The sequence below is a fragment of the Nostoc sp. UIC 10607 genome (assembly GCF_047228265.1).
Taxonomy (GTDB): domain Bacteria; phylum Cyanobacteriota; class Cyanobacteriia; order Cyanobacteriales; family Nostocaceae; genus Nostoc; species Nostoc foliaceum_A.
Genome location: NZ_JBIQNW010000012.1, coordinates 44,611 through 102,281, shown reverse-complemented (window position 1 = coordinate 102,281; position 57,671 = coordinate 44,611). Strand labels below are relative to the sequence as shown.

Annotated in this window: 48 protein-coding genes and 2 pseudogenes (1 of these 50 running past the window's edge); 19 read left to right on the top strand and 31 right to left on the bottom strand. The window is 41.1% G+C overall.

All coding sequences use genetic code 11. From position 1 onward, the window contains the following. The 21 genes from ACEYW6_RS14000 to ACEYW6_RS13900 all read right to left on the bottom strand — a co-directional run. Positions 1 to 622, bottom strand: partial view of a glycosyltransferase gene (locus tag ACEYW6_RS14000; protein ID WP_412980158.1) — the 5' portion only. The gene continues 347 nt to the left of window position 1, outside the view; the window shows 622 of its 969 coding nt (coding positions 1-622); it begins with the start codon at positions 620 to 622; the stop codon falls past the left edge of the window. Between the two features lie 34 nt (positions 623 to 656). Further along, entirely contained in the window at positions 657 to 1,631 is a 975-nt protein-coding gene (locus ACEYW6_RS13995) for a hypothetical protein (protein WP_412980157.1), read from the bottom strand. Between the two features lie 42 nt (positions 1,632 to 1,673). Then, positions 1,674 to 2,402 (bottom strand): FkbM family methyltransferase, encoded by a 729-nt coding sequence (locus ACEYW6_RS13990; RefSeq protein WP_412980156.1) that lies wholly within the window; start codon positions 2,400 to 2,402, stop codon positions 1,674 to 1,676. A gap of 44 nt (positions 2,403 to 2,446) precedes the next feature. Beyond that, complete coding sequence (locus ACEYW6_RS13985; RefSeq protein ID WP_412980155.1) at positions 2,447 to 3,304, bottom strand: glycosyltransferase family 2 protein; 858 nt, start codon at positions 3,302 to 3,304, stop codon at positions 2,447 to 2,449. A 9-nt stretch (positions 3,305 to 3,313) separates the two neighbouring features. After that, positions 3,314 to 4,516, bottom strand: a complete 1,203-nt coding sequence (locus ACEYW6_RS13980) for a glycosyltransferase family 61 protein (protein WP_412980154.1) — start codon at positions 4,514 to 4,516, stop codon at positions 3,314 to 3,316. Between the two features lie 93 nt (positions 4,517 to 4,609). Continuing rightward, positions 4,610 to 5,518, bottom strand: coding sequence for a glycosyltransferase (locus ACEYW6_RS13975; RefSeq protein WP_412980153.1), 909 nt, complete (start codon positions 5,516 to 5,518; stop codon positions 4,610 to 4,612). 24 nt (positions 5,519 to 5,542) lie between these two features. Continuing rightward, positions 5,543 to 6,235: a class I SAM-dependent methyltransferase gene (locus tag ACEYW6_RS13970; protein WP_412980152.1), complete on the bottom strand. Its 693-nt coding sequence runs from the start codon at positions 6,233 to 6,235 to the stop codon at positions 5,543 to 5,545. 46 nt (positions 6,236 to 6,281) lie between these two features. Further along, complete coding sequence (locus ACEYW6_RS13965; protein WP_412980151.1) at positions 6,282 to 8,561, bottom strand: glycosyltransferase; 2,280 nt, start codon at positions 8,559 to 8,561, stop codon at positions 6,282 to 6,284. Between the two features lie 336 nt (positions 8,562 to 8,897). After that, a complete protein-coding gene (locus ACEYW6_RS13960) occupies positions 8,898 to 9,863 on the bottom strand; it encodes a hypothetical protein (protein WP_412980150.1) in 966 nt (321 codons plus the stop codon). A gap of 23 nt (positions 9,864 to 9,886) precedes the next feature. Continuing rightward, a complete protein-coding gene (locus tag ACEYW6_RS13955) occupies positions 9,887 to 12,913 on the bottom strand; it encodes a N,N-dimethylformamidase beta subunit family domain-containing protein (RefSeq protein WP_412980149.1) in 3,027 nt (1,008 codons plus the stop codon). A gap of 50 nt (positions 12,914 to 12,963) precedes the next feature. Then, positions 12,964 to 14,205: a DegT/DnrJ/EryC1/StrS family aminotransferase gene (locus ACEYW6_RS13950; RefSeq protein ID WP_412980148.1), complete on the bottom strand. Its 1,242-nt coding sequence runs from the start codon at positions 14,203 to 14,205 to the stop codon at positions 12,964 to 12,966. Then, positions 14,202 to 15,482: a nucleotide sugar dehydrogenase gene (locus ACEYW6_RS13945; RefSeq protein ID WP_412980147.1), complete on the bottom strand. Its 1,281-nt coding sequence runs from the start codon at positions 15,480 to 15,482 to the stop codon at positions 14,202 to 14,204. Before ACEYW6_RS13945 ends, ACEYW6_RS13950 begins: the two co-directional genes overlap by 4 nt. Further along, positions 15,479 to 16,438 carry an NAD-dependent epimerase/dehydratase family protein gene (locus tag ACEYW6_RS13940; RefSeq protein WP_190897537.1) on the bottom strand — a complete coding sequence of 320 codons (960 nt, stop codon included), beginning with the start codon at positions 16,436 to 16,438 and terminating at the stop codon, positions 15,479 to 15,481. Before ACEYW6_RS13940 ends, ACEYW6_RS13945 begins: the two co-directional genes overlap by 4 nt. Beyond that, positions 16,428 to 17,135 carry an acyltransferase gene (locus tag ACEYW6_RS13935; RefSeq protein ID WP_412980146.1) on the bottom strand — a complete coding sequence of 236 codons (708 nt, stop codon included), beginning with the start codon at positions 17,133 to 17,135 and terminating at the stop codon, positions 16,428 to 16,430. Before ACEYW6_RS13935 ends, ACEYW6_RS13940 begins: the two co-directional genes overlap by 11 nt. Then, complete coding sequence (locus ACEYW6_RS13930; protein ID WP_412980145.1) at positions 17,136 to 18,230, bottom strand: DegT/DnrJ/EryC1/StrS family aminotransferase; 1,095 nt, start codon at positions 18,228 to 18,230, stop codon at positions 17,136 to 17,138. After that, a complete protein-coding gene (locus ACEYW6_RS13925) occupies positions 18,227 to 19,255 on the bottom strand; it encodes a Gfo/Idh/MocA family protein (protein ID WP_412980144.1) in 1,029 nt (342 codons plus the stop codon). The genes ACEYW6_RS13930 and ACEYW6_RS13925 overlap by 4 nt, the downstream gene beginning before the upstream one ends. Before the next feature lie 162 nt (positions 19,256 to 19,417). Next, positions 19,418 to 19,948, bottom strand: a complete 531-nt coding sequence (locus ACEYW6_RS13920; RefSeq protein WP_190897548.1) for an acyltransferase — start codon at positions 19,946 to 19,948, stop codon at positions 19,418 to 19,420. A gap of 32 nt (positions 19,949 to 19,980) precedes the next feature. After that, positions 19,981 to 21,273, bottom strand: a complete 1,293-nt coding sequence (locus tag ACEYW6_RS13915) for a polysaccharide ABC transporter ATP-binding protein (RefSeq protein ID WP_412980143.1) — start codon at positions 21,271 to 21,273, stop codon at positions 19,981 to 19,983. Between the two features lie 15 nt (positions 21,274 to 21,288). Continuing rightward, positions 21,289 to 22,134: an ABC transporter permease gene (locus ACEYW6_RS13910; RefSeq protein WP_412980142.1), complete on the bottom strand. Its 846-nt coding sequence runs from the start codon at positions 22,132 to 22,134 to the stop codon at positions 21,289 to 21,291. A gap of 31 nt (positions 22,135 to 22,165) precedes the next feature. Further along, positions 22,166 to 22,594, bottom strand: coding sequence for a hypothetical protein (locus tag ACEYW6_RS13905; protein ID WP_412980141.1), 429 nt, complete (start codon positions 22,592 to 22,594; stop codon positions 22,166 to 22,168). A gap of 805 nt (positions 22,595 to 23,399) precedes the next feature. Then, positions 23,400 to 24,749 (bottom strand): glycosyltransferase family 4 protein, encoded by a 1,350-nt coding sequence (locus ACEYW6_RS13900; protein WP_412980140.1) that lies wholly within the window; start codon positions 24,747 to 24,749, stop codon positions 23,400 to 23,402. Between the two features lie 1,481 nt (positions 24,750 to 26,230). On the opposite strand from ACEYW6_RS13900, the gene ACEYW6_RS13895 reads away from it, so the two are divergent. Further along, on the top strand, positions 26,231 to 28,396 hold the full coding sequence (locus ACEYW6_RS13895; protein ID WP_412980139.1) for a GumC family protein: 2,166 nt from the start codon (positions 26,231 to 26,233) through the stop codon (positions 28,394 to 28,396). 360 nt (positions 28,397 to 28,756) lie between these two features. On the opposite strand, the gene ACEYW6_RS13890 is transcribed toward ACEYW6_RS13895, so the two are convergent. The 5 genes from ACEYW6_RS13890 to ACEYW6_RS13870 form a co-directional block, all read right to left on the bottom strand. Then, the gene (locus tag ACEYW6_RS13890) at positions 28,757 to 29,290 is read right to left on the bottom strand and encodes a hypothetical protein (RefSeq protein WP_190897566.1); all 534 of its coding nucleotides are present in this window, start codon (positions 29,288 to 29,290) and stop codon (positions 28,757 to 28,759) included. 424 nt (positions 29,291 to 29,714) lie between these two features. Further along, positions 29,715 to 29,918 carry a ChaB family protein gene (locus tag ACEYW6_RS13885; protein ID WP_190897570.1) on the bottom strand — a complete coding sequence of 68 codons (204 nt, stop codon included), beginning with the start codon at positions 29,916 to 29,918 and terminating at the stop codon, positions 29,715 to 29,717. A gap of 91 nt (positions 29,919 to 30,009) precedes the next feature. Then, positions 30,010 to 30,573, bottom strand: a complete 564-nt coding sequence (locus ACEYW6_RS13880) for a type 1 glutamine amidotransferase domain-containing protein (RefSeq protein WP_412980138.1) — start codon at positions 30,571 to 30,573, stop codon at positions 30,010 to 30,012. A 110-nt stretch (positions 30,574 to 30,683) separates the two neighbouring features. Further along, positions 30,684 to 31,073, bottom strand: coding sequence for a hypothetical protein (locus tag ACEYW6_RS13875; RefSeq protein ID WP_412980137.1), 390 nt, complete (start codon positions 31,071 to 31,073; stop codon positions 30,684 to 30,686). 59 nt (positions 31,074 to 31,132) lie between these two features. Next, entirely contained in the window at positions 31,133 to 31,594 is a 462-nt protein-coding gene (locus ACEYW6_RS13870) for a pyridoxamine 5'-phosphate oxidase family protein (protein WP_412980136.1), read from the bottom strand. Positions 31,595 to 32,133: 539 nt separating this feature from the next. Here ACEYW6_RS13870 and ACEYW6_RS13865 point away from each other — a divergent pair. Both ACEYW6_RS13865 and metK read left to right on the top strand, forming a co-directional pair. Continuing rightward, positions 32,134 to 35,184 (top strand): HAD-IC family P-type ATPase, encoded by a 3,051-nt coding sequence (locus tag ACEYW6_RS13865; RefSeq protein WP_412980135.1) that lies wholly within the window; start codon positions 32,134 to 32,136, stop codon positions 35,182 to 35,184. A 3-nt stretch (positions 35,185 to 35,187) separates the two neighbouring features. After that, the gene (gene metK / locus ACEYW6_RS13860; protein WP_412980134.1) at positions 35,188 to 36,375 is read left to right on the top strand and encodes a methionine adenosyltransferase; all 1,188 of its coding nucleotides are present in this window, start codon (positions 35,188 to 35,190) and stop codon (positions 36,373 to 36,375) included. Positions 36,376 to 36,967: 592 nt separating this feature from the next. Here the strand turns inward: metK and ACEYW6_RS13855 are convergent. Continuing rightward, the gene (locus ACEYW6_RS13855; protein ID WP_412980133.1) at positions 36,968 to 37,081 is read right to left on the bottom strand and encodes a DUF2281 domain-containing protein; all 114 of its coding nucleotides are present in this window, start codon (positions 37,079 to 37,081) and stop codon (positions 36,968 to 36,970) included. A gap of 347 nt (positions 37,082 to 37,428) precedes the next feature. On the opposite strand from ACEYW6_RS13855, the gene ACEYW6_RS13850 reads away from it, so the two are divergent. The 13 genes and pseudogenes from ACEYW6_RS13850 to ACEYW6_RS13790 all read left to right on the top strand — a co-directional run bounded on the left by ACEYW6_RS13850 (position 37,429) and on the right by ACEYW6_RS13790 (position 50,758). Further along, entirely contained in the window at positions 37,429 to 37,806 is a 378-nt protein-coding gene (locus ACEYW6_RS13850; protein ID WP_412980132.1) for a hypothetical protein, read from the top strand. 10 nt (positions 37,807 to 37,816) lie between these two features. Further along, positions 37,817 to 38,470: pseudogene (locus ACEYW6_RS13845) on the top strand (caspase family protein); the annotation flags it as partial. A gap of 1,074 nt (positions 38,471 to 39,544) precedes the next feature. Next, entirely contained in the window at positions 39,545 to 40,672 is a 1,128-nt protein-coding gene (gene pstS / locus ACEYW6_RS13840) for a phosphate ABC transporter substrate-binding protein PstS (RefSeq protein ID WP_412980214.1), read from the top strand. A 412-nt stretch (positions 40,673 to 41,084) separates the two neighbouring features. Next, the gene (locus ACEYW6_RS13835; protein ID WP_196513862.1) at positions 41,085 to 41,276 is read left to right on the top strand and encodes a bromodomain-containing protein; all 192 of its coding nucleotides are present in this window, start codon (positions 41,085 to 41,087) and stop codon (positions 41,274 to 41,276) included. A 150-nt stretch (positions 41,277 to 41,426) separates the two neighbouring features. Continuing rightward, positions 41,427 to 41,978, top strand: a complete 552-nt coding sequence (locus ACEYW6_RS13830; RefSeq protein ID WP_412980213.1) for an alpha/beta hydrolase — start codon at positions 41,427 to 41,429, stop codon at positions 41,976 to 41,978. A 167-nt stretch (positions 41,979 to 42,145) separates the two neighbouring features. After that, positions 42,146 to 42,718, top strand: a complete 573-nt coding sequence (locus tag ACEYW6_RS13825; protein ID WP_412980131.1) for an HdeD family acid-resistance protein — start codon at positions 42,146 to 42,148, stop codon at positions 42,716 to 42,718. A gap of 160 nt (positions 42,719 to 42,878) precedes the next feature. After that, complete coding sequence (locus tag ACEYW6_RS13820) at positions 42,879 to 44,969, top strand: glycoside hydrolase family 10 protein (protein WP_412980130.1); 2,091 nt, start codon at positions 42,879 to 42,881, stop codon at positions 44,967 to 44,969. A gap of 384 nt (positions 44,970 to 45,353) precedes the next feature. Next, positions 45,354 to 46,664 carry an efflux RND transporter periplasmic adaptor subunit gene (locus ACEYW6_RS13815; protein WP_412980129.1) on the top strand — a complete coding sequence of 437 codons (1,311 nt, stop codon included), beginning with the start codon at positions 45,354 to 45,356 and terminating at the stop codon, positions 46,662 to 46,664. A gap of 130 nt (positions 46,665 to 46,794) precedes the next feature. Next, complete coding sequence (locus tag ACEYW6_RS13810; protein ID WP_412980128.1) at positions 46,795 to 46,959, top strand: SDR family NAD(P)-dependent oxidoreductase; 165 nt, start codon at positions 46,795 to 46,797, stop codon at positions 46,957 to 46,959. After that, positions 46,892 to 47,245, top strand: a pseudogene (locus tag ACEYW6_RS13805) (SDR family oxidoreductase). The gene ACEYW6_RS13810 and the pseudogene ACEYW6_RS13805 overlap by 68 nt, the downstream one beginning before the upstream one ends. A 97-nt stretch (positions 47,246 to 47,342) precedes the next feature. Continuing rightward, positions 47,343 to 48,437 carry an alkene reductase gene (locus tag ACEYW6_RS13800; RefSeq protein WP_412980127.1) on the top strand — a complete coding sequence of 365 codons (1,095 nt, stop codon included), beginning with the start codon at positions 47,343 to 47,345 and terminating at the stop codon, positions 48,435 to 48,437. A 308-nt stretch (positions 48,438 to 48,745) separates the two neighbouring features. Then, positions 48,746 to 49,459: a rubrerythrin family protein gene (locus ACEYW6_RS13795; RefSeq protein ID WP_412980126.1), complete on the top strand. Its 714-nt coding sequence runs from the start codon at positions 48,746 to 48,748 to the stop codon at positions 49,457 to 49,459. 96 nt (positions 49,460 to 49,555) lie between these two features. Then, positions 49,556 to 50,758: an MFS transporter gene (locus ACEYW6_RS13790; protein ID WP_412980125.1), complete on the top strand. Its 1,203-nt coding sequence runs from the start codon at positions 49,556 to 49,558 to the stop codon at positions 50,756 to 50,758. Positions 50,759 to 50,825: 67 nt separating this feature from the next. Here the strand turns inward: ACEYW6_RS13790 and ACEYW6_RS13785 are convergent, their stop codons facing one another. The 3 genes from ACEYW6_RS13785 to ACEYW6_RS13775 all read right to left on the bottom strand — a co-directional run bounded on the left by ACEYW6_RS13785 (position 50,826) and on the right by ACEYW6_RS13775 (position 52,210). Beyond that, positions 50,826 to 51,071, bottom strand: a complete 246-nt coding sequence (locus ACEYW6_RS13785; protein WP_412980212.1) for a hypothetical protein — start codon at positions 51,069 to 51,071, stop codon at positions 50,826 to 50,828. A 169-nt stretch (positions 51,072 to 51,240) separates the two neighbouring features. After that, positions 51,241 to 51,408, bottom strand: coding sequence for a hypothetical protein (locus ACEYW6_RS13780; protein WP_196513855.1), 168 nt, complete (start codon positions 51,406 to 51,408; stop codon positions 51,241 to 51,243). A 166-nt stretch (positions 51,409 to 51,574) separates the two neighbouring features. Then, on the bottom strand, positions 51,575 to 52,210 hold the full coding sequence (locus tag ACEYW6_RS13775) for a transaldolase family protein (RefSeq protein ID WP_412980124.1): 636 nt from the start codon (positions 52,208 to 52,210) through the stop codon (positions 51,575 to 51,577). 201 nt (positions 52,211 to 52,411) lie between these two features. On the opposite strand from ACEYW6_RS13775, the gene ACEYW6_RS13770 reads away from it, so the two are divergent. Beyond that, the gene (locus tag ACEYW6_RS13770) at positions 52,412 to 54,937 is read left to right on the top strand and encodes a sigma 54-interacting transcriptional regulator (protein ID WP_412980123.1); all 2,526 of its coding nucleotides are present in this window, start codon (positions 52,412 to 52,414) and stop codon (positions 54,935 to 54,937) included. A 141-nt stretch (positions 54,938 to 55,078) separates the two neighbouring features. Continuing rightward, entirely contained in the window at positions 55,079 to 55,417 is a 339-nt protein-coding gene (locus ACEYW6_RS13765; protein WP_196513852.1) for a hypothetical protein, read from the top strand. A gap of 165 nt (positions 55,418 to 55,582) precedes the next feature. Here ACEYW6_RS13765 and ACEYW6_RS13760 read toward each other — a convergent pair whose 3' ends face one another. Further along, the gene (locus ACEYW6_RS13760) at positions 55,583 to 56,452 is read right to left on the bottom strand and encodes an Rpn family recombination-promoting nuclease/putative transposase (RefSeq protein ID WP_412980122.1); all 870 of its coding nucleotides are present in this window, start codon (positions 56,450 to 56,452) and stop codon (positions 55,583 to 55,585) included. A 371-nt stretch (positions 56,453 to 56,823) separates the two neighbouring features. Between ACEYW6_RS13760 and ACEYW6_RS13755 the strand changes: the two genes are divergently transcribed. Next, a partial coding sequence (locus ACEYW6_RS13755) for a HEAT repeat domain-containing protein (RefSeq protein ID WP_412980121.1) occupies positions 56,824 to 57,671 on the top strand: 848 nt, incomplete at its 3' end.

Genomic DNA, 57,671 nt, shown 5'->3' with positions numbered 1-57,671 from the left:
CTTCATCTCCCCGGTTGATTTTATTATTTTTATTTTGGATACCTGTATGCATTAATCCAAGTTGTTCGTATACATGGCGTCGAAACGCTAAATTTGCCGCAATTGGGCCTGGTAGATCGACTTGTATAACCTGACTACCTAAGTCATAAGCAGAAAGTAGTATTTCTAATTGATGATTTAACCATTTTGGTGGTTTTACTGCTTCCCACCAAAGCAAGATTCGACCACCAACGATATCTACAGAAAAGTTTTCAAAAGCCTCTACTAATCCTACCAGCCATCCTTTATCAAACTGCACATCATCATCTACTATGGCTAAAATCTCACCTTGAGATTCTTGGAGACAGCGATTCCTAGCAATATTAGCTCCAGGTTGAATTTCATCAAAAAACTTTAAGGTGTAAGGAAATGTTTTTTGATACTCAATCAATAAATTTAGAGTATTATCTGTACATGCATTAGCTGTAACAATAACTTCTAAATTTAGATTGGCAGGCATCTCAACTTGAGCAAGACTGTCTAAAGTTTTTTTCAATAACCAATCTCGATTATGAGTAGGAATAAGAACTGAAACTGATTGGATTTTGTTGTTTTGTATTGAGGTTGGCTCTGAAACTAACATATATTTAATTCCTGAAGATTAATTTTATAAAATTTTAAAATTTATAGTTTTTCCGCAATTGATGATATAAAGTATTAACTAAATAATTACTGCGTAAAAAATCAAATGGTAGTCTCCAAAAAAAGTCTAGAATAGTAGTTATATAAAGTGTGAGATACTTTGGAAGAGATTGTTTTGCTAACAAGTATTTATAAAATAAATCTCTGTGAGGCATGAGAGAGTTCATTTTATATCCTGCCCAATGCAAAAGAATAATTTGCTTATTATGATCTACACGACCAAAGTTCCATAAAAAGTATTTCCCATTAGCTTGGTAAATTTTACCTAGCTGAGGAGCCCAACCATTTTGACAGATTCCGCCAAATACTTCCGCAAAGTGACCATAACGCACAGGCTTCATGTCACAGCAGTAGTTGATAAAGACTTGATCTGTATTGCGGGGGTTGAGTTGATCTCTGATTTTCATTGCCCTGTGGGCTAGTTCTTCAAACTCCTCTATTGAAAACAATCCCTTACGAGAAGCCCAGCGACCAGAGTTGAAGCCACGTCCTAGATTTTGCTTTAACAGTTCTTGACGAAATTCTCCTCGTTCGTAAACTTCGTCAATAGCACAGTCGTAATGCAGAAAATCAAATCCAAGGGTTTTTGTTGCTTCAATGAAGGGTTGAAGATTGGCTAACACCAGTTGTCGAGCATCTAAGTACATGAAATAGTCTAGAGGTCCCCAAAAGGATGCATAGCGTCTGAACCAGTAGCAACCAGTAGGGGTGTAACCAAGCTCAAATGCTTGACCAATGGACTCTAGGCGAGAAAAACAGGGGTCTGTGTATACTTCAAACTTGTAGGTATCACTCAATTTTAAAATGCGATCGCACTGTTCGTTAAATGGAATGAGGATTAATCGTAAATCTCGGTTAAACTTTCTGAAGCTGTTGAGAAAAGCGATCGTCCAGTCATAAACAACATCATTCGCAGAAAAATAAACTCCAATGGCTGAACTATATGCCATATTTTTCTAACTTAACCTCCAGGAAACTAATTGATTTTGAAGTTAAATCATACTTAAATTGCCATTGGCATACAAAACATTACAATACCATATAGATGGTTTGCTACCTGCGGTATGACAGATATCATAGAAGCCAACTGCTTTATATCCATGCTCGTAAAGATATTCGTTTAACTCACAGAAATAGGTGTGTGTTTTTTCAGTTGGATCGAAAGTTGCTTCTGATAAAATAAAATCGATTCTATTTTCTAAGAGCATAGATTTAGCACCTTTGAGGACTTCTAAATCATATCCTTCCGTGTCTGTTTTTAATAAATTAATCCGCTTTATCCCTTTGATATCACATATATTATCAATAGTCTCTACCATCACTTCTTGAGTTTTTTTAGACTGTACTTGTAATGCCGAGCTATGAACTGTATTCAACATAGAATTTACTAAAGATTCTTCACTTAATTCTATTGTAATTTGACTTGATTTCGAGCCAAAAGCAAATTTATTCAAAGTGACATTTGGTAATCCCGAACAGTTTTCTTTTAATTTTTTAAATGTTGATTCAATAGGTTCAAAAGCTTCTACACGAGCATTAGGAAAATATTGCTTAATTTCTATTACTGTCTGACCAATATTTGCACCGACATCAAAAATTATTTCTATAGGTGTTTCTCTAGACCAAAATATTAAATCGTGCATCAAGTGAAAGCCACGTTGTTTACGTCGATCAAGTATATTAAAAGCAAGATTTTTAATTAAATTACGAAATAATAACATATACTATAACTCTCCAAATATTTAATCGATAAAATTCAAAAAAATTAACCTGTTTGACGATATTTTCTCAGAGCCAAAACCCATTTTTTTGGTAAAAGATCGCGTATTTTAACCATGTTCTTCCAAAGGAAAAAACCATAATATTCCTTTAAGAAATATCTATGTCTTTTCAAAGGGCTAGCAATGCGTTTACTGATACGCCATCGTTCTCTAGTGTAAGTGAGAAGATTTCTGCTACCAGCATCAGAAGCATTAAATTTTGAAATTAATATCGGAATTTCTTTGAATTTATAGCCATCTGCATACAGTCGAACAAGAAAGTCATGATCTGCACACCAAACAAATGATCTATCGAATAAGTATTGTACTTGTAGTTTTCTTTTTACAAAAATACTTTGGTGACAAGTCGGAATTTCACGCCATAGATCTAAAATATGACGAGGCTTATTCTGAAAAACACGTGTTTGATATCGATCAACTAAAATAGATTCAAATCCTCCATACACAACATCTTCTGAACCATTAAGATGTTCTGCAACCAGAGCCAAGGTATCGTCTGCAAAGAATTTATCACCAGAATTCATAAAAATTATCCAATCTCCGGTAGCGATCAGAGATCCTTTGTTCATAGCATCATATATGCCACCATCTTTTTCGCTAACCCAGTAGGATATTATCTCATTGTTTTGGCGCAGAAATTCTACCGTACCATCCTGAGAACCACCATCAATGACGATATACTCCACGTTTTCATAAGTCTGAGAGATAACATTTGAAAATGTTTCACTTAAATCTTGAAGCCGATTATATGTAACTGTAATCACAGAAATACTTGGCAAGCTTTTGTCCCAAGTTTCCTGTTTTTTGAACGTTCTTATGCTACCGGATTTTTTGCTTGTCATTGGTCATACTTAGTGATAATTAACTTCTGCTATTTTTAACAATTGAGCTAAGGAATCTATATTAATTAATATGTTTTCAGCCATGTAATGAGGATCGCAAAATTTATCTGGCTTTTCTCCATCTCCTATTAAGTAATAATAATCAAGTTGCATATTATTTGAAAGAACCCAATAACAGACATTTATATAATTCGGTGAAAATAACTCAATAACTTTAGTTCCAGGAGAACAGAAAACGAGATTGGATAACCCAGCACCATGAGGAGCCACAATCACAGAAGCAGAGGCTAAAACTGAAGCTTGTTCAGCTACTGACATCTTTTCTAAAAAAATTACTTCAAAGCCGAACTTTTTTAAAAATGGAACTAATTCATCTTCATTTATAACTCGACGAACAGCTGCGCGATCACGACTTATATAAATCAGATTTCCTTTACCTACTTTTTCAATATAATTATTAACTAAAATTTTTATTTTGAGAAAATCACAAGCCCATTTGGGGATATTTCCTGTCTGTCCTGGTAGGGAAGGTACAACTAATTGTTTAGCTTTGATGTGAGGAAATTTACGACTTTCTATAATTTTTTCTTCAGGAATACCTAAAATTTCTAATGTTTCCTTCTGAAAAGAAAGATTTAAGCTATTAACTAAGAACTTGTCTATATGACTGAAATCGATTTCAGCTTGTTTGAGTAAATGAATGCGTGGTAAAACGTCAAACATCCAATGAAAGTATCCTTCGCCTCCAGCAGCTGATAAAACAGCAACAGTTCCATCTACGTAATGTAGATTTGGTAATCTCCAAGATTTGAGTATTGAATGCTCGCTGATATCTCTACCAATTTCCAAAGACAAATCACCCAGTAACTTATCATCTGGGGTTATAACAGTACCATTATGACCCCATACACGGCCTTGTGGTATTACAGTCACAAATGTCTCTGGATATTCATGACTATACTCTATCTCAAATTTCCAGTGAACTTCATCTTTGATGGTTTTCGGAAATTTTCTATGTATTGAACTTGGAGAAGATATGCTAATAAAACTTCCTTGACTTTGTTTGTTGTTTTTTTTAAAATTTAATAGCCAATAATCCTTAGCCTCTTGATAAAAGTCTTTTGGAGGACCTAAAATTTCGGAACTTATTGGTAGCTTGCGAAGCAAATTTATATATGAAAAATATGTAGCTTTGAGAGTTTTTTTTAGCATATTAAAAAATCTAATTTAAAAAACATATTTTGAGAATTTTTTTAACGTTACCGATCCTATCATAAATACTCCTTTATCAATTAAGCTATTTTGCTAATTACCAATCTCTTTCAGAGCTAGTCTTTTACCTTTTTGTGCAGCTTCATGAAAACGAGATATTCTCAAACCATATCTGATACCTAAATACAGCGAATATATCTTTGACGATCGCCAAAAAGATTGAGGTGAAATAGTACCTCGAAAATATGTCAGCATAATTTGTGAGTAAGCTAACCCTTCTACTAAACGCAAGAGATAATCTTCTTTTAAACGGTTAGCAGGTATTAAATGAATCAGCTTGAGTGATGCAAACAGCCCTGTACCTAAACCCATATCACAAGCTGTAAATGCTAAGTCTGAGTCTCCACAAGAGGTAAGCATTTTACCTTTGCGATCCATATTTGCTCGTTGAGGATTGTTACGAACTAACTCGCTGTATTTTTCAGCAACAACCTTGCGAATACAAAGCCCAGCCCCGCATGGGGTTGTTTCATACTGCTCTATTAAATTAGACCAGCGATCGCGCTCAAACTCTCGAATTGCCAAATTTCCTAAATAAGGTTTTGTCCAAGACGGAGGTGTTACTTCAAATTCCGCTTTAATTTGTCCACCCCAAGCACCAATGAATGGAAAATCTTTACTAATTCGCCATGTGGTTTCTAAATAATCTGAATCTAAAACGTTATCATCATCAACAAATACTATTACTCCAGCCGTAGCTTCTCGCATTCCTCTGAGCCTAGCCGCAGTCAATCCCAGTTGTTCTTCTCGAATATGACGAGCTTGGGGATGCCAACTTAGATCAATTTCCGTAGTTAGAGGGCGATCGCTCGCATTATCAACTAACAAAAGTTCCCAAAAATCTTTGGATAAAGTTTGAAATTCAAGTGCTTGTAAAACCCTTTCTAAATAGTTCTTACGAGGATTGTGGGCACAGATAACTATACTGAGAGCTAATTCCATACAATAATGATTTTAGGCTTTGTTTTAAAATGCTGAATGTTCAAATTCTAAACAACCCTTTTCTACTTTACGTAGCCAAAGAAGATTATCGACTTGTCCGCCAAACTTCCAGTTACCGCTAGCCAGAGCTTCACCAATTGTTCTAGCTACACCTTCAAAAGCAATACAATCATGGAATGCAAGAATACCTCCTCCGACAATCCAAGGACTTGCTTTTTCGTAATCATTTTTTGCTCCTTGGTAACTATGATCGCCATCAATAAAAACGAGATTTAAAGAATGCCCGCCAAAATCTGAAGGTCTAAGTTCCTGACTATTCTTTCTGATGGCAGTGATGTGTTGAGCTACTGCTTTAGTATTATTTTTAAATTCATTTAATGTATCTCTTTCACCCTCTGGCATAGTTTGATTTTCCCAAGTATCAACACAAAATAAGTGTCCATTTTTGGGAGAGACAGCAGCAGCAATATAACAACTAGATGCTCCTAAATAAGATCCTATTTCTAAAACTTTTGCAGATTCTCCCAGATCCTTGCTTAAGATGTAGAGCATATTTAGCTCATGAGCAGTCATGTGTGTGTTTATATTGTTTTTAGTTAAACAACCTAGTTTAGTCAGTTCCCTATTAATTGAAGAACTTTGAAAATCAATTAATAATTGTTCTGCTCGCCAAATTAAGTGATGTGATACCTTGTAAGAAAAATCACTAACTTTCATTTTTTAATTTCCTAACCTATATATCTTTTTCAGTTTGAACTAGAAATCAATGTTTTTGTTCAAAAATGGCATAACCATTACGTAAATCAGTATTTTGAGTAAGTACTAAATAATTAGAATCTAAAAGCAATTTTTGATAAATTTTGTAGCTATGAAATGTATTTATATCATCTAGTAACATAAATTTATAGCCAGACAATTCATTTTCTAATTCTTCAATACTTGTGCTGATTTGAGAACCATCGATTAAGATAAGATCAAAAACATTAATATTATTTTCTTCTTTAATTTTCTTAATAATTTTACTTAGTTCTTGAGGTAAATTCTCTAAAGAAAGAGATGAAATATTATAGTATTTGACAAGAGATTCAGCAAGATAACGCTTTTGTAGCTTCTTAAATTGAGGAGTAGAAATATTGACGCAAAAGGCAATTGGCTTGTTTGGGTTCTCTGTAATACCCGTTAAAAGCGCCTCGGTAATAATTTCTCCACTAGATGCTCCTATTACTAAAGCTGTTTTAATATCTTTTTCCTTGACCATTTTGCGGATTGTCTGAAAAAATTCATCAGATTTTATCGTGGAAAATTGGTAAGGAAGGAAATAACCAAATCTAGTTTCTAAACGAGATAAAGGTTGACGTAGTAATGTTTTTAAATTTGATGTTAGCCATTGCTTAAAGTCCATTTTATATGGCGTTAATTTTACCAAATTAGATAATTTTACAAAAGATTTTGTTTGTTTTTTTAATGAGTGAGATTTTAAAGAAGCCGAACCACTCAACAATTTCACGAAATCGAATTGTTGACATGCTGTAAGCATAGTACAGAGGCGATCTAGCCATTCTTGGAAGCTTAGATTAGGCAATTGATGAGCGCTACAGCGGTACTTTAATGGTTCACTGTACGGTAAAGTATCTTTATTTATTAGAGTATTAACGACCCAACGAGTACGCTCAAGTTCAGGATGGCAAAGAGAGGGATACTTATGAGCATAGTCGATGGCATCATTTAATTTTCCTTGACAAAGGAGAGAAATAATCAAATAAGCCCACTCTACAGGATCAGGAGCTAATTCTTTAGATATATCAAGAGTCCATTTAATTGGCTGAGTAATCCAATCGTATGCTGTTGCTGCATTTCCTTTGTAAAGGCTACACAATGCCAATCGTAATTTTGGTTGAGACTGATAATCTACATAATTTAGGCATTTAAGATAGCAAGCTTCTGCTTCATCGTATTTACCTGCCCAGAGTTTTTCATCTCCTTGATGGAAAATCGCTTTATCTAATGCATTAATAATAATAGGTGAATTTTTAATGCCTGACGATATATCTACGATCGCCATTGGTTCAAAAGGATTGTTCTGAACAATTCTTTGATTTGGTTTGAGTTGCTTATGGAGATTAAACCATTGCCAAATTTGATCTCGTTGTTTAAATGTATGCTGTGAATGAACTAGTTCATAGCCTGCATTGATAATTTTTTCTAGTTCATCTTGGTTCTGAAATAAATAATCAAGTTTATCTAATATGTCGTTTTCATCAGCAAAGACGCAGTTTTCCATATCTACAAAACCTGCGGCTTCAACAGTTGGGTTTTTTTCTGTAATTAAACAGCATTTGGCTGCGGGAACCTCCAGAAGTTTGCGAACCAAATCTCTGGCCATTGAACCACATCCTGGTGAAAACCAAGAAGCATTGATTGTCCGAGCATACTGTTCGCCAAACATCATTCTTGATGTTTCTCGAGTTTCTAAATATCCCAGATGCGGGCAAATTAAAGATGGATAATACTTCGATACAATCTTGTTAATTTTTATTCGCCAAGGGTAGAGTAAACTTTGGTTGCCACTGATGATAATCGGTATGTTTTTAGACTCGCCATAGTCTTTAAATATATCAGAATCTATAAAATTTGGCCAGAAAAATAAGTTTTCAACAATTTCTGGAAGATACTCAGTTAAAGAAATAGATATGGAGAAAAATGTTTCGATCCCCCAATTTTCCATATCAGCAAGGAAGGCCGTATGAAATCCACAACAAGCATCTCCGTTATAAAAACCTAGCTTGGGGATTTCTGGATAAGCAGAAGTATTTTGAATATGTCGTTGAGAAGTATATGATGCAATACCACTTTCAAATAAGGTGATGTCTGGTTGATATTTTTCACAGACCTGCTGATAGTCATATTCTTCATTAATAACAATGACTTCAAAAAATTCTCTTAGACATTTAACGTGCTGTTGCTTTAAGGCGCTGTAGAATTTAGCCGATCCTTTATTAACCCATTGAAAAAAAACAAGTTTTGGTTTATGAATGTTATACATAATTTTTTCCTTTATATAGTAACAATAATTTGAATGCTGGATTTTATTCTTTTTATAGAGTCTGATGAAATAGAGGTGAAATAATGGTATTTTTGTAAAAATTTTCGCTTTCAACTAAACGATCGCATGAATTAAAACCTTCATGCGATCGCGTATTGATATTTTGTTTGGACTGCGATCGTGCTGCTAATCGCTTTGCTCATTGGGGTTTTTACTCCTGACCCTGAATTAGTCGACTATATCTCTCCTCAAAACATTGAGAATTCTGCACTTTATCTATTTACCTACATGAGCATGAACAATTGACAGCAGATTATACAAAAGGTCGCTGTAGTACTATAAAAATGCAAACTTTTCAGCTGCAAATTTCCTTACTAGCCCCATCTTGCCAGATTTCACGTCTACCGTATACACAGCAGTGTTTTTTCTATTACCGTCAGCAGCAAGCGCATGCAATTGACCATCAGAAGAAAAGGTTAAATCTTGGAGATCGTAAGAGAGTGGGCGTCCTTCAAAGCTCAGTGGAGTCAATCTCTTAATTTTGACGTTGCCAGTAACTATGGCTTTCTCCTGCAAGTTCATAGAGATTAAAACGGGGAAACCTTCTGAGCCGATTTCAGTTGCGAAAATATTTCCCTTGAGATCTTGGCATAGGTTAGCGAATCGATGGGTAGGCGGCAGTGAGGGTAAGGCCAGTTCGTCACGGGCAAGAGCTTGACCTGTTGTCAAATCGAGCGTCCTAAAGCTAAAAGGCGGGACGCCTTCAGTCCCTACGAGGCACAGAAGTTGATTATTAGGAAGACTGAGCAAACTTTCAACAGTTTGATTCGCTCTCTTGAAGCCTAGTACTTTTTTCGCTCCAAATATGGGGATAGTAAGACTTCCTATACTAGAAATTGAAATTAGATGGTTGAAATGACCATCTTTGGTGCTAGAGACTGTAGAAATTACCAGAGTCCCATTTTTCAGCATTATCGCTTTTGAAATCCGACTATAGTCATTGAGAAAGAAAGCGCGAGGGTTTTTCGGTACAGACAATAGATTTTCAACGGACAGAGATAGCTGATTGACCTTAGAGAGAATTTTTCCCGTTGTTAGGTCAGCAGTACTCAGTTCCACTGGCGGAGTTTGGTTTTCCCAGTTTTGAGTCTTGGATGTACTCAGGAGGTTTACTGCATAAATAATTTTCTGCTTGGTGGCGGTTTCTTGAGCAACTGCCTTACTAGAGATACCAGCAACAACAGTGGAAGTCAAACTGGCAGCTGCGAGCTGGCCAAATTGTCGGCGTTTCAATGATGGCATTACCATACTCCTTGTGGGTTGCTTTAAGGAACAATCAATCCTGGATTTGGTGTCTGTGGTCTAGCGTCCATATCTGCTAGGATGTTGACAGTCATTTGCTTGGCGCGAATATCTTCTCGAGCTGGGCTAACATCGTTACTGTCTAGCCCCCATGCCCACTGAATGTTGCCAGACGCGAAGACTTTAGCGCCACTACTAGCTGTGTAGCGGGCTGAGTGGGATGTATTAAAATCCTGATTAGCAGGGAGAGTTTGTTCTCCAGCCGGTTCGTCGAAAGTTGGCAATAAGAAAGAGGGTTGGACTGGCGACTGGGACAACATCACCAGACCAGCAGGCGCAGACCCATTATCAACGAGAAAATCCCATTCATAGCCGACTAACATAGTCAGCTGATCCCCGTTCTGGAGTCCCGTGTTTGCATAGTAAGGATCGCTGCTGTTGGTAACGACATAATTAAAACCGCCGTAAAGACTTGAGGTGTCGCTACCGTACATTACTCCTAACAAGGCATTTTCCGGTCGCTGGTTTTGGAAGCTGCGGAATTTATTAGTGGCTGCTGACGATCCCTGTTGCTGGGCAACTGGATCTACTGCCCAATCTTGTTTGTAGCAGGCCATTACTCGGTTGGGCTTCACTTGCCCAGCAGCTACAGTAGAATTTTCAAACCTGACTCGCCAATAACAAGTGTTAGCAGAGAAAAATCCCAAATTAATGCCAGCATTGCGGGCAGTCTCGACGTGATCGCGCATTTCTTTAGACCAATACTCGTCGTGCCCTACAGACAAGAATACTTTGTGATTGAGCAATTTTTGTTCGTTGCTGTGAATCTGCATATTGTCGGTATAGGTGACATCGTAACCTTGAGATTCTAGCCAGCGCACCATATTGTATTCCCATCGCAGGGGTGTGTCGGCCTGGTTGTCGGTGATATAGGTTGCTTGGGAGAACGGCCGGTCGTAGGAAACCTTAAAAGCTCGTTGACCGTTAATGCTGTGAGAGTTGTACAGGCTGTAACCTCCCGTCATGCTGTAGCCCAAGACAGTAGAAACGGCACTCTGAAACAGAATATCGGCAGTGCTGCTATCATCGACAACGACAAACCACACATGGGCGATGATGCCTGTTGCCTGGTGGGTCAACTTGGCTACATAAAGACCGCTAGTCCAGTTATTGGCTACTTGGACTACGTAGGAAGTTGTCCAGTTACACTCGATCAAGCGGGTATCAGGGTCTAGGGTACAAGCAGCTTGGGTCGTGCCATTGAGTAAACCGCTACTTGCCATCAGCCTTCCGCCTGTGCCACCGTAGTAGCCCAAGCGATACACGTCGATGCTAAACTGTCCCGCTTGTGCCAGAGAAACCTTAATGTCCAGCGTTCCCCCTTTACTGGCACTGGTCGCTGAGGCATAACCAGCGATCTCGCCATTACCCCGATTGTTAAGCTTCCAATTAGTCGTGCCGGGATTGAGGTTTTCTAAATAGATGGCATTGGGGTTTACCGGGGTTGCTGTAGCCGAAAAAGTGACACTGCCGATGCCTGCCGCCGTGGCGCTGACTACCGTTCCTCCAGGTGCGGTAGGAGCCTGTCCTAGTGTCAAAATTGTACTTGCTTGACCGCTAGCATTAGTGACTACACTGGCAAGCGAGACTGATCCCCCGCCATTGACAACATCAAAATTAACCGTAACTCCTGACTGAGGAATGTTTTGAGCGTTGACGACTCGCACGACTAGGGGGTTGGTCAGAGGTGTGCCTATGGCGCCACTCTGATTGTCTCCACTGACTTTAACCAAGATGCTACCAGCGACAAAGGCAATGTCGCGATAATAGTTAGTATTCCGGAAAGAACTGGTGGGAAAATAATTGGGATTCGAATTATATACCCCATTGTTGCCATCTGCTACTGAGGTCAGGTCGCCATTAACTATGGAGCTGGCCAGTTCATCATAGGTGGCGACGTAATAGGCGTTGATGTTGACAGAGACTACATAAGTCGTATTAGCTTGAATATTTACTGGCGTCTCTAGAAGCTGTTCCTGCCAGCCAGAAGCCGTCTCGTTAGAAAAAGTGACGCTTGCCAACAGAGTTCCCGTTGCCGTCCAGATTTTGCCAATATGAGTTCCTGTCTCGCTAGCGGCTTTCCAAAAACGAATGGTGGCAACCTGTCCACCTCTAGTAGCGCGAAATTTCATGCCTAATTCATAGGCAACGTTATCAGTAGAATTTGGAAAATTGGGTACTTGAGTTGTCAACAGAGTTTGGCTGTTTCCCGAAGGACTGGCATAAGCAGAGAAAGTAACGCTACCTACTTCTTCTGCTGTGACGCTCACTGTATTCATTACAGGACTTGTCGCACCAGGATTAGCTCCAAGCGTTAAAGTGGTACTAGCCTGTCCATTAGTATCAGTTAATACTGTTGTCGGAGAAACTGACCCTCCGCCGCTGGTAACGGCAAAGTTCACCGTCACTCCTGACTGAGGATTGCCAGTACTGTTTTTCACCAGAACAACCAAGGGGTTAGACAAGGGAGTTGCGCCTGCACCAGTCTGATTATCGCCGCTGATTTTTGTAATCGTAGGTAGGGCAACAGCTACAAAGTTGATGTCACGAAAATAGTTGCTATTTCGGTGAGAACCTGTTGGGAAAGATCCTGGACTCCCATTAAATACTCCATTGTTGCCATCTGCGACTGAGCTAAGATCCCCATTGACGATGGGGCTGGCCAGTTCATCATAAGTAGCAACGTAATAAGCATTTATGTTGACAGAAATTGTATAGGTCGTATTCGCTTGAATGTTCAGTGGTGTATCCAGAGCCTGCTCCTGCCAACCAGAAGCCGTCTCGTTAGTAAAAGTGGCGCTTGCTAACAGGGTTCCCGTCGCTGACCAGATATTACCAACATGAGTTCCTGTCTCGCTAGGGGCTTTCCAGAAGCGAACGGCGGTAATTTGTCCGCCTGTTGCACTGCGGAATTTCATGCCTAGTTCGTAGGGAACGCCATCACTGAAATTTCCAATACTCGGTACTTGATTGCTAAAGAGGATAGTCATAGTTATTTCCGATAAAGTTGAATTACTACGGACTATAAAAAGTAACTTCTCTAAACCTGACAAGCCACTTTTAAAACTTCCACCACATAGTCCTGTTCCTGTTCAGTCATCTGATGAAACAGAGGTAGTAGGACTGTATGGTCTTGTGCCTGTTCACTCTCCCAAAGGCGATCGCACTTGCCAATTTCACACTCACAAGCTTTTGACTCAACTCCACACGACCAAGCTTCTGTTTGATAAGCACCTTCACGGTGAGCGCACATAATTCCACGCCGCGTGGCAATGCCAGCATCTAACATTCGCTGCATTACTTGTAGCTGGTCGCATCTCTCTGTAAGCCGTATACAAAAACTCTGCCAGTTACTCTTGGCCCAATTTGGCTCAGTAGGTAACTTTAATCCGGGTACATCTGCGAGTTGTTCTTGGTATCGCTGTGCCAAATAACGCCGACGTTCTACAATTTCTGGCAGCCGTTTGAGTTGTTCTCGCCCGACTGCTGCTTGAATATCAGTCATGCGGTAGTTGTAACCCAGCATGGGGTATGACTCAAATATTACTTGTTTTGCACCGTGGCGTACTGTATCGGGGACGCTCATCCCATGTTGCCGCCAGAGGCGAAACTGTTTGTCCCATTCAGGATTATTTGTCGTCAACATCCCACCGTCACCGGTGGTGATGACTTTCCGGGGATGAAAGGAAAAGCAGGCGATATCGCCATGCGGCTTACCAATTTTCTCCCACTTTCCATCCCAAAGAATTTCACTACCGATGGCACAAGCCGCATCTTCAATTACTGGTAAATTGTAACGGTGGGCAATATCCAAGATGGCTTTGAGGTCGCAAGGCATCCCGATCTGGTGGACAATGAGAATGGCGCGGGTACGTGAAGCAAAGCTATCCCGAAGGGAATCGCTAATCGCATCTTCAATTAACATCGGGTTGATGTTGTGTGTCTGTGGTTCAATATCCACAAACACCGGTATTGCCCCGCAGTAGCGAATACTGTTAGCAGTGGCAATATAAGAATGGCTAACGGTAATCACTCGATCTCCAGGTTGCACGCCTACAGCTAACAGCGCTAGATGCAGTGCTGTGGTGCAATTGGAAACAGCACAAGCATAGTTTCCTCCTACGTAAGTGGCAAACTCTTGCTCAAAGGCTGCGACTTCCGGGCCTTGAGTTACCCAGCCAGACATGATTGCACGGCTGGCTGCTTCAGCTTCCGGTTCACCTATCCAAGGTTTGGCGATCGGGATGTTCTTTACTTGATTGGTCGATCGCTGCTCAGTCATTGCTTGCCCACTCCAACATAAACTAAGCCTGTGCTGCGAATCTTATTTGCATCCCACAAACCACGACCATCGACGATCGCTTTCACCCCTTTACTAGCAAGCTCTTGAAAGTTTAGATCGTAGTAAATCGAGTGAGATGTGTTTAAAATTACGACCTCTGGTAGCTGCGGGTCGGTTAGTTGACAAGGGACAAAACCATGCTCACGTATTTCATCATCACTGTATAAAGGATCGTGTATCCGTACTTGTGCCCCACGTCTTGTCAAATCCTCACGCAGTGGAAATGCCGGAGAGAAAATATGTTCTTTCACCTGCGGACGAAATCCTAATCCTAAAATTAAAGTTGTGCGTCCATGTAGCAATTCCCAGCACGACTCTAGTCGGTCTAAGATGGAAGCAGGTTGAGATTCGTTAAGCAGTCGTGCTTGCTCAGCCAGCACACTGGAAATCCCTCGACGTTGACTATCGCGGATCAAAAAATACGGATAAACAGGCGTGCAATGTCCACCTACTCCAATGCCAGGAAATAGCAGATGTGCTTCTCCATCTGTATTCGCGGCACGGATAACCTCATGAAAATTCATGCCAACTTCGTCTGCATAATGGGCAAGTTCATTGGCAAGAGCAATATTAACATCACGGTAAATCATCCCTGCCAGCTTAACCATCTCAGCAGCTTCCAGCGTGCCGACATTGATTACAGGTGCGCCCAGATATTGCTGATAAAAAGCTTCGGCACAAGCAGCCGCCTGAGAGGTAATACCGCCAACGACCTTTGGTGTTTGCGTCAGGTGCTTGAGTACTAACTGGCTCTTAACCCTTTCCGGCGAAAATACTAAATGAAAATCTTCACCAGCTTTGAGACCACTACTTTCAAGTATCGGCAGTAAGCGGCGCGTACCGCCAATGGGTAAAGTCGTTTCATAGGAGACCATTGCACCAGGCTTAAGTCCTTGAGCAATTTGCCAAGAAACAGACTCAATAATTGATAAATCAGCATCACGCTCTGGTGTCAGTAAAACGGGGACGATGACGACAATCACCTGACTCTCTGCTACAGCAGCCGTAGTATCAGTCGATGCCCGCAAAGTTCCATTTGCCACAGCGTAGCTTAATAACTCTGATACACCTGGTTCATCAATGGGACAAACTCCTTGGTTAATTGCCTCAACGACAACTGTATTCGTATCGCAGGCAATTACTGATGCACCTTGGTTAGCAAACTGACAGGCTAATGGTAAACCCATCTTGCCTGCACCAATGACGGTAACTTTCATGATAGTTTCTCTTGTTGATCCTTGAACCATTCAAATGTTTGATGCAATCCTGTTTCCAGATCGACCTTGGGTTTGTATCCTAGTAAATTTTGAGCCTTCTCGATCGAAGGAATACGCGCTTTAACTTCCGAGCGTTTGACATCTTGATATTCAATAGTGGCTCCTGGTATAATTCGAGCCATTTGTTGTGCTAATCCTAAAGTGGTTGCTACTGCCGATGGATTGCCAATGTTTAACGCCTGCCCAGCAGTATTGGGTGTCTTGATAATCATTTCTACTGCATCGACCAGATCTGATATGTAGCACCAGGCGCGTATGGCAGAGCCATCCCCGTAAACCTTCATCGGTTCACCGTTTAAAATTGCACGGCAAAAGTTACTGATTGCACCTTCACCTACTTGTCTTGGACCGTAAATGTTAAATGGTCTAACAGTTGTGCAGTCGAAGCCAAATGTTTCAGCATATCGCAAGCTAAAATTCTCTCCGGCCAGTTTACTGGTAGCATAAACCCAGCGCTTATCTGATACAGACCCAATTACGTATGGCGATTCTTCATTCACCCATAGGGCATCAGAGCCATAGATTTCACTGGTGGAAAAGTGAACAAACTTTTTGATGTTTTGTTTTGCTGCTGCTTCCAGCACGTTAGCAGTGCCAAGAATATTGATCCGCAGTGTTTGTAGTGATTCCTGATAATAACTTGATACACCAGCAATAGCAGCAAGATGAATTACGGTATCTACACCATCTAGTGCTTCACGAATCGAATCAGGATCGAGTACATCGCCTGATATAACTTTGATATTTGGATGTTCTTTGAGTGAAGGAGCAAAGGAGAGAGAGTCTCGGCGAAAACTATCGAAGAGAACAACCTCAGTATATTTAATCAAACGTTCGGCTAAATGTGTGCCGATAAAGCCTGCGCCACCCGTAATTAATACTCGACTATTTTGCATTTTCTGTATTCTCCGATGGTTCGTATCCTTCTCGCCAGCGTAAAAACCGAGCCGGAACACCAGCTACAATGGCATAAGCTGGTACATCCTTAGTGACAACTGCTCCAGCACCGACAATACTGTGTTTACCGATTGTCACCCCAGGAAGGATGACCGCATTCATCCCAATATCGGCTCCTGTTTCCACTTTTACCGATTTAATTTCTAGGTCTGTTTTAATAATTGGCAGATCAATGGGCAATCCAGTGTGGCTAGAACCCAAGACTTTTGCACCTGGCCCCCAGCCTACGTAATCTTCAAGAATTAAATCGCGGGCATCAAAGTAACTCTGTGGACCAATCCAAACGTGATTTCCAATTACACACCTACCATCGAATCTTCCCTGAATATAGCTTTGGGAACCAATGAACACGCCATTGCCAATTTCAAAGGTTTCTAGATGCTTGAAACCGACACCATTACTTATACGAACGCCGTGTCCGAATTGACTTGCTACTGCACGCCAAATCACTCGCCGCATTAAGGCATCAAAATTTCCATCGCCGATCGCAAAGCGGGCATATAATTCGATTAATCCGTGATTACCATATTGATGGCGTAAATGTTCTGCCAGTCCCACTTCATAATCTGGGTCTAGCGTCAACTCTTGGGAACCATGTACAGCTTTGACTATCCGACTTTGAACTAGCTCAGACATTTAAACACTCTCACACACCGCAGCACTAACAATTTCGATCTGCTCTGAAGAAAGTTCTGCAAACATTGGTAACGAAAGTACTTCATTGGCTACCAATTCTGCACAAGGAAAATCACCAACTTGATATCCTAAATCTGCATAGGCTGGCTGCAAGTGTACAGGAATGGGATAATGAATTCCTGTCTGAATTAAGCGCTGCTGTAGTTTCTGTTGTAGTGCATCCCGATGGTTAGTACGCACTACGTAAACGTGGTAAACATGATGACTATAGGACATCACAGTGGGTGTTGTAATGCCTGAGTTGGCCAAGAGGCGATCGTATAGTGCTGCATGTGTCCTGCGTGATTGGGTCCAAGCATCTAAATAGCGCAACTTAACCCGCAAAATTCCACCCTGGATGCCATCCATGCGGTAGTTATAACCCTTAAGAACATGGTGATATCTTTGTTCTTGTCCCCAGTCGCGTAACATCTTGATGGTATGGGCATATTCAGGATTATTAGTGACTATTGCGCCACCCTCGCCGTATGCCCCTAAATTCTTGCCTGGGTAAAAACTAAAACATCCCATATCCCCAATACTGCCTACCCGTTGTCCTTTGTATTCTGCGCGATGAGCTTGGGCAGCGTCTTCAATCACCGTCAAACCATGACGCCGAGCAATTTCGATGATCGCGTTCATGTCTGCGGGTTGACCGTATAAATGTACTGGTAAAATAGCTTTAGTTTTTGCGGTGATCGCTTGTTCTATTTTGCTGACATCAATGGTGTAGGAAACCGGGTCAATGTCTACAAATACGGCTGTCGCACCAGTATAAACAATAGCTGCAACGGTAGCAACAAAAGTAAAAGGTGTAGTAATTACTTCGTCGCCGGGGCCAATACCAGCTGCCAACAGCGCTAGGTGTAAAGCGCTAGTTCCTGTATTTAAGGCTATACTGTAGTCGGCGTTGCAATATTGGGCAAACTCTTGCTCAAAGGCTGCTACCTCACTCCCCAAAATAAATTGGCTACTGTCCAAAACTTTAAGGACAGCAGTATCAATTTCCTCTTTAATGCTCAAGTATTGAGCTTTGAGATCTACAAATGGAATCATGCTACTACCCGTGCTGTATCAATTTCAATTAATCGTCCCTGCTGTTTCATAGACTGAGTAGCAGCTTCTAAAATCCTGACTATCCGCAGTCCTGCTTGCCCATCGGTAATGGGGCGATCGCTTGTTTCAATACACTTCATAAAGTGTAATGCTTCCGTTCGCAGTGCTTCCTTTACTTCCAAATGGGGTGCCCACATATCTCCTGCACGATAACCAATCAGCATTTGGTATAGACTTTCAGTATTGTCATCAACGGTAATTCCTTTATCGTAAATCTTCACCTTCTCACTAGGTTCTAGGTCATCGTAAACAATCATACGTTGGCTACCACCAATCAATGTACGACGGACTTTCACAGGTGCTAACCAGTTAACATGGATGTGAGCAATTAAGTTACCCTCAAAAAACAGAGTCAAATAGGCAATATTTTCTGGTTCCCCAGATACATGACTCATCCCTGTTGCTGAAACAGCGTAAGGTTGTGATGGCAGTATGTAATCCATAATGGAAAGGTCGTGGACTGCCAAATCCCAAATCACATTCACATCGTGCTGAAAAAGTCCCAGGTTGACACGCACTGAATCATAGTAATAAATATCGCCAATTACATTGGTAACTACTAGATCGTGCATTTTGCGTACAGCACCAGTGTAAACAAAGGTATGATCGACCATTAACACTAGGTTGCGTTTTTCTGCCTCTTCAATCAACCGCATTGCTTGTTCGGAGGTAGTTGTCATGGGCTTTTCTACTAGCACATGTTTACCAGCCTGCAATGCAGCCAAAGCCAAATCAAAATGAGTGGATACTGGTGTGACGATCGCTACAGCATCAATCTGGGGATCTGTAAATATGTCTCGACAATCTTGAGTAACTTGAATTGTGGGATAGCGAGCTTGCACTTTTGCCAATAGTTCTGGTTTAAAATCGCTGACTTTTCTTACCTGAACTCCTGGCATTTCGACAAAATTTCTGACTAAATTTGGTCCCCAATAACCATAGCCGATGACGCCGATATTAATCATGTTTCCTGTTGCTTTTAATTAATGAGAATTGATTTTTTATGCACTATGAATGATTGCCACCTTTGAGTGGCAATCATTCATAACTGGATCTAAAAAAGTTTTATCTTTGCAAGATGGGAAAATTCACCAAGCGGTTAACCAATGCACAAAACTTAGAGGATTTCACAAACTGCTAGCTGACATTGGCAAATTTTGGCGATCGCCTACGGCGGGGCGTAGCCCATCGCGCACATCCCCTATGACACGTGCGGGGACTCCAACTACAATTGCATAATCGGGAACATGGTCAGTTACTACTGCTCCAGAACCGACAATGGCTTTTTCACCGATAGTCACCCCAGGTAGGATGGTAGCATTACTACCAATAGATGCACAGCGCTTGACTAAAGTTTTAACTGCATACCAGTCGTCTTCAGTTTTCAAACTACCATCTTCATTGGTGGCGCGGGGATAAAGATCGTTAGTGAACATGACTCCATGACCAATAAACACTTCGTCTTCTAAAACAACGCCATCGCAAAGAAAACTATGTGATGAAATTTTACAACGACTTCCTACTAGGACATTTTTCTGTATTTCTACAAAACTGCCAATTTTAGTGTCATCGCCAATCTTACAACCGTAGAGATTTACCAAATTAGGATGAAAAATTTTGACATTTTTGCCTAACTGGACATCATTATTTATTGGCATAATTTGTATAGTTTTGAAATCATTCAAGAATTTTATGAAATTTTCTCAGCTTCAATAACTTTCCAAACAGTATCTTCTAAGTAAGTACACTCATCAGCTTGCCATGCATAATCTGGTCGCTCAATACTGTGCATTGAAATCTCAAACGGACAAATGTCTCTTAAATTTTCCAGCAAAGTTTGGGTACTACGGATGCTAAACCATGTTGTTAAGGTGTACGAACCCATGTATAGCCTATATTTTGGAACGTGACACCGAATAATAAATGTTCCTGTCTTCTGGCAAAATGGAGCTTGATGAGCTTCAAAAAAGTAGAACATGCACACGGGTTGTTGTAGGGCACTGACAACCTGGAAGGAAAAACGCAAGCTTTCGTGAGGCTCGGTGATCTGAAGCGCAAACTCAAAAGTTATTGGCTTGCCCCAATAGTGAAATCCATTTTCTTCAGAAGTATGAACTTTTGCCCAAACTATATGGTTGCCAGTTTTGTTGACAGGGGCTTGGTAATAAGCTTGTGAGACAGAATCATCTTTTTGCCCAGCCAGATATAACTGTACTGCTTTGCCAGTATCACCATCAAACTGGACGTTACCCTTAGACAGTAGGATGCAACGTTTGGTGAGTTGGGCGATCGCTTGCATACTATGACTGACGAATAAAACTGTTCGTCCCTCTTTGGTCGCTACATCACCCATTTTGCCCAAGCACTTCTTCTGAAATGCCGAATCACCTACAGCCAAAACTTCATCAACAATTAAAATTTCTGGCTCTAAATGGGCTGCAACGGAAAAAGCAAGGCGGACGTACATTCCTGATGAATAGCGCTTTACTGGAGTATCTAAAAACTTTTCAACCTCAGCAAAGGCAACTATTTCATCAAATTTCTTTTTAATTTCGACTCTACTCATCCCCAAAACGGAACCGTTGAGATAAATGTTTTCGCGCCCCGTAAGTTCTGGATGAAATCCTGTTCCTACTTCTAATAAACTTGCTACCCGCCCTTTAATGGCAATACGTCCTGTTGTCGGTTCGGTAATCCGGCTTAGAACTTTTAAGAGGGTGGATTTACCGGCACCATTACGCCCAATAACACCAATGGCTTCACCTTGTTGAATGTCAAAGGAAACATCTCGTAATGCCCAAAATTCTTCCCGCGTTGGGTTGGGCATTTTTTTGCCCCTAGGTTTGATAAATGCCTTGGCTAAATATGTAGCACCATCAGCAATTACATCCCGCAGTGCTTTATAGCGACTCCCTTGCTCTTGCTGGTGAGCGATAATATATTTTTTGCTTAAATTCTCTACACTGATCATATTCTCAGACATCTGCACAGTTCCTTGTTAAATTACGTCAGCAAATGTCCGTTCCATTCTGCGGAAGTACCAAATGCCACTTACCAGTAACAGGGCAACTAGTCCTAGAGATAGTGTGAATCCAGTCCAGTAAAGTTTGGACTCTCCCGCTAAGATTGCCCAGCGAAAGCCATCAATCACGCCCACCATTGGGTTTAAATAATAGAGCAAACGCCATTGTTCTGGTATAATGCTGCTACTAAAACCGACTGGCGATACATATAGTCCAAACTGCACAATAAACGGCACAATGTAGCGGAAGTCTCTATATTCCACATTCAAAGCTGCCAACCACAGCCCTACTCCTAGTGAAGCAGCAAAGGCAATGCCAATAAATAAGGGTAATAATAATATCCGCCAAGTGGGAACAAAATCATACCAAGCCATTAGTCCTAAGAGAATTATCGCAGAAACTAGAAAGTCTACAAAGCTAACAATCACTGAACTGGCAGGTACAATCAAGCGCGGAAAGTACACTTTAGAAATTAAGTTGGCATTACTAATTAGACTATTACTACACTCGCTTAGGGCATTAGCAAAAAACTGCCAGGGTAGCAAAGCAGCAAATACCAGTATCGGATAGGGTGCTGTTCCCTCCGAAGGTAAGTTCGCCAACTTTCCGAAGATGACGCTGAACACGACCATCGTCAAAAATGGTCGAATGAGTGCCCAGAGCATACCAATGACTGTTTGTTTGTAGCGTACTAGAATGTCACGCCAAGCTAGAAAATAAAATAGCTCTCGGTAGCGCCACAGGTCTCTCCAATACTGCTTATCCGTTTGTCCAGCTTCAATTACCAACTCTAGCTTTGAGGTAATTCCTTTACTACTCATAATATTAATTAAAGACCACTGCTTTTAAGCATTAATTGGCAAACTGAAAATCTTTGATGTTGTGATAGTTAAGCACCTTTGCCTGCCTGCGAGTAAATTCTCCAACAGAAGGGTTTCCCTCAGGATTAATTACTCCTGTTACCTGCTGCCACAGTTCTTGTGGCGCTAGAGAAAGTTTATAGGTGCGCTCATTCGACTTGCAAACGTGATACCACTTTGTTTGCTGGCAGCGATCGCACCAAAAGGCTTCTAACCATTCTCCCCCTATGCTAACTGTGGTTTGGCTTGCTACCAACATCAATGCACTCCGTCGACTCATGCCTCGTTGCTGCAACTGCCCTGCTTGGTCGGCAAACAATTGATATTTTTGACTCCTGCTTTCAAGATAACAGCCATGATTGGGACAGTAGATATCCCTTCGTTTTGAACGTTTCCGATTTCGGTCACACCTTCTCTGCAATTCGACCTCCCACTTCAGTAAATAAACAGTGAAATTCGGAAGGTTACGTTGGAGGAACTGAGATCAAAAAGACCATCGAAGCCCATCTCCTAAAATTAATAACTAATATCCTATTTAATTACTGGACATTGATTGACAAATATTCTAAATTCAGGATTTTTTTGGAATGTGGCAACAATATTAAACTTGTTGCAAAACAATAAAAATTGCGTAAGTTTTTTTTCAAAAAGTAATTATTTATCACTGTCAATCTGTCTTAGAGCATAACATATTCTTGCGATTTTACATTAACTTAATCCAACTTATCATTAGCAAAATACAAAACTATTTTTGATATCTTTTTTAATAGTTTAAGCAGGATAATAAGTAAGGCTAATATACAATCTATCAGCCTTGCTAGCTATTTTTATGGCTCTCTGGTGAGAATTGTTTCTTACTTCAATTAGGCATTAAATGTAAGCCTCCAAAAGCTAACCCTCTCTTGAATATGTAGTAGTTTTTGTTTAAGCAAGGCATTAATCTAGCTTAAATAAAAATGTAAAACTTTTTGGTAAAATAGTATTTTCTATTTTGCCTATTGCGCCTGGTTCCAAATATTGAGAAAGTACTGCCAGACTCAAAAGTTAATGGCAAACACTTCCGATAAATAACTGGATTTCTCAGGACTGATCCCGCTAATACCATTTACCTGCGGGGCAGGAGGAAAGGGCAAGAAAGAAGAATTTGTAGCTATATATTCGAGAACTGGTATGAGGCTGAAAGTCTTTGTAACCTGCACCAATTTGTGTCTAAATTTCTCAAAGAACTATTTTGTATGGCTTTGAGTCATAGCTATCACACCATCAGGCAATATTGCTTGCTGCAAAACATCAAGATATTGTTGAGAGATAATCTTAGGTGTGAAATGCGATCGCAAATACTGACGACCTGCCTTGCCCATGCGCTCTCCTAGTTGCGGATCTCGACTAAGTAAGCGAATAAATTGAGCTAGAGCATGACTGTCTCCATTCTCAAAGGTGCTACCGCAGTCGGCTTCGGCAATCAGTTGTTTGAGGTATGAATACTGCGAACAAATCACCGCTATCGGTCGTCCGGATGCTAAAGCTGAGTAAAGCTTGCTAGGTACGACTAAACCCTCGGTCGATGCATCTACACTCACTAATGACAGATCGCAAGCCGTTAAAGAATAGGGCAGCACCTGCTTGTCTTGATATGGCAGAAATGTAAAATTCAAGAGTCCTAATTGATTCACTTCTTGAATCAATTCATCTCGTTTTGCTCCACCACCAATGAAGACAAAATGAACTGGCTCATCTTGCAGTTGTTGAGCAGCTTCTAGGATAGTTGCCATATCATGGCAGCGTCCCATATTCCCGGAGTAGAGTACGGTAAATTTGTTTACTAAGTTATGCTTCCAAGCAAACCAGTTCTCTTGTTTGGCAATTGGCACAATCAATTCAGGGTTCGCCCAACTGTGAATTACCGAAATCTTATCGGCTACTCGTGGACAATTTGCTAGCACTTGCTGTTTCATGGCTGGACTAAGAACTACAATTCCCTTAGCATTTAGCCAAATCTGTTTGTTAATAGCACGCCATAACCGTGCCAGCCAGTTCTGCTTTGAGACTACCCCTAGAGCGATCGCAATATCAGGATAAAGGTCATAAATGATGCAAACATAGGGAAGTCGGAATACCAGATAAGCCAGATATCCGATGATTGACAAAAATGGGGGGGCTGTAGTTACCAACAATACATTCCTACGCCGCCAAGCTCTCAGTAGATAGAGTGCTGCACGCAAGGTGTATAAGACACCATTGACAGCTTTGCCACGAATTCGCCCCGGCCAGAGTTGGGCTGTGCGCGATCGCTGAATTCGGATTCCACCCACACGTTCAACTGAAGCAGCACTATGAGATTGAAACGCATAGCCTGGCTGACTTGTAAAAACCTCAATATCCACTCCTTGCTGCCCTAACTGTTTCACTAGTTCTTCTATCAACTGTCCTGTAGGAGCATAGTCTGGTGGGAAAAACTGAGTGATTACAGACAATTTGATGGATTGCTGGGTTTTTAGAGAATAGTCATTTTTAACATCTAACCGCGTAGAAATGGATTGCAAAAATTTTTGATTAATCCATTCATTAAGTCTCATCAGTTGTATCCTGCTGTAAAAATCTTATTGAATACACTACTGAACTGCTCAAGCCATTAATAATTACACACACTTACTGAAATTAATAAATAATTTCAATTTGCTTCAGCCAAATTAATTAGTTTACTGGTATACATAGAGTCTCCTCATTCTCACAGTTACATCTGCAAGCTGCGCTGGGAACTAAGCCGCTTAATAAGAGTTTATACTCGCTGTAATTTGTATACGCGATCTCGTCTGGACATGGGAACACAAAAATAAGCACAAGTCTGAACGACTACGGTAATCATACGATATTTAGATCACCTTACAATCATGCCTTTTACAGGCTTGTAAGAAAATTTACTTGATGTCTAAACGGCACTAACAACTACTATAATCTGGTGCCGTATAAGGAAGTGGGAGTTTATAGACATTGGATTTTGGATGTTTTCACTTGCTTAGTTTTAAACTTGGTTCAGCAATATTCATTACATATAAACATTGAATATATTACCATATTCAATGTTGGGTTTTACATGTAATTACTTACAAGAATACCATGATAAAAGGATGTTTAAAATTTACCAATGTACTTTATCAAAAATTTATTTTTTGATTAAAGTATACAAGCAAAAACTTCACAAATTAGTCTCTCAGGACTTAAGCATTGAGTTGTCTGAACCCTAAATTACGAGATACATAAATAATGATCAGATCCTTCTTTGCAGTCACCATTAATTAGCGTTCGTAGTTTGCGAAGCGGACACCCAGAAGATGTTGGCGCAATGATCACATATTATGTTACTACCACAGCTAGTTCACTCTTTGTCTAATTCGTCAATGTATACATTCTACTATTGTCTTTTACATGAATTTTTATGTCTGAAAAACTGTACATTTATATAATAGGTCTAATTAGTTACTTTTGCGGTGCTGCTAGTAAGTTAAATCTCAGCCTTGTATATAAAGTAACTCATAATTTATCATGAACTATAGTATTAAATTTTACTATATAAAAATGTGTAACAGTTTTGTGAATAACAATTGATACTCTCCTGCTGATATTTAAATTACTCTGGCTAGAATCGATTTAATAAATTTATCACATGCTTCATCCAAACTACACTTTGACCAAATTGGAAATTAAATTTGACTTAAGATTATAATATATAACTAAAAAATGTATACTTTAAAACAAAGATGTTATTATAAATTCTTACTCAGCTAGAATCAGAAAAAACTGAAAAGCGTATAAATTTAAGAGTTGGAACTAAGTATACGACATTATAATAGAGGGTTAGAATTAACCTGAGAGATAAATCCATATCCACGAGTTATCATTTTGATTTTTACTCACCAATGATCGCATCTTGTACTAAGAAACTTGCCACTCCGGCAGCTAATAACCAACCTTTATGCAGTTAGTTGAGCCTTAAGATAGGATTAATGTAGCTTTTATACACATTCTTTGTAGCTTAATTATAAGTATTCTTAAATAGATGGAGAATCATTCTTCTCAATCCTCAAATTATAACCAGAATAGGAACTCTGCACCGCCATTTCTTCAGCCTCAAACTTTGCCGTGGTCTGAAGGGGAAGGAGACGATTGGAGTTTCCTTGAATTTCTGAGTGTTGTACGGCGACGAGCGCTAGTCATTGCAGGGGTAACTATTACTCTGACGACAGTTGTTTTTGTCAGCTTGATACTAAACCGGGAGCTACCAATATATGAAGGCAATTTTCGCCTGTTAGTGGAACCTGTAAATGATGACACCAAAGTTGTGGATATTGTCAAAGACCCTAACGTAGGCAAGTCTGGTCTAGATTACGAAAGCCAAATTCAGGTTCTCAAAAGTCCGGAATTGATGGGAGAGATTGTGAAGCAGTTGCAAACTACCTATCCAGATATCAGCTATAATTCACTGCTCCAAAACCTAACAATTTCTCGGTTCGCTGAAACCAAGATTATAGAAGTTCGTTATCGAAGTCATGATCCAAATCAAATTCAAGTTGTACTCAAGCAAATTTCTAAGGATTACTTAGATTACAGCCGGGAAAAGCGGCAAACCAAATTACGCCAAGGGATTCAGTTTGTTGAAAGACAACTGCCATTTATACAAAATCGAGTTGATCAGATTCAGAAAGAACTGCAAACTTTCCGGCAAAAGTATGACTTTGTTGATCCAGAAGCCCAGTCGGGACAAGTTGTTAGTCAAATTACTAGCTTGTCTGAGCAACGACAAGTGGTTGATCGGCAATTGGCAGAAGTTCGCGCCAATCTATCTTTTCTACAGGAAGAAAATGGCAAGCTGGCAGTGCTAAAGGATGCTATTTTGTATCAGCAGTTACTGGCGCAAGTACGGCAGCTAGACGTTCAAATTGCTACAGAGTCAACTCGTTTGCAAGATAATAATCCAACTATGCAAGCATTGAAACAGAAACGGGCAAGCCTGTCACTCTTGTTAAAGGAGGAGGCGCAACGCTTTCTGGGTACAAAAATTGCAGAACTAAAGACTCAACTTCAAACTCTAGGAGTGCAAAGCCAAGAGCTTGCTAAAGTAGAACGAAAACTTGAACTGGATCGCAAGCAATGGCCAATATTGACACGACAATACACTGAGCTACAGCGAAAATTACAGGTGGCGACTGAGAGCCTGAATCGTTTTCTATCTACTCGCGAAAATCTCCAAATTCAGATATCTCAGACAGAACTTGGTTGGCAGTTACTTGAGGCACCAAGTCAGCCGCAATCCCCGATATCTGATTCGAGCATTAAACGTTATTTAATACCAGGTTTGGTTGCGAGTTTAGCCTTAGGAATTGGTGTCGCCCTACTGCTGGAAAAGCTTGACAAGACCTACCATAGCGTTAAGGTCCTGAAGGAGAAGGTCAAGCTACCATTGTTAGGAAATATTCCATTTGAAAAGCAGGTTCAAAACAGTCAAGACCAGACACCCAAGCAAAAATTTCCCATAGTAAAAATACCAGTTCCTATTCTTAAAGGCATTCCTGGGTTAGCTGTCTTACCAGATCAAGACTATAGCAACTATTCAGCAAAATTTTTAGAAGCTTTGCGGGTACTTTATACAAATGTCCAATTGCTCAGTTCTGATCGCCCTATTTCTTCTATAACTATTAGCTCAGCCATGCCTGGTGATGGTAAGTCTACTATTGCCTTCCATTTAGCTCAAGTAGCTACACATATGGGACAAAGAGTACTACTTGTAGATGCAGATTTACGCCAACCCAAGATTCACACCTTATCAGATTTAAATAATTTATGGGGATTAAGTAATTTAATCTCAACAAACCTGCCAACGAGTGAAGTGATCCGGCAACTACCTTCGAGCAATCAATTATCTATAATCACTGCTGGACCCATACCGCCTGATCCCACCAAGCTGCTCTCGTCTGAAAAGATGAAGCGACTAATGACAGACTTCCATAATACCTTTGACTTGGTGATTTATGACACTCCCCCCTTATTGGGACTAGCTGATACTAGTCTGTTGGCACCCCATACTGATGGCATATTACTAGTGGTAAAAATTGACAAAACAGACTCATCAATGATAAAGCGAACTTTGGATCATCTAAAAATTTCTCGGATGAATACCTTAGGTATGGTTAGTAACGGTCAGAGGAGCAATATCAACAGTTATTAGTCCAGAACTTCTCCATACCAAAGATGTGCAAGCCTATGCATTTGATAAAACTGTGCTGATGGTTTGCGGTAAATTTGCCGCGGAGGGCGAGAAATTTATCCTGCCCCATTTTGCAAGGTGTTGATTTACTTAAAAACAATTAATTCGTCAGGACTGCTTTATGATGTATCAACTGAACTGCCGCGATCGCTATAAAGATTTATTGCCGACCATGTATTATATTCACGTTGAAGACCTGATTAGGAAAAACAACGGGCTGAACGATTGATTGCACAATTGCGTAGATGCATTGGCAGAGCCTTTCTTAGAGAAGCGGCTTATCGTTAGACATCGCTCGGCGTTGAAACCGATGTAAATTAGTTAATTCCCCACAAGTTTGCTGTTTTGTGAATAGTCTGTATAGCCTTGAATATTCTCCGGTTCAAATTGACGCACTACACGGGTAGCTTCGCGTGTTAAATCCTCATTCCCGGTAACTACAATTAGGTATTTACCAGCATTCAAACGGTTACGATATGGTAAAGCATCGCCACTACCAACTGTTAAGCCAACTCCTCGACCGATTAAAGCAGCACCTAAGGCACCAGCTATAGCTCCTAAGATTCCAGCAAGAAATTCATTGCCAAATCGAGTAACCTGGGGAAAAATTTCAATTTCTGTAAGATAGTTGAAGGCATAACCTGCAACAAATCCAAAGGGTACAAGCCACCAAAAAAGCCGAGTTGATTGTTTGCGGGCTTGCTTGTCGGGATCAATTAGTCCAAATTCATCAGCACTTAAATAACCATCGCCTAAAATATTGACTTGTGAAGTTGGCAAGCCTGCTTTTTCCAAAGCAGAGTAGGCAGCTTCTGCTTGTATTCGATCTGGTAAAACTGCAATAAGGTAATTCATAAGACCTCGCAAAAAGATAAATGATCAGATAAACAACCAACAAACAAGGTGTCTAGATCCAAATTCGAGAGCGATTAAAACTTATATTTATAGCAAAAGATTTTTTGTGCAGAATTAATTAGGAATTATGCACAAGAGATTTCCCAACCCCCTTAAAAAGCAATACAGTTCAGTTAAGCATTTTTTTCTTCTGTCAGTGCTCTCTGCACCTCTATAGTAGCCTGCGGCAAGCCGCTGACGCTCTTTCGTCGCTACCGCTTCGCTAATGCGTCTACGTTAATGACAAAGAGTTTTAGCCTTAACCCAAGCGTATTGACTTAAAAAAGGGGGCTTTTAGGATTCCTCTTTTTAAGGGGGATCTAGGTTTCAGGTTTTCAGTGCGTAAGCCCTGTTAATAAAACTGCTTAATACAATCCGAACCGAACTATTCTGGCTTTTTGTGCCATTGCCCATTGTTGCCTTTTTCGTAATCGCGTTTTACTGCACTCCAAGCAACACGAAAAGCACGTTCTTCTTCCCCATATTCTTCTTGAGCATTATTAAATGCAGCCCGAAAAATTTCTTGGGCGTGTTTGGGCAAGTGCTCTTTGACGGAATCAGGTAAGTCTGCAATCTGTTTGTAAGGCATAAATTTCGTTTCCTTACTTAATAGGGTGAAATTAAATATCATGCTTACTAAGGTAATGTGGCTTTGCCTTGACCAAACTCTTGATCATCAGTCAAAGAGCGCCAGCAAAAGAAAGCTTGAACTTCGAAAACAAATTGAGCATTTCCCGATTAAAGGCTGCGATGTCATCGGGTTGTCGGCTTGTTACCCAATTTCTATCAACAACCACTTCTTTATCTACCCAGTTACCGCCTGCATTGCGAATATCATCTTGAATCGTGTAGTAACTCGTTAGCGTCCGTCCTCGCACTAAGCCAGCTGAAACCAATTCCCACGGAGCATGGCAAATAGCAGCAATCGGCTTGCCTTGTTCCTGCATCTTTTGCAGGAATAACTGGACTTTGGGCCCCATTCTCAAGGTATCAGCATTGAGAGCGCCACCTGGTAACAATACAGCATCAAACTCTTCGGGTTGTGCCTCGGTAAGCACTCGGTCAACGTTGACTGTTATGCTTTTATCAAAATGACGAAACGCCTGTATTTGTCCTAGCTTGGCTGACAAAATCTCCACAGTTGCACCAGCTTCTTTTAAAGGACGTACAGGTTCAGTCAGTTCTGATTCCTCAAAGCCATCAGTAGCAATGACGGCCACTCGGAAATTTGATAGGTCAGGCATAATACACCTCTAAATTAAGTTCAAGATTTGTACTTAAATCAACTGTCGCACCTTTGGATATTGTGGATATTCGGTTTAGTAGTTTCCCCTGTCCCCTTATCTCTCCAACCTCATGTCTGCACTTGGCTTTGGGGTGGAAAACCATGCTGAATTCTGCCTTCATCAGCATCAAACTGCTTGGAGGTTTTGAACAGCTCAAAACGCCCGTCGGCAGCATATTGGGCGCAACGATCGCGCAATGCTTGCATTTCTTTTGCCTGCATCGGTTGAAAACCACGGGCGATCGCTAAATTTTGCCGCAGCACTGAGAGCGAATCAATACCGCTGACGAGTGTAGCGATCGGTAAACTCATGACATAGCGGATGGGATTGAGGATGTGGTCAGCGAGGATTGCCCCTCCACCTGCACCGATAAAGCCTATTCCTTTTAAAAAATGTCGTCGCTTTATCTCTAAAGGTAGATGATTTTGGGCGGCTTCATCATTGTTTTGTCCTGCCATTGATTTCTTTGAATTTAAAATACTTAATTTTTGCCAATTTAGTTCAGGGATTACACATTTTAAAGGGGTGATGGTGTCAATAAACTAATTGTTTTTGGCTTAAAACTCGATATACTATCCCAATAATTAACTTGGTTAATATTCACCTTAAGCAAAGCGATATCGGGTTCGTCCAATCCTTTAGGAAACCAAGTTTGAAGTTCTGGCTTCCATAGTTCTCGCATCTTATTGCGGTCTTTCACAAGTTGTGCTGTACCTGAGATAGAAACGTATCGTTGCTGTTCGGGTGACGAGAAACTAACATTTACTTGCTTATAGTGCTCAATTTCAGCCACCTTATGAGAACCAGCATAGGTAAAGAACCAGAGTGTGGCTTCAGAGTTAATTTCACCACTTTTTGACATGGGGTAACTATGCAAACTGCCATCATCATCGACTGTGGTAAACATACCATAATCAATATCTTTGATTAGTTCACGTAGTTTTTGAATCTGTTGATCGCGGTCTGTAGAAGTTGCCATTGTTTGTACTCTTTTCTCTATTTGCTTTTTCTGGAGTGTAATTTTTGATTACAACCAAGATTAAGACGATTAAAGTTATTTTTCACCTTTTTAGTTTAAATTGCGTGAGTCTACAGATGGAATTATTCTAAAATTAGCTTTTTTAGTTATATCTATAGAGATATTGGTTGAGAGTGCTTGTTCTGTGCCTGCACAACTGGTAGGCATAGCAAAATGAATTTTACGTTTATTTCTTTAGACATAAATTCTAGAGTTTTGCACTAAATTCAAATTGCCTCTGTAACTTTAGGGTGATTAATCTAACTATTGACTACGCTTATATAGTTGTACATATCTTGTAAGTCTACTTTCAGCTTGTGTTGTGAGCACATCAGATAGCCCTCGATTACAAAAGTAATTGTGAACTACAGCCAGCCAATAATTAGGTTAATATATCAAACTGTATGAGGATTTATTGAAAAAAATTAAGTTCTTTTTTATAAGAGAGGAAATTAATGTAAGTATAATTTTACAGGGGAATTATAGGAGTAATAATTGCTGTGATTCAAGCAATACATACCAGTGTGGAGGGAAGAGCTAGATACAAAGTAAATGAACTTTACCGTTCGCCATCTCTGAAAAAATATTTGGAGCGATCGCTCTCAAAAGAAGCAGGAATAACCTATGTCTATGCCAACCCATTAACTAGCAATATTTTGGTTAATTTTAATAGAGATAAAAGCTACAAACAAATTGGCTCTTTAATTGAAAAAATATTATCACGCTATCATAAACAGAGCAGAAAATCTCAGATAGAAAAATTAGTAACAAGTAAAAAATCATTTGATAAAATAATTGCTAATACCGAGGAACAAAAAATCCAAAAGTGGCATTTAATGACAGCAAATAGTGTCATAGATGCATTCAAAACCTCAAAAGAATCAGGATTATGCAGTGAATCTGCCGCAGAAAACCTCAGTAAATATGGCCCAAATGTTCTAGCCCAAGCTGCAACTCGTTCCGATCTGAGCATCTTAATTGACCAGTTTAAATCTCTCCCAGTGGCTTTACTGGGCATCGCTGCGGGAATTTCTCTTCTCACAGGTGGAGTAATTGATGCTGTGGTAATTATTGGTGTTGTTGGTTTGAATGCGGCTATTGGTTATGCTACAGAAAGCCAATCAGAAAAAATCATTCATTCTCTTAAAAGCCAGGAACAAACATCAACTTGGGTAATTAGAGATGGTAAACAAATAGAAATCCCTACAGAAAATGTTGTCTTAGGAGATATTTTATTTCTCAAACCTGGTAGTTATGTAGCAGCAGATGCCCGACTCATTGAAGCAGATAACCTGAGTATTGATGAGTCTGCCTTGACAGGAGAAAGTATCCCCGTTACCAAAATTACTGGATCTTTGACTGGAGAAGATATTCCGTTAGGCGATCGCTTGAACATGATCTATAAGGGGACTTTGGTTACGGGTGGTCAAGGACTGGCTGCGGTTATATCCACAGGTCAGTTTACCGAAATGGGCAAGATCCAGCAAATGGTTGGTGAGGCAACAGCAATCCAGACTCCTCTAGCAAGACAACTAGATCAGGTGGGTAGTCAACTGGTTCTAATTAGCATGGGAATCTGCGGTCTGGTCTTTGCTATGGGAGTACTGCGGGGATATGGTTTAGTGCAAATGCTCAAATCTTCCATATCCTTAGCAGTGGCTGCGGTTCCAGAAGGGTTGCCAACCATCGCCACCACAACCTTAGCCTTAGGCATTCGAGATATGAGGAAGAATAATGTCCTGATCCGTAGTCTAAGTGCCGTGGAAGCCTTGGGTTCTGTACAGACGATTTGTATGGATAAAACCGGGACACTTACAGAAAACAAAATGTCCGTGGTAGAGATATATGCAGACATCAGACATATTAAAATATCTGACGGAGAATTCATTGCTGGACAAGAGAATTTCAACCCCTATACCTGCGATGAATTGTTAAAGCTGATTCATGTATTAGTTCTCTGTAATGAAAGTGAAGTCAGTTTACAGGGCGATGGCGAATATATTGTCACAGGTTCTGCAACAGAAAACGCTTTAATCTACATGGCGATTAGCGCCGGAGTGAACGTCATTGAACTCAGAGAAAAGTATTCAATACTACAAAGTAACCTGCGATCGGAAAATCGTAATATCATGAGTACAATTCACCAGACTCATGATAACCATCAATTGGTTGCTGTTAAAGGCAATCCTGCCGAAGTTGTGCAGATATGCCAAAAGTGGATGAGGAACGGTCAATTAATGACTTTAACAGAAGAAGATAGGCAGGCGATCGCAATTGAAAACGATCGCATGGCAGGGAAGGCGCTGCGGGTGCTGGGTGCAGCTTACAGCTATATCAATGAAACTAAAAACGGGAATAATTATGAATCAGACCTGATTTGGCTGGGTCTTGTGGGCATGGCTGACCCCATTAGAAAGGATGCCAAAGAATTGATCGGTGACTTCCATCAGGCTGGAATTGATACAGTGATGATTACTGGCGATCAAAGCCCAACCGCCTATGCGATCGCTAAAGAATTAGAATTGAATCGAGATCCCCAATTAGAAATTCTCGATTCTACTAACCTGAATAATCTTACTCCAGAGGCATTGATAGCACTCAGCAACAAAGTAAATGTTTTTGCCCGTATCAGTCCTAGTAATAAACTGCAAATCGTCCAGGCTTTGCAAGCAGCCGGAAAAGTGGTTGCCATGACCGGTGATGGTATTAACGATGCACCAGCACTCAAGGCAGCACAAGTGGGTGTAGCAATGGGCAAAAGCGGAACCGATGTAGCGCGTGAGGTTGCAGATATTGTTTTGGAAGACGACAGGCTAGAAACCATGATGATTGCCGTCAGCCGGGGACGGACAATTTACAACAACATTAGAAAATCTGTGCATTTCTTACTAGCCACAAATCTCAGCGAAATCATGGTGATGACTACCGCCACCGCAGTTGGTATAGGCGAACCCTTGAATGCCATCCAACTCCTTTGGTTGAATTTGGTAACTGACATTTTCCCCGGTCTATCCTTGGCAATGGAAGCACCAGAACCGGAGGTTTTGAGTCAGCCACCCCGAAACCCTGACGAACCAATTATTAAAAATTCCGACTTTGGCAGAATTGCCTTTGAATCAGCGACCCTATCCGTCAGTACCTTAGCAGCCTATGGTTACGCCATCCTCAGATATGGCATTAGCCCCCAAGCAAGCACTGTTGCTTTTATGAGTCTAACTAGCGGGCAATTGCTACATACAATTAGCTGTCGTTCAGAAAAACATAGCATATTTAGTCAAGAAAAACTGCTTAATAATCCATACTTAAATGCTGCAATTATAGGTTCTTTTGCTATACAAATTTTGGCTATAACTATTCCCTCATTGAGGAGTCTTTTAAAGATTAGCCCACTAAATATTGCAGATGGCGCTGTTATTACAAGTAGTGCTTTGCTGCCATTGTTAGTGAATGAAATAACAAAATATTATACATTTTTAGAAAAAGATGAGCTTCCAGAAATTAAACCCCAGATTAATAGAGATAAATTAATTGTATCTGAATCAGCGAGGTAAATTATGAAAAAAGACTTCATGTTTACATCAGAATCAGTAACAGAGGGACATCCTGATAAACTTTGTGATCAGATAAGTGATGCGATCGTGGATCGTTTTTTACAGCAAGATCCTTATGCCAGAATAATTACCGAATGTGCCGTATCTACAGGCATAATTTTCATAGCTGCAAGATTTCAATCTAACACCAATAACGTAGATTTTACCAATGTAGCTAGACAAGTAATCGAGAAAGTCGGCTACGATAAAAAAGAATTTAATGCTAAGACATGTAGCATTTTGACAAGCTTAAAAGAATTATCCCCCAGCAAATACCATTTGTTTGATGAAAAAACTTTATCTGACGAAGAGATAGAAAAAATCACTGTTAATAATCAAGTAACAGTTTTTGGATTTGCCTGCAATCAAACATATAGTCTCATGCCGTTACCAATATGGTTAGCGCACAAACTTGCTAGACAAATTAGTGAAGTGAGAAGCCAACAAATACTTCCATATCTTACTCCTGACGGCAAAACTCAGATAGGAGTTGAATATAAAAATCACCGTCCCTATAGAATCCATAGCATTACGGTTATTGCCAGTCAAAATAAACCATCAAAACCTGAGTTCCAGCAATTACAAGATGATATTAGAGAAACCGTAATTTATCCTGTATTTAAAGATGAAGATGTTAAACCAGATGCACAAACCAGAATATTTATCAATCCAGATGGGCCATTTATTCGAGGAGGTCCGGCGGCTCATTCTGGGTTAACCGGCAGAAAAAATGCCATAGATACTTATGGCGAATATTCCAAACATAGTGGTTCAGCTTTGAGCGGCAAAGATCCAATTAGGATTGATAGAGTCGGAGCATACATTGCCCGTTATGCAGCAAAAAATATCGTAGCGGCAAAACTGGCTGATGAATGTGAAATACAATTAAGTTATTCTATAGGGCTTTCCAGACCTGTTAGTGTCCAAGTCGAAACTTTTGGTACAGGCAAAATTGCTGATGAAGAAATTACGACTCTTTTAGAAAAGCATTTTGATTTTCGCCTTGCGGGTATAATTAAACAATTTAATTTGAGACATTTGCCTTCATTAACTAAAGGTGGTTTCTACAGAAAACTTTCTGCTTATGGTCATGTAGGCAGAATGGATATAGAACTTCCTTGGGAAAAAGTAGATAAAGTTGATGTTTTTTGAATGGGGATTAATAGATTATTAGTAACAATCAAAATCTAATCAATTCTGCTCCTTTCACTACTGTATAATTTCAATAATTTTATTAATCACCTCTGTTAACTTTTCAGGTTTTATTTCACCTGCTTTGTATAAAATAATTTGTTTATCGGCAGTCAAAATTCGATTTAGCCTAATATTACTTGGCTGATTTAAACGACCAAAGTTAAAATCACTCTGATCCAGTTTAATAGCATAGATATCGCCAACAGATTGGCTAGTAATTTGGCCAAGAATCAGGTCATCTCCCCCTGAAGAGTAGCAATAAGCTGTTACGCATTTAATTTGTACATTTACCTAATGACTGATGACTGATGACTGATGACTGATGACTGTTAACAGTCAACAGTCAACAGTTAACAGTTAACAACCATCAAGAGTGTTTATATACTTTAGACGCGCATCAGCTTAACTAAAGCAGGTCTGCGTTTTATTTGGGTTAAGTCCGAAAATGGAAATGGAACAACATCTCCTTTTACAAATCCTGCCATGCTGTATCTTCCTCTGGACTTAACCAATATTTTTGTAGTGATGTTTCACTCATAATTGTGATTTCTTAGACTTTATCTTTTTGATATTTGACTTGTAAAAACTGAACAAAATCTAAAATTTCCTGTAACAGAGGTTCAGGTAATTTGTCTAGTTCTTGTGTTATTTGTTCTTTAAGCATAATTGTCTTCTTTTATGTTTCAGCAATATCTAAAATAATATTGATCATATCGGTTTTTTTATAAAAATATAAAATCAAACAAATTCTGCAACTGTAAAATTTTATATGACACCCAGTAGCGATCGCTCTCGTATTGCTAAATTAACCAAGATAAATCAAAATCAAGCCTAGCTTGCTGTGGTCAGTAATAGTATCTATTTTTACTTCGCAATACTCTTCCTATTCATACCGTGCGATGAATCTTGACAAAATTTGTATTTATGATAATCCAGACCGGAATTATTACTAGTTGGATTGTATAAGATACTTATGATAATTTAAGCATTAACCACAATTAGAGGTTGAAAATGGCGAGTAGATCCAACGTCCAGATTACCATCGCCTTGCAAGAGCCTGATTTAGATGACGATGAATTGCAAGACGAAACGCAGAGACTATTGCAACAAATGCTGGAACTGGATGAAGTGGAAGATGCTAGTCTTTTCCGTGAAGCAGAAGCACCAGCAGGGAGCAAGTCACTCACAGGGCTGGCTGTGGGTTGGCTAACAGCGCAGGTGAATGCCAAGAATATTAAAGCACTGATGGGATTTTTAGGCGATCACCTTGGTAACAAAATTATTGAATTAGAAATCGAGGCCAATGGTAAAAAACTGAAAGTCAAAGCCAGCAGTCGGCAAGAGTTAGAAGCAGCAATAGAGGCAGCACAGAAATTTGTAACAGGGTAGAGTATTTCAAATGGCCAAAGTAGCATTGCTGATTGGGGTGAGTGAATATGAGCCTGGGTTAAACCCGCTACCTGCTGCGGTAAAAGATGTTGAAGCGATGCAGCAAGTGCTGTTACACCCAGAAATGGGCGGCTTTGCTGAAACAGATATTATGGTGCTAAAAAATCCCCAGCGCCAAGATATGGAGGAAGCAATTGAAAGTCTGTTTGCTCATCGTCAAAAAGATGATTTGTTATTTCTCTTTTTCTCCGGTCATGGCATTAAAGATGATACTGGCAGACTTTTTTTAGCAACCCGCACTACACGCAAAACTCCCAGAGGTGATTTAATTCGCTCATCGGCAGTAGCAGCCAGTGTTGTCCATGAAAGCATGAGCCGCAGCCGTTCTAAGCGGCAAGTTGTCATTTTAGATAGTTGCTTTAGTGGTGCTTTTGCCGAAGGTTTATCAGCTAAAGATGATGGCACTGTAGATATCCGTGAGCAATTAGGAGGAGAGGGACGGGCTGTTCTCACTTCATCCAGTTCAACTCAATATTCTTTTGAGCAGCAGGGGTCAGACCTCTCAATTTATACCCGCTATTTGATTGAAGGAATTACAACGGGGGCAGCAGACCGAGATGATGATGGGTTTGTGTCAATTGGTGAGTTGCATGAGTATGCTAGCGGTAAAGTGAGAGAAATACAGCCAACGATGAAGCCGGAGATTCATCCTGGTAAAGAAGGTTATACAATTCGGTTAGCAAAAGTTCCGCTTGGTGATCCCAAGCAAAAGTATGGCAAAGAAGTAGCGCGGTATATCAAGCGCGGCGAAATTTCTTTTGTTGGTCGCCAGACTTTAGATGTGCTGAGAACTCGCTTAGGGTTGTCTCAGGTGGAAGCTACTGCAATTGAAGACGAGATTTTGGCGGTTGGTCGCCGGGAGTTTAGAGAAAAGTTACTGCAATATGAACAGGCTATCACTAATGCATTTCAGCAACAAGTAGCTTCTCGCGAAGAGGATATCAATGAACTACGACAAAATCTTCAGCAAATTTTGGGGCTGAGGAATGAGGATACCATGCCAATAGAGGCACGGGTTAAGACAACAATTGAAGCATATAACCAAAAACTGCAATCCTATGAGCAGGCATTAGCTAAAGCAATGCAACGAGAATATCCTCTTAGTCAAGCTACTCAGGAGCGGTTGCAGAAGATGCAACAAGTATGGAAACTCACTGATAAAGATATAGCTTCACTTGAAAATCGCGTTACTGCGGAAAGAGAGACATTTAGACAAAAATTACAGCAGTATGAACAAGTATTTACTAGAGCAACACAGCAGGAATACCCCCTAAGTGTAGTTAAGCGGAATGAACTGCAACAGCACCAGCAAATATTAGGTTTAAAAGATGAAGATATTGCCCCAATAGTAGAAAGAATTACGGCTGAGATTCAAGCCTACCAACAAAAATTGCGGCAATATGAACAAGTACTGCGTCAATTAATTCAATACGAGTATCCCATTAGTGATGAAAATCGCAAAGATTTACAACGGTTTCAGCAAACATTAAACATTACTAATTTAGAAGTTAGTTTGATTGAGGAACGAGTATTTAAAAGCCGCGAAGTTCAACCAAATCAGCAGCCAGTTCAGGAACAAAAAGCTCAGACTATTCCAAATGTAAAATCTATAGCTGTACCTGAACAAGTTCCCAAATCACTAGATGTTTCTATAACTAAGCCGAAAACTTCACAGCAAATACCTTGGAAAGTTGTATCGAGTTTAGCTGGGGCAGCAATTACTGCTGGAATTGTAATCCAGTCCATCTCAAGCGAACCATCAAATTCCTCTTCTGAATCACAAGAGTCCAGCAATAATCCCTCCTTCATACCAACCAAACTAGATCTCGGTGGAAATATCAACTTAAGCGGGGCTGGTGCGTCTTTCCCAGCACCACTGTATGATACATGGTTCACGGATCTAAACAAAAAATATCCAAATCTGCAAGTTAACTATGCCTCAGTTGGTAGCGGTGCTGGAGTTGAGCAATTTATCAAAGGGACTGTAGACTTTGGTGCCAGCGATGTTGCTATGAAGGATGAAGAAATCCAGAAGGTGCCAGCAGATAAGGGCGTTATTTTACTGCCTGTAACAGCTGGTAGCATAGTGTTAGCTTACAACTTGCCCGATGTTCCAGAACTAAAGCTACCACGAGCCGTTTACGCTCATATTCTACTAGGCAAAATCAAGTTTTGGAATGATCCCCAAATTGCCAAGGCTAACCCAGGTGTAAACCTTCCTAACCAGCCAATCACAGTTGTTTATCGTTCTGATGGTAGCGGAACAACAGGTGTGTTTACCAAACATCTCAGCGCTATTAGTCCAGAGTGGAAGGCTAAAGTTGGTGAAGGCAAAACTGTCAATTGGTCTGTGGGAGTTGGTGCGAAAGGGAATGAAGGTGTTACAGCCCAAATCCAACAAACACAAGGTTCTATTGGTTATGTCGAGTACGGCTATGGCAAACAAAATAGTCTCAAGCTTGCTGCTTTAGAAAACAAAGGCGGTAAGTTTATTGTACCTAGTGAGGAGTCAGCCTCTAGAACTCTGGCATCAACAGATCTACCGCCTGATCTCCGCGTCTTCATTTCTGATCCAGAAGGGGCTGATTCCTATCCTATCGTTGCTTACACCTGGATTTTGGCTTACAAGAAATATCCCAATGCGGGAAAAGCTAAGGCAGTCGAAGCTGCGATCGAATACGTCTTAACCGATGGTCAAAAGCAGGCTGCTGCACTAGGGTATGTTCCTCTACCCCAAAACGTCATTACAAAGGTGGCTGCTGCTGCCGATCAAATCAGTCCAGAGTATAAAATTAGTATAAAATAATCATTTTCTTGGTAGTAAAAATATAATTTTTGAGAAAAATAGAAAATAAAATCAATTCTGCTTCTTAGAATATCAGGTTAGTTATTATTTCAAAACCAGGAAGTAACTAACCTACAATCGGAGTACTATCTGTATAAAGTTAATTTAACTTAAGTTATAATACTTGCGATCGCCACTCCTGGCTACCTTTAAATTAGGAGTAATTATCGCTTTATAAACTCTCTTTTATAATTTATCATCAGCATGCTAATCTATCAAGCCCTGCCCAATAGAGTATTGTTACCCAAAGTTTATGTTAAATTTGTACCTTCTGAATGAGCCTCTTCAACCTATAGCAGGAGTATCATCTTCCATTAAGCACCTACGATGAAGAACTAGGTAATCAAATCGCAGTATATCTGCCTTTCAAATTATGGATTGGAAGTACAGGTGGAAAAATGGCTATAAACCAAGCCGAGATGAAGCGGCAAAAAACCGTCATTTGTTAGATGAAAGTCAGTTCGATAACGAGCAAGACCGAAAGCTAGCTGAAGAATCCGCAAGGAAGCATTTGGGAATACCTGCACCAACCTTAGACGAAGATCAGTCAATACTACCTCATTAGCTTCTTCTAATGAACAAGCTTGATAACGCCATTTCCAAAAAAGATTTTTGCAACAAATAAACTGCCTATAGGGGCGTACAAAAGATGTACACCCCTAATTATGTATCTCTAGCACTATGTACACTCCGCACCATTAGAAAGTTCGACAAAATGCAGATTACTCAATTTTTCAATCGATTAAACAATAACAAATTCACTAAGTTACTCACTCAAACAGTAGCTTTAGGTGTAGGTGCTGTTGTTCTCCTATCAAGTACTAATGCTGATGCTGCCGAGCAAGTGGTTTTAAAGTATGGTACTTTTCAAGGGCAAATATCTGTTCAAGAATTAACTCAGTTTACAGAAACTGGCAAGACTACCCCGACGTTAAGAGCTTATTTACAGGCGGCGCAACAAGACCCCGCATTAGCTCGTAAGGCACTGAAAGCCTCGATAAAAGCCGATCCTGCCTTTTTAAATAGCTTACTCTCTAGCTGGGCTGGGCCAGTTTTGGTTGACCAAATTGGTGAGGTAGTTCACCCTCCCGCAGGACAACTAGATCAGCAGGGGCTACGAAGCGCTTTAAGTGAATCTATTAAACAAAATGGTGAAGTTACACTACTTGGAGCCATTCAAAATTATCCAAATGCTTCTGTTGAACTTGAAGGAGATCGTCTCATCCCTGTTTATGAACGCCTAAGCAATCTTGCAAAACTCTTATAAAGGTTATGTCATCAGATGATTGGTTTAGTGTCTCAATTGTGGTGAATTTTAGTCACGATCGCAATGAAGTTAATACTGATGAGTCTATCTTAGGGTTCATACTCTGTTACTTAGAAATTCCCTAATCTAAAAGTAGAGTTTAGTCTAAAAATAGGGAAAAGATTTGTATGACAACCGATGTTTCTAGAGATATTAAGAAGGATGTTAATGGATCACTGATCAGTGGTGTTCTCCTAAGTATTTTAGGGGTTATTGCGATCGCAGCGCCTAATCTCTCAACCATATTCGCCGAAACTTGGATTGCGGTGATTTTGATTTTCGCCGGATTTACAAAACTAGTTTATGCCACTCAAACCCGCCACCAAGGAGCTTTTATTTGGAAACTTCTATTGAGCGGACTCTATATAGCAACCGGCATCATGCTGTTTGTTTATCCTTTTACAGGTGTGCTCACACTAACTCTGTTGCTTGGTAGCTTTTTGCTGGCTGAAGGTACATTCGAATTAATTCTGGCATTCCGGTTACGCCCCCAAGAGAACTGGACGTGGATACTAGGTGATGGGATTATTACGCTGGTCTTAGGCGCAATGATTTGGTTCCAGTGGCCCTTCAATGCGCCCTGGCTTCTTGGGACACTAGTTGGTGTCAGTATTGTTTTCACTGGCATTTCACGGGTGATGATGTCGTTGAATGCACGTTCTACCTCGAATCCTCCTGACCAAACTGCAAATGCTATTTAGTAGATTGGGCATGGGGAGTAGGGAATAGGAAAAACAATTACTAATGCCCCATCCCAAACTTCAATAGTCAAAGTTTACAAGAGATTGCAGCAGCGATCGCTCTGATATTGCTAAATTAACTAAGGAAATCAAAATCCAGGCCAGTTAGCTGCAATCAACAATGGTATCTATTGCTACTCCCTTCTCGGATATTCAAAACCATTGGGCACGCTTATTTATTACAGCCTTAGCCCAACGTGGTATTGTCAGTGGGTTGCCGAATGGCACCTATCGCCCCGATAACTCACTCACCCGCGCTGAATTTGCCGCCATCATCGCCAAGGCATTTCCGACAGTTTCCAAGAAGCGGCAGTATGTGCCCTTTGTTGATGTACCCACTAATTATTGGGCAGCAGCCGCCATTCAAACAGCTTACGAAAAAGCATTTATTAGTGGATTTCCTGATAAAACTTTTCGTTCCGCTAACCGAATTACTCGGGTGGAAGTTTTAGTTTCTTTGGTAGCAGGTTTAGAAATTGCCACCAAGGTAAAACCTGACCTCCTCTCACAACTCCCACAAATTTATCAAGATTCTGTTCAGATTCCTGGGTATGGTAGAAATCAGGTAGCTATTGCCACCAGTGCTGGATTGGTGGTTAGTTCCCCAAATGTGAAATTACTCAATCCTAATCTCGCAGCCACCCGTGCAGATGTGGCAGTGATTATTTATCAAGCTTTGGTGTATTTAGGTGAGGCAGAAAAAATTGCTTCTAGTTATCTAGTGCAGCCGCCAATACCAACGCCGATACCCACACCAACGCCAACACCAATACCAACGCCAACACCCATACCAATACCAACGCCGACACCCACACCTGTTGGTAGCGTTAAGGTAAATCATAGCCGGGAATTTCGGGGGGCATGGGTAGCATCTGTGTGGTATAGCAATTGGCCTTCCAAGGCGGGACTTTCTGTTGCCCAACAAAAAGCTGAACTTAGCGAAATTATTAGTAAACTACAAGCGCTAAACTTCAATGCCCTCATCTTCCAGGTGCGACCGGAGGGAGACGCTTTATATGAATCTCAATTAGAGCCTTGGAGTGCTTGGATTACCGGAACTCAGGGGAAAGCACCAGAACCATTTTATGATCCTTTAGCGTTTGCGATCGCAGAATGTCATAAGCGCAATATTGAACTTCATGCTTGGTTTAACCCCTACCGCGCCAGCACTTCCACCAACCCAGCCAAAACAGTCCGTCCCCACATAGCAGCTACCAATCCAGAAAGCGTTTATTTGTGGAAAACTCAACGCTGGATGGATCCAGGACTGAAAATAGTTCAGGATAGAGCTTACAACGTAATTCTTGATGTAGTGAAGCGCTACGATGTTGATGGCATTCACTTAGATGATTATTTTTATCCATATCCCATAGAGGGACAACCTTTCCCCGATGACAAAACCTACGCTGCATATAAAGCAGCTGGTGGTACACTCAGCCTTGGCGACTGGCGACGGGATAATGTTAACAGAATGGTACAGCGCCTCTGGCAGGGAATTAAAGCAACTAAACCTGACGTTAAATTTGGTATTAGTCCCTTTGGGATTTATCGTCCCGGACAACCCACTGGTATTACTGGGTTAGATGCTTACAACGTGCTGTATGCTGACGCGAAGAAATGGTTAGAAGAAGGCTGGATTGATTATATCGCGCCTCAACTTTACTGGCGCACAGACCAACCACAACAAAGTTATTCGGCGTTGCTACAGTGGTGGACACAGGTAAATACAAAGCAAAGACACGTTTACGCTGGTAACAATTTGACAGAACCAAGCAACAAGAGTCGCGAGAGTGATGAGATTGAAAAGCAGGTGAAAATTAGTCGTAGTCAGGCTGGACGGTTGTCACTGGGGAATATCTTCTTTAATGTCGGTGTTTTGACGGAAAATAGTCAGGGTATTGCTGATAAATTCCAAAGTCTGCTTTATAACAAACCTGCTCTACCTCCAACTTTGTCTTGGCAGGATACAACACCGCCCCCTCCACCCATTGGACTACAAGTCAATAACCGCAAACTGAGTTGGCAGCCAGGTGATAATCAGCCAGTTCGTTCTTGGACACTTTATCGATTAAGTGGCGATACTTGGACAATTCAGCGAATTTTGTCTGCTGGCACAACCTTCGCTACTGTCCAACAAGCGGGAACCTATGCCGTATGTGCGGTGGATAGATTGGCGAATGAAAGTGTGGGAACAGTTATTACAGTTAGTTGACAAAAGTGCGTTCTATAAGTATGGTCGCGATCGCTGCGGCGGGCAATGTGTGTGTAGGCGCAGCCGGTCGTAGACATCGCACTTAATACTGAACCAGTTAGGGCCACAGCTTTTGCTGATTGCTGGCTTGTGTGCAAGTCTATTTGCATAGTTTACGCATAGTCATATTCATCCTTTTTTTTGATGAAGAACTAAGATTTCCATAGGTTTTAAGGAGCGGATTCACCTTTCGGTAGATTTAGACAGAATTATTAAAACAGTATATTTGGATGAGATAACACATAATTTGCCACAAAACCTCATGCCAAATCAGTAATTTCTATATCAACAGATGAAATTTTGATTTAATTCTAGTTAATTTGTTCCTTAAGTTCCTCACAAGCCATGACATCCCCTGAGCCTCAAACTGATTTTGGAGACAAAGCTCCACAAACCTCATTTGAGCCACCTTCTGGAAAACGGCGGTGGCTTTGGTTGTTTTTAGCAGCACTACTATTGTTAGGGGGCGGAGCAACTCTAGTTTGGCGCTTGCTCACTCCGCAAAATTCAGCACCTCCAACTGCTAATACTCAACCTCAAGGGGTAAGAGTCAAAATATCGACAGTACAAAGCGGCATAATTGAGGAAAGTTCAGATTTTATTGCTAGCCTAAAGTCCCAGCGCTCAGTCACGCTCCAGCCGAGGATTCAGGGCCAAATTACTCAGATATTTGTGAAATCGGGCGATCCAGTCGCTGAAGGAGCAGCAATTCTCCAAGTAGATCCTACGCGACAAACAGGTGCTAGTGGAAGCAATTCTGTGCCTCCAGCATTTTTAATGCAACTGGCAAATGCCCGCGCTACACTCAAATCTCTGGAAGCAGAACGATCATCCTATGTTGCAAATGTGCAATTGTATCAGCAGAATTACGAAAAGTTTGTCACTTTAGCTGAACAAGGAGCCGTATCTCGACAAACTAGCAATCAGTTCGCTAATAGGCTCGCCAATGCTAAGACTAGTCTTGATGCAATTGATTCCAGGATTCAAGCACAACGAGCCAACATATTGCAGGCTGAAAAAACCTTACAGCAAGCTAATGTAAATATTCAAACACAACAGCCCCAGTCCGATAAAATTACTGCTCCCTTTAGTGGCACAGTTGGCAACATCGCTCTGAAAGTCGGTGATTTAGTTAATACATCCACACAATTAGTTAATATCACGCAAAATCGTCCTTTAGAAGTGAATATCTCTGTGCCATTACAGCAAGGGCCGCAATTGCGTAAGGGAATGCCAGTGGAGGTTATGAACACACAAGGTCAAAAGCTAGGTAGAAGTAGGGTCTTTTTCATTGCACCTAGCGCCAGTAATGAAACACAAGGGATACTGATCAAAGCACTTTTTGATAACCCTAATGGGCAGCTACGTGCAGATCAATTGGTAAGGGCTAGAGTGTTCTGGAATCAGCGCCCCGGAATTTTAATCCCCACAACAGCCATGACTCGTGTAGGTGGGGACACTTTTGTTTATGTAGTTGAAACAGAAACGTCTCCCCAAGGTGTATCTCAACAAGTAGCTCGGCAAAAGCGAGTGAAGCTAGGCGAGATCAAAGACAATAATTACCAAGTTATTGACGGATTACAGCCAGAAGATAAAGTTATTATTTCAGGGTTACTCAATCTTAGGGATGGTGTTGCGATCGTTCCAGAATCTTAATTAAGGGGAGTGAGGAACAGAGAGGCAGGGAAGAAATAACTAATAACAGCGATCGCTAAATTTAACCTTGGTGCAGTACTTTAACAGCAGATAATCACTTTGGTGAACCAAAATAAAACCAGATTAATCTATGGCATCAATAGCTGGGAAAGTTGCAATTATCACTGGTGCATCGCGGGGAATTGGACGAGCCATCGCACTCAAGTTAGCTGGTAACGGCGCAACACATGTCAGAAGGGGGACGAATTATCAACTTTTCCTCCTCAACTACGGCGATGATGCTGCCAACTTATAGTGCCTATGTAGCAACCAAGGGTGCTGTTGAACAAATCACGCGGGTACTAGCTAAAGAATTGGGTGCAAAAGCGATCGCAGTTAATGTTATTTCTCCTGGCCCCACCGATACAGAACTGTTTCGAGAAGGCAAAACACAAGAACAGATAGACCGTTTAGCCCAAATGGCTGCCTTTGGCAAACTTGGAGATGTGTAAGAAATCGCCGACGTAGTACCATTTCTTGCTAGCGACGAAGCCAGGTGGATCACCGGGCAAAACATCCGCGTAAACGGTGGAATCGCGTGAGGCGATCAAAGCTCTCCTCATAAAAGCGATATTCCCCGTTTCAAAACCTCAGCCGATAATGTGCAACGCCGTTAATCTACCAATAGAAATTTCAGCCATGAATTCCAATATCAATCTTTTCACCCCAGTTCAGCTTGGCCCTTACGCCTTACCAAACCGGATCGTAATGGCACCGATGACGCGTTTACGCGCAATTGCAAGCATCCCAAACTCGCTCATGGCAACTTACTACGCCCAACGCGCTAGTGCTGGGCTGGTCGTTACCGAATGTACAATGGTTTCACCTTTAAGCTTAGGATACATCAACTGCCCAGGTATTTACTCAGAAGAACAAGTGGCAGGATGGCAGTTGACAACTAATGCAGTACATGAACAAGGGGGCAGAATTTTTTTGCAACTTTGGCATTCTGGGAGAGTTTCTCACTCGGCTTTACTTGGTGGAGAATTGCCAGTTGCTCCTAGTGCGATCGCAGGAGTTGGCTCACTCCATACACCCATAGGTAAAGTATCATTGGAAACTCCCCGTGCTTTAGAAACCCAAGAAATTTCTGAGATTGTCGAGCAATTTGGCAAAGGCGCAGAAAATGCCCTGGCGGCTGGATTTGATGGGATTGAACTTCATGGTGCATTTGGCTATTTAATCGACCAATTCCTCCAAGATGGCTCGAACCAGCGCACAGATGAGTATGGCGGTTCCATAGAAAAGCGTAGCCGATTCCTCTTAGAAGTTGTGGAAGCAGTCGCTAGCGTTTGGGGTGCCAACCGTGTTGGTATCAAGCTTTCACCAAGTAACACTTTCTACGGAATGCATGACTCTAACCCTCAAGAAACTTTTAGTTATGTCATCAAAGCTCTTAATCCCTTTGGACTTGCCTATCTTCACCTGATGGAACCGAACGAAGTCGATTTAGCAACCCGCGAAGTCATGAACCCTGTTACACCTTACTTCCGCCAAATATTCCAAGGTACTTTGATTACCAATGGTGGCTACGATCGCCCAACAGGAGATAGTATTCTTGCCAGCAGCAACGCAGATTTAGTTTCTTTTGGCAAGTTATTTCTTGCTAATCCTGACTTACCAAAACGCTTAGAACTGAACGCACATTTGAACACCCCAGAGCCAAAGACATTTTATGCACCTGACGCAACAGGATACACCGATTACCCATTTTTAGAACTTCAGACCACTTGAAAGAATCACAATTACAGCAAAATTCAGAATTCAGGAGTAAAACACGCTTTATACCTGGGTAACAGACTTAGCTTGTGTACCTCACAAAGTTTAAATCTGCTGTATCTCTAAATCAAAAGTAGAATTTGTCATCTGTAAAACTTTTCGGTTTTATAATTGTCCAAGAGCAGCTAACAAAACGGATTGCTAAATATGGGCTGAAAAAGTTTGTATAAATCATTTATAACTTATACAAATAACGGCTCGTGTATCCGGTTGTAAAGTCTGTATTCTCACGCTAAATATCACTTTGCAGGCATCCAAAAATTATGGATTTATCAAACTTTACTACCCTTCAAAACTTAGAAGCTGCTTTCGGTGGTGAATCGATGGCAAATCGCAAGTATCTGTTTTTTGCTGAGGTAGCACGTCAACTTGGTTTTACAGACTTGGCGAAACTTTTTAAAGAAACAGCAGATCAAGAAACCGAACACGCTTTTGCACATTTTAAGTTGCTTCATCCAGAACTTGTGGTAGAAGATTCGGCTGCTTTAAATGATGAACAAAAGCGGGAAATTGTATCTCGCTGCTTATCTTTGGCAATTGAAGGAGAGACTTACGAATATACCACAATGTATCCAGAGTTTGCCGCAGACGCTCAACGCGATCGCGACAATCCTGCGGCTGAAGAATTTCTTAAACAAGTTAAAGAATCTACCGATCATGCCAACACATTTCAGGAAGCTGCACACCGTTTTGGCTTGTTAAAATTCATCGAAAATTACCACGCAGATCGCTACGCTGAAGCCTTAGAAGTATTAAATGGAGGACAAACAGCAACCAGAGTTGCAGGTGAAGATCCTACAACTCGGAAATGGATTTGTAGACAATGCAGTATGATTTACGATCCAGTCGCTGGCGATCCTGATTCGGGAATTGCACCGGGTACACCTTTTGAAGAAATTCCCGATGACTGGGAATGTCCAATTTGCGGTGCTAGCAAAAAAACCTTTAAACCATTTGAGGAAAAAGTTGCAGCTTAAGACGACAATCAAGTAGGCACTCTTTTTTAGCACATCAACGCGAAGCGTCTTCAGAGATGCTTCGCGTTTTTGATTATTTATACACAAGGTAGGATCATGAATTCACCAGAAGATAACAGTCAATTTGAACGACAGAGGCCAATTTATCTAGAGTTAAATTTCCAGATTATTTGTGCAGTTGCATTGATTGCTGTTATCGGAGTTTCTAGCGTGACTCCGGCTTTTCCCAAGTTAGCCAAAGACTTAAATATCAATCCTAAAAATTTGGGTTTATTGATTACAGCATTTACATTACCATCTTTGATTTTAGGGCCAATTATTGGTATTTTTGCCGATAGATGGGGTAGAAAGAGAATTATCGTTCCTTCACTGTTTTTATTTGGCATAGCTGGTACAGCTTGCGCCTTTGCCCGCGATTTTAATTTATTGCTATGGTTGCGTTTGCTGCAAGGAATTGGTGCTGCTTCTTTGCTTTCTTTGAGTATCACCTTAATCGGCGATTTATACACAGGAGACAGACGGATTACGGCAATGGGTTACAATGCAAGTATCAGCAGCGTTGGCACATCAAGTTATCCAATAATCGGTGGCGCATTAGCAACAATGGGCTGGTATTATCCCTTCATGCTGCCCATATTAGCGATTCCTCTAGGGTTACTGGTGTTGTTTGCACTCAAGAATCCAGAACCAAAAGGCGAACGCAATCTCAAAGAGTATTTAAGCAATGCAGTAAAAGTTCTCAAAAATCGTCAGCTATTTGGACTTTTTATTGCCAGTGCGGCTAACTTTGTTTTCCTGTATGGCGCTTACGTTACCTATTTACCACAGCTCATGAACGATACCTTCAAAGCGCCGCCCACCATTATTGGATTGCTACTTTCTAGTGTTTCCGTGGCAATTACTATCACATCTTCCCAGTTAGGCAGATTGGCTAGAAGGTTTCCTGCCACAAATTTGATTAGTGCATCTTATATTTTTTATGCTTTAGCTATGTTAATTATTCCCTTTGTGCAAAATATCTGGTTACTATTAATCCCCAGCACAATTTTTGGGATTGGGCTTGGTATGGGTTTTCCTAGTATCCAAACACTTTTAGCAGATTTAGCACCAAGAGAATATTTAGCGACAATTATATCGGTAAACGGGACATTCTTTGGGTTAGGGCAAACATTAGGGCCGTTGTTGATGGGCTATGCCTTTGGTTTTGGCGGAATTAGTAGCGTGTTTTATGCGGCGACTGGTTTTGCGATTCTGATATTTTTTGTGTTTAGGTATTGCACTTGTGTGAAAGGAGTTTAACCCTTTCCTCCTAAAATTCGCTCATTAGATTATGGCGGTTCTCATTTGCATAACAATACAAAAAACTTTATCCCATCCTATTGGATATTTCTGTGTGATTGGGCGAGGTTTTTAGATAAGGCAAGGTACAAGAAAGGGGAAGTTTGTTTTTGCTAGTCGAAACAATGGCATTGTCGGTCGAAACAATCGCATTGTTAGTCGATACAATGGCATTGTCGGTCGATACAATCGCATTGTCGGTCGATACAATGGCATTGTCAGTCGATACAATGGCATTGTTAGTCGAAACAATGGCATTGTCAGCCGAAACAATGGCATTGTTAGTCGATACAATGGCATTGTTAGTCGATACAATGGCATTGTCGGTCGATACAATCGCATATTGAACAAATACGTTCAGGAAGTGAGAGTATTTTCAATACGACGGTCGGGGATGAGCCACATAACTGCAACCAGAACGTATAGAAGCGATCGCAAAATATTTAATTCTCACTCGTCAATTTCTGGCGCAATCCCCGAATAGCAGCGCTAGTATTACGCTCATAGGCAATTTTTAAACACTCTGTGACTACCTCTGACACATTTATGTTGGGAAAATAACGGCTACTGGTTTCAACAGTGTAGCGATCGCCTTGCAACCTGTAAATCACAAGCTGAATATTTAAATATCAACTGCTGCGGCTGAAAAATACAGCAGCGACAATAATTAAACCTAAAAGTACTAGAGGAACCCAGAGATTAGGGATATCTGACAAACTCATATTTAATTACGAATTACGAATTACGAATTACGAATTACGAATTACGAATTACGAATTATCTTAAGCCGATGCCTCCTTTAGCGAATTCTTCAACAGTTTTCTGTGAGAATTCGTGAGTTGCGATCGCTTGCAACATTGCCAATGGTAAAGTCAAATGATCCGCCCCGGCTTGCAATGAGGCGGCTGCTTCTTCGGGAGATTTGATACTAGCTGCCAAAATTTGCGTATCACTGCCTTTGAGGACGCTAGCCATATCTCGCACTAAGGCAATGCCATCACCTAACAACCGCGTAGCTCGATTTACATAAGCTATAGCAATTTTAGCTCCTGCTTCCCGTGCCACTGCTGCCTGTGCTGCACTGTAAATTGCTGTCACCGAACAGGTAATTTCTGGTGATAGACTCGCCACCACTTCAAAACCCAACGGTGTTGCGGGAATCTTTAAAATTGTTTGTGAACCAATAATCTCGAAAGCCTTTCTACCTTCAGCTAGCATTCCGACTTTATCAGATGCCACAAGTTGATAGTATAACGGGCCAGAAGTCAAGGCAAGCAATTTTTTGAGCGTGGTTTCTGGTGGCGTATCGCTTTGAGCCAACAGCGTGGGATTTGTGGTAATGCCTTTCACCCATCCCCAAAGCTTAACAACTTCAGCTTCAGATGCGATCGCTGAGTCTAGATAAATTGCCATAATTTGTCCCCGATCAATTCTCAGATATTAATTTATAACAGCCGCACACAGATATTTTGACATTCCTTTCAGAGGATAATTTCTTTGATAGCGGTTATTGTTTGGATGTAATACCCAATAGAGGCACATAACTGTGCGCCCCTACTGTATTCCGCCAAATTGAAAACAGTTATACATAACAGCCTACACGGAGAAATTAATATGACATCTCCAGAAACGGTTATATGGCTACAAGAACGCACCAGTTTAGGAATTCTCTCGCCTGGGGTGTTAAATGCGATCGCACAAGTCATGGAAGAACAAGTAGTGAGTGCCGAAACTGACTTAGTTAGCGAAGGCACTCCACCAGAAGCACTTTATATTCTTGTAGAAGGTCAACTCGAAAGCAATAGCACCAATCAAACCAACCCAGCCTTAGCTTGTGGATTCCTCCCCGGTGCAGTGATTGAACTCAAAGAATTGCTGTTGGATGAATTAACTCCATTCACAATTACTACGGTAACAGAATGTCATTTGTGGGTTGTGCCTGGTGATAAATTTCGTGAATTAGCCACCCAATACCCAGAAATTGCTCAGGCTTTTTCGCGTCAATTGGCTCAAGAATTAGCTCAGGCTACATCTGCACTTGGCTATGAACAAGAACGTTCCGTAGCTTTACGACCATATTTAGTTACCAAAGCCCAACGCGGAATTGTCGGTACAAGTCGCTATGCTGTAAGGCTGCGCGAGCAAATTCGAGAAGCGGCGGCTGACCGAAAATCAGTGGATATTTTTGGAGAACCAGGGTTAGAAAAAGACAATATAGCAGCCCTCATCCACTTTGGTTCTCCAAAACGACGAGAACCAATTATTAAAGTAAATTGCGGTATTCTGCAAACTAGCGGTGCAGATTTATTCGGTCGTGCTGGCGGTAAACCAGGACTGTTGGAATGGCTGGGAGAAGGTACTTTAGTTCTCAACAATATCCAAGAATTGCCACAAGAATTATTACCTTCCGTGACGCAGTTGCTTAAAACTGGCACATATACCCCCGTCGCTCGTTCAGGAGAACCAGCACCTGAACCTCGTCCCAGTAAAGCCAGAATTTTGATTGTTTCCGAAAAAACCCAGCCGACAATTGAACGCTGTATCGGTCACATTATTAAAGTACCACCGCTACGGGTGCGGAAAGCTGATATTCAGGCACAGGTTGAATATTATACTAGTCTCTATATTCGATCTAGAGGCGTTCCGAAACCGCACATCACCCCAGAAGCTTTGCGTCGCCTCCAGTCTTATGATTTTCCTGGCAATCTCAAGGAATTAAAAAATCTGGTTGAAAGAGCGATTGTGCAAGCGGAGGGTGCTAATGAATTAACAGAAGAAATTTTCTGGCCAGCCGAAGCCAAGAAAAAACGATTTCGGGTGAATCTGTTAAATGCCTATCCTCGTTTGCGGCGGTTTTTACGTAGTCCTTGGTGGCCCGATCGCATTAACTATGGTTTTACTGCAACGGCTTTTGCGATTATAGTTGCGGTGTTATTTATTGGGCCACAAACTCGCGATCGCAATTTCGTATTAAATTTATTTTGGGCTTGGTGGTGGCCTTTCTTCTTATTTCTCTTTCCCTTTTTGGGGCGTATCTGGTGTTCTGTTTGTCCCTTCATGATTTATGGGGAAATTACCCAAAAGTTATCTCTCTGGCTGTGGCCTCGACAACTTAAACGCTGGCCGAGACAGCAAGCTGAGAAATGGGGCGGATGGTTCATGTTTGGTTTGTTCTCCCTAATTTTCTTATGGGAAGAACTCTGGCATTTAGAAAATACCGCCTACCTCAGTGCTTGTTTGCTACTGTTAATTACTGCTGGGGCAATGATTTTCTCTGCCCTTTTTGAGCGGCGGTTTTGGTGTCGTTATCTCTGTCCCATCGGCGGGATGAATGGTTTATTTGCCAAACTCTCAATGACGGAACTCCGGGCACAGCAAGGTATTTGTTCTGCCAGTTGCACCACGTATCAGTGCTATAAAGGTGGGCCACAAAAGGGCGAAGGGATGGAAACGAATGGATGTCCTTTATACTCCCACCCAGCGCAGTTAGAAGATAACAGAGATTGCGTACTGTGTATGACTTGCCTAAAAGCCTGTCCCCATCGTTCCGTTGAGTTCAACTTGCGTCCCCCTGGTATTGAACTGTGGACAACTCATGTACCCCGCACCTATGAAGTAGCATTATTGTTTTTGCTGTTGGGTGGGATATATCTGCATCGCTTGCCAGAATTGCAATCTTGGCTGGGGTTACAACTGGATTTAACTCAGTTTTGGCAGCACTTGGGATTATCGCTGCTAGTGTTAATTGTCCCAGCGATTTTTACCTTTGGGGCTTATGGCTTGCTCCAAGTGTTCAACTTTAACCGTAAGTCGCGATCGTTTGTAGAACTTGCCTATGGCTACCTACCATTAGTTTTGGGGGGAAACTTGGCTCACTATCTGCGTTTGGGCTTAGGCGAAGGCGGGCGGATTTTACCAGTTACCTTTGCTACTCTTGGTCTGAGTGGAGAACAATTACCAATATTGGTTGCTCACCCAGCTGTGATTGCCTTTTTGCAAGGTGCAACGATAATTTTAGCAGTGTTGCTGACTATATTATTAACGCAAAAGATTGCAAAGCAACCAGTGCAATCGCTCCTTTGGCAACACCTAGCAGCTATTGGGTTGGGAGTTAGTATGTGGGCAATTATTGTATTTTAAGCTTCACATTTTCTACCAGGCGGTTTCTAATCGCCTGGGCTAGGTGCAAAATGTGATTTAAAAACATTCTTCCCTACGAACGTGATACAAAATACTCATATGATTTATGATTTTTCCCTCATAGTGTAAGGATTACAGATAATGCACGTTCTAAAAAGATCCATCAAACCAGCAACTTATATATCGTTCCTCCACATTTACCAAACTACTTGGGGGACTGCGGGTGATATTTGTTTAATCCGTGAATCTGTAGCTAATGACAGTACAGCGAAGTTTATCGGGCACAAAATCGAACTAGCAATTCCAAGAGGGTTGGAGCGCGATCGCATCGCCAACTGTCCAATAATTAAAGTTGCAGGTAATGTCGGCGACGGACATCCCAAAGAACACCCTTTGGAATGGGAAGCTTATGAGGGTGTAAATGAAGAAATAGCTTTAGCGGCTTTGAAACCTTGGGGCTTCAAGTTAATTAAGCTTTAATGCGGCGACTTGATCAGCTCAACTTGCTTTCGTTCTTCTGAAACTATTTTTTCCCTAACGCCATCAGGCATTGGCTCAAATGGAAAAATTCATCTAATAGACATAGGAGTGAAATTAATTATGCGTTGCCCAAAATCCTTGGTAGGCATAATTCATAAATTGTACCTACGTTATTTTCACTCCTACGTCTAATGTACCAAACCAGGTTTCTAAATCCGCGATCGCCTGAAAATCCAACAATGCTTCACCGAGATTTTCTAATTGTTCTAAAGAGAGAGTTTCAATCCGGTCTAGCATCTCTTGGGGTAATTCTCCCACCCGTCGAGTAAGCTGACGGAGAATTAGCAATTGCCCTTCTGCCTTTCGTCCTTCTTCCCGTCCGCGTTGTTCGCCGCGTTGTTCACCTTCAGCGAGAATTTCTTGATAAATCACTGACTCGCGCATCATACCCTCCCGAAATAATTGTCGAATCAATTCTTGATTGTATTTTAACCCCGCTAAGATTTGGGTGTAAGCGGAAATTTCTGGTCGTTGTCTTGGCTCAAGTTGATTAACTTTTCCCACAACTTGTTGCAACAAAGCTTGGGGTTGCGTGGTTGCCGCCAGTGGTGCTAATGGTAACAAAGCGGGATCATTGAGGAATGGTTCAGGATTTTCTTCCCATAAGCGAATCACGCGATATTCATGACGGGTAGTTTCGACACAGAAGACAGTTTCAATTACTGTTCCCGGTGCAGGGGGAAGCAATAGTACGACAACTTGCGTTATTGGTAGACGATACAAACGATACAAGCGTACCCAGTAATCTAGCATCCGCAGGGGTAGGGGTGGCGTAGATTCTAGTTTGGTTTGAAATTCCAGGTGGAGAATGCGTCCTTGTAGCTGTAGGAATGTGACGTAATCAGCACGAATCGGTTCGATACTCAATTCGGTTTTGAGGACTTTGACGGAAGTTTGCGGTGTTCCTAATACCCAACTGGCAAAGGTAGCAGGATGTTTTTCGGACAGGAGTTTGCACAGGTTATCAAAGGACATTGACGATCGCTAACAATTGAACGAGGTATTGTTATTATCTCGTGCAGTGGTTTGAGTAGGCGATGTCTACGATGGTCACTGAGCGGAGTCGAACCATGTCGCAGAGCGTCTTGTAGAGAAGTGCGGGCTACGCCTACGCACCATCACTTAGGCAAGCTCAGTATTGTACTCTGAGCGTATCTTTTGAAATTCCTGTAGTATTTACATTAATATTCCATTTCTAGCTAGGTTGAGTTATCAGACGATAAAAAGATAACTGTATCGGTTCCTGATTTACTAGTAGAAACCTAACTCCCTTCTCTTTCCCTACCAAGGAAAAGGCAGAAAGAGCCTTTATATCTAAATAAAATTACGAATTACGAATTATACAAATGTATCTGCACATAATTAAAAAGCGATCGTCGCCCTTTTTCCTTTTTCCTTTTATCCTGCTGTTGACTCTCCTCCTCGCCCTGCCTTGGGTGAGTGCGAAAGAACAGCCCAACCCGACACCACAAGCGTGGCAGATTAACGGTATCGTTGCTGCCCTTGATGATGGATATGACGAAGTAAAGAAACTCGCTTTTAGAAAATTCAATGAATATGATCTAAAAAATTTAAAATTGGTGGTTCAGAAACCAGAGGATATTGCTCAGAAAGTTTTCAATATCCTCAAGGATAAAACCGTTGACCCCTCTGTTCGTTCCGGTGCAGCATCGGCATTGGGAAATCTGGGGGAGGCAGCTAAACCCTACGTCAAATATATCGCTGACATCTTCAAGGATAAAACCGTTGACAAAGATGTTCGTTCCGGTGCAGCATCGGCATTGGGAAATCTGGAGGAGGCTGCCAAACCCTACGTCAAAGACATCGCTGACATCCTCAAGGATAAAACCGTTGACCCCTCTGTTCGTTACGGTGCAGCAGTGGCATTGGGAAATCTGGGGGAGGCAGCCAAACCCTACGTCAAAGACATCCTTGACTTCCTCAAGGATAAAACCGTTGACTCAGATGTTCGTTACCGTCCAGCAGTGGCATTGGGAAATCTGGGGGAGGCTGCCAAATCCTACGTCAAAGACATCGCTAACATCCTCAAGGATAAAACCGTTGACAAAGATGTTCGTTTTGGTGCAGCATCGGCATTGGGAAATCTGGGGGAGGCTGCCAAACCCTACGTCAAAGACATCGCTGACATCCTCAAGGATAAAACCGTTGACCCCTCTGTTCGTTACGGTGCAGC

Bases quoted from the DNA above. Each gene is read 5' to 3' on its own strand.
- ACEYW6_RS13995 (WP_412980157.1), bottom strand. From the start codon at position 1,631: ATGGCATATAGTTCAGCCATTGGAGTTTATTTTTCTGCGAATGATGTT.
- ACEYW6_RS13990 (WP_412980156.1), bottom strand. From the start codon at position 2,402: ATGTTATTATTTCGTAATTTAATTAAAAATCTTGCTTTTAATATACTT.
- ACEYW6_RS13985 (WP_412980155.1), bottom strand. From the start codon at position 3,304: ATGACAAGCAAAAAATCCGGTAGCATAAGAACGTTCAAAAAACAGGAA.
- ACEYW6_RS13980 (WP_412980154.1), bottom strand. From the start codon at position 4,516: ATGCTAAAAAAAACTCTCAAAGCTACATATTTTTCATATATAAATTTG.
- ACEYW6_RS13975 (WP_412980153.1), bottom strand. From the start codon at position 5,518: ATGGAATTAGCTCTCAGTATAGTTATCTGTGCCCACAATCCTCGTAAG.
- ACEYW6_RS13970 (WP_412980152.1), bottom strand. From the start codon at position 6,235: ATGAAAGTTAGTGATTTTTCTTACAAGGTATCACATCACTTAATTTGG.
- ACEYW6_RS13965 (WP_412980151.1), bottom strand. From the start codon at position 8,561: ATGTATAACATTCATAAACCAAAACTTGTTTTTTTTCAATGGGTTAAT.
- ACEYW6_RS13960 (WP_412980150.1), bottom strand. From the start codon at position 9,863: ATGCCATCATTGAAACGCCGACAATTTGGCCAGCTCGCAGCTGCCAGT.
- ACEYW6_RS13955 (WP_412980149.1), bottom strand. From the start codon at position 12,913: ATGACTATCCTCTTTAGCAATCAAGTACCGAGTATTGGAAATTTCAGT.
- ACEYW6_RS13950 (WP_412980148.1), bottom strand. From the start codon at position 14,205: ATGACTGAGCAGCGATCGACCAATCAAGTAAAGAACATCCCGATCGCC.
- ACEYW6_RS13945 (WP_412980147.1), bottom strand. From the start codon at position 15,482: ATGAAAGTTACCGTCATTGGTGCAGGCAAGATGGGTTTACCATTAGCC.
- ACEYW6_RS13940 (WP_190897537.1), bottom strand. From the start codon at position 16,438: ATGCAAAATAGTCGAGTATTAATTACGGGTGGCGCAGGCTTTATCGGC.
- ACEYW6_RS13935 (WP_412980146.1), bottom strand. From the start codon at position 17,135: ATGTCTGAGCTAGTTCAAAGTCGGATAGTCAAAGCTGTACATGGTTCC.
- ACEYW6_RS13930 (WP_412980145.1), bottom strand. From the start codon at position 18,230: ATGATTCCATTTGTAGATCTCAAAGCTCAATACTTGAGCATTAAAGAG.
- ACEYW6_RS13925 (WP_412980144.1), bottom strand. From the start codon at position 19,255: ATGATTAATATCGGCGTCATCGGCTATGGTTATTGGGGACCAAATTTA.
- ACEYW6_RS13920 (WP_190897548.1), bottom strand. From the start codon at position 19,948: ATGCCAATAAATAATGATGTCCAGTTAGGCAAAAATGTCAAAATTTTT.
- ACEYW6_RS13915 (WP_412980143.1), bottom strand. From the start codon at position 21,273: ATGTCTGAGAATATGATCAGTGTAGAGAATTTAAGCAAAAAATATATT.
- ACEYW6_RS13910 (WP_412980142.1), bottom strand. From the start codon at position 22,134: ATGAGTAGTAAAGGAATTACCTCAAAGCTAGAGTTGGTAATTGAAGCT.
- ACEYW6_RS13900 (WP_412980140.1), bottom strand. From the start codon at position 24,749: ATGAGACTTAATGAATGGATTAATCAAAAATTTTTGCAATCCATTTCT.
- ACEYW6_RS13895 (WP_412980139.1), top strand. From the start codon at position 26,231: ATGGAGAATCATTCTTCTCAATCCTCAAATTATAACCAGAATAGGAAC.
- ACEYW6_RS13890 (WP_190897566.1), bottom strand. From the start codon at position 29,290: ATGAATTACCTTATTGCAGTTTTACCAGATCGAATACAAGCAGAAGCT.
- ACEYW6_RS13885 (WP_190897570.1), bottom strand. From the start codon at position 29,918: ATGCCTTACAAACAGATTGCAGACTTACCTGATTCCGTCAAAGAGCAC.
- ACEYW6_RS13880 (WP_412980138.1), bottom strand. From the start codon at position 30,573: ATGCCTGACCTATCAAATTTCCGAGTGGCCGTCATTGCTACTGATGGC.
- ACEYW6_RS13875 (WP_412980137.1), bottom strand. From the start codon at position 31,073: ATGGCAGGACAAAACAATGATGAAGCCGCCCAAAATCATCTACCTTTA.
- ACEYW6_RS13870 (WP_412980136.1), bottom strand. From the start codon at position 31,594: ATGGCAACTTCTACAGACCGCGATCAACAGATTCAAAAACTACGTGAA.
- metK (WP_412980134.1), top strand. From the start codon at position 35,188: ATGAAAAAAGACTTCATGTTTACATCAGAATCAGTAACAGAGGGACAT.
- ACEYW6_RS13855 (WP_412980133.1), bottom strand. From the start codon at position 37,081: ATGCTTAAAGAACAAATAACACAAGAACTAGACAAATTACCTGAACCT.
- ACEYW6_RS13850 (WP_412980132.1), top strand. From the start codon at position 37,429: ATGGCGAGTAGATCCAACGTCCAGATTACCATCGCCTTGCAAGAGCCT.
- ACEYW6_RS13835 (WP_196513862.1), top strand. From the start codon at position 41,085: ATGGATTGGAAGTACAGGTGGAAAAATGGCTATAAACCAAGCCGAGAT.
- ACEYW6_RS13830 (WP_412980213.1), top strand. From the start codon at position 41,427: ATGCAGATTACTCAATTTTTCAATCGATTAAACAATAACAAATTCACT.
- ACEYW6_RS13825 (WP_412980131.1), top strand. From the start codon at position 42,146: ATGACAACCGATGTTTCTAGAGATATTAAGAAGGATGTTAATGGATCA.
- ACEYW6_RS13820 (WP_412980130.1), top strand. From the start codon at position 42,879: ATGGTATCTATTGCTACTCCCTTCTCGGATATTCAAAACCATTGGGCA.
- ACEYW6_RS13815 (WP_412980129.1), top strand. From the start codon at position 45,354: ATGACATCCCCTGAGCCTCAAACTGATTTTGGAGACAAAGCTCCACAA.
- ACEYW6_RS13810 (WP_412980128.1), top strand. From the start codon at position 46,795: ATGGCATCAATAGCTGGGAAAGTTGCAATTATCACTGGTGCATCGCGG.
- ACEYW6_RS13800 (WP_412980127.1), top strand. From the start codon at position 47,343: ATGAATTCCAATATCAATCTTTTCACCCCAGTTCAGCTTGGCCCTTAC.
- ACEYW6_RS13795 (WP_412980126.1), top strand. From the start codon at position 48,746: ATGGATTTATCAAACTTTACTACCCTTCAAAACTTAGAAGCTGCTTTC.
- ACEYW6_RS13790 (WP_412980125.1), top strand. From the start codon at position 49,556: ATGAATTCACCAGAAGATAACAGTCAATTTGAACGACAGAGGCCAATT.
- ACEYW6_RS13775 (WP_412980124.1), bottom strand. From the start codon at position 52,210: ATGGCAATTTATCTAGACTCAGCGATCGCATCTGAAGCTGAAGTTGTT.
- ACEYW6_RS13770 (WP_412980123.1), top strand. From the start codon at position 52,412: ATGACATCTCCAGAAACGGTTATATGGCTACAAGAACGCACCAGTTTA.
- ACEYW6_RS13765 (WP_196513852.1), top strand. From the start codon at position 55,079: ATGCACGTTCTAAAAAGATCCATCAAACCAGCAACTTATATATCGTTC.
- ACEYW6_RS13760 (WP_412980122.1), bottom strand. From the start codon at position 56,452: ATGTCCTTTGATAACCTGTGCAAACTCCTGTCCGAAAAACATCCTGCT.